Source organism: Cellvibrio sp. KY-GH-1 (assembly GCF_008806975.1).
GTDB lineage: Bacteria > Pseudomonadota > Gammaproteobacteria > Pseudomonadales > Cellvibrionaceae > Cellvibrio.
Genome location: NZ_CP031728.1, coordinates 1,324,613 through 1,382,283, shown reverse-complemented (window position 1 = coordinate 1,382,283; position 57,671 = coordinate 1,324,613). Strand labels below are relative to the sequence as shown.

At 46.3% G+C, this 57,671-nt stretch carries 49 protein-coding genes (2 of these 49 running past the window's edge); 44 read left to right on the top strand and 5 right to left on the bottom strand.

Annotated elements, in window-relative coordinates; genetic code table 11:
* On the bottom strand, positions 1 to 2,756 hold the 5' portion of the coding sequence (gene mfd, locus D0C16_RS05895) for a transcription-repair coupling factor (RefSeq protein WP_151031451.1). Its footprint begins 706 nt before the window's first position; the window shows 2,756 of its 3,462 coding nt (coding positions 1–2,756); the start codon lies at positions 2,754 to 2,756; its stop codon lies beyond the left edge, outside the window.
* Positions 2,757 to 3,351: 595 nt separating this feature from the next.
* Between mfd and ndhC the strand changes: the two genes are divergently transcribed.
* The 21 genes from ndhC (at position 3,352) to sthA (ending at position 26,475) form a co-directional block, all read left to right on the top strand.
* A complete protein-coding gene (gene ndhC, locus D0C16_RS05890; protein ID WP_151031450.1) occupies positions 3,352 to 3,780 on the top strand; it encodes an NADH-quinone oxidoreductase subunit A in 429 nt (142 codons plus the stop codon).
* Between the two features lie 202 nt (positions 3,781 to 3,982).
* Positions 3,983 to 4,525 (top strand): NADH-quinone oxidoreductase subunit B, encoded by a 543-nt coding sequence (locus D0C16_RS05885; RefSeq protein WP_370458217.1) that lies wholly within the window; start codon positions 3,983 to 3,985, stop codon positions 4,523 to 4,525.
* A 64-nt stretch (positions 4,526 to 4,589) separates the two neighbouring features.
* On the top strand, positions 4,590 to 6,356 hold the full coding sequence (gene nuoC / locus D0C16_RS05880) for an NADH-quinone oxidoreductase subunit C/D (protein WP_151031448.1): 1,767 nt from the start codon (positions 4,590 to 4,592) through the stop codon (positions 6,354 to 6,356).
* A gap of 18 nt (positions 6,357 to 6,374) precedes the next feature.
* Entirely contained in the window at positions 6,375 to 6,884 is a 510-nt protein-coding gene (gene nuoE, locus D0C16_RS05875; RefSeq protein WP_151031447.1) for an NADH-quinone oxidoreductase subunit NuoE, read from the top strand.
* Positions 6,881 to 8,218, top strand: a complete 1,338-nt coding sequence (gene nuoF, locus D0C16_RS05870; RefSeq protein WP_151031446.1) for an NADH-quinone oxidoreductase subunit NuoF — start codon at positions 6,881 to 6,883, stop codon at positions 8,216 to 8,218. Before nuoE ends, nuoF begins: the two co-directional genes overlap by 4 nt.
* A 13-nt stretch (positions 8,219 to 8,231) precedes the next feature.
* Positions 8,232 to 10,958 carry an NADH-quinone oxidoreductase subunit NuoG gene (gene nuoG, locus D0C16_RS05865; protein ID WP_151031445.1) on the top strand — a complete coding sequence of 909 codons (2,727 nt, stop codon included), beginning with the start codon at positions 8,232 to 8,234 and terminating at the stop codon, positions 10,956 to 10,958.
* Entirely contained in the window at positions 10,958 to 11,956 is a 999-nt protein-coding gene (nuoH, locus tag D0C16_RS05860) for an NADH-quinone oxidoreductase subunit NuoH (RefSeq protein ID WP_151031444.1), read from the top strand. Before nuoG ends, nuoH begins: the two co-directional genes overlap by 1 nt.
* 7 nt (positions 11,957 to 11,963) lie before the next feature.
* Entirely contained in the window at positions 11,964 to 12,512 is a 549-nt protein-coding gene (nuoI, locus tag D0C16_RS05855; protein ID WP_151031443.1) for an NADH-quinone oxidoreductase subunit NuoI, read from the top strand.
* A 25-nt stretch (positions 12,513 to 12,537) separates the two neighbouring features.
* Positions 12,538 to 13,038 carry an NADH-quinone oxidoreductase subunit J gene (gene nuoJ / locus D0C16_RS05850; protein WP_151031442.1) on the top strand — a complete coding sequence of 167 codons (501 nt, stop codon included), beginning with the start codon at positions 12,538 to 12,540 and terminating at the stop codon, positions 13,036 to 13,038.
* Between the two features lie 80 nt (positions 13,039 to 13,118).
* The gene (gene nuoK / locus D0C16_RS05845; protein ID WP_151031441.1) at positions 13,119 to 13,427 is read left to right on the top strand and encodes an NADH-quinone oxidoreductase subunit NuoK; all 309 of its coding nucleotides are present in this window, start codon (positions 13,119 to 13,121) and stop codon (positions 13,425 to 13,427) included.
* Positions 13,424 to 15,289: an NADH-quinone oxidoreductase subunit L gene (nuoL, locus tag D0C16_RS05840; RefSeq protein WP_151031440.1), complete on the top strand. Its 1,866-nt coding sequence runs from the start codon at positions 13,424 to 13,426 to the stop codon at positions 15,287 to 15,289. The genes nuoK and nuoL overlap by 4 nt, the downstream gene beginning before the upstream one ends.
* A 15-nt stretch (positions 15,290 to 15,304) precedes the next feature.
* Entirely contained in the window at positions 15,305 to 16,882 is a 1,578-nt protein-coding gene (nuoM, locus tag D0C16_RS05835) for an NADH-quinone oxidoreductase subunit M (RefSeq protein ID WP_151031439.1), read from the top strand.
* A 7-nt stretch (positions 16,883 to 16,889) separates the two neighbouring features.
* Positions 16,890 to 18,326 (top strand): NADH-quinone oxidoreductase subunit N, encoded by a 1,437-nt coding sequence (locus tag D0C16_RS05830; RefSeq protein ID WP_151031438.1) that lies wholly within the window; start codon positions 16,890 to 16,892, stop codon positions 18,324 to 18,326.
* 462 nt (positions 18,327 to 18,788) lie between these two features.
* A complete protein-coding gene (locus tag D0C16_RS05825; protein ID WP_151031437.1) occupies positions 18,789 to 20,132 on the top strand; it encodes a Na(+)-translocating NADH-quinone reductase subunit A in 1,344 nt (447 codons plus the stop codon).
* A gap of 3 nt (positions 20,133 to 20,135) precedes the next feature.
* Complete coding sequence (locus D0C16_RS05820; protein WP_151031436.1) at positions 20,136 to 21,341, top strand: NADH:ubiquinone reductase (Na(+)-transporting) subunit B; 1,206 nt, start codon at positions 20,136 to 20,138, stop codon at positions 21,339 to 21,341.
* Entirely contained in the window at positions 21,334 to 22,110 is a 777-nt protein-coding gene (locus D0C16_RS05815; RefSeq protein WP_151031435.1) for a Na(+)-translocating NADH-quinone reductase subunit C, read from the top strand. The genes D0C16_RS05820 and D0C16_RS05815 overlap by 8 nt, the downstream gene beginning before the upstream one ends.
* A gap of 2 nt (positions 22,111 to 22,112) precedes the next feature.
* Positions 22,113 to 22,781: an NADH:ubiquinone reductase (Na(+)-transporting) subunit D gene (locus D0C16_RS05810; RefSeq protein ID WP_151031434.1), complete on the top strand. Its 669-nt coding sequence runs from the start codon at positions 22,113 to 22,115 to the stop codon at positions 22,779 to 22,781.
* On the top strand, positions 22,781 to 23,389 hold the full coding sequence (gene nqrE, locus D0C16_RS05805; RefSeq protein WP_151031433.1) for an NADH:ubiquinone reductase (Na(+)-transporting) subunit E: 609 nt from the start codon (positions 22,781 to 22,783) through the stop codon (positions 23,387 to 23,389). The genes D0C16_RS05810 and nqrE overlap by 1 nt, the downstream gene beginning before the upstream one ends.
* Before the next feature lie 17 nt (positions 23,390 to 23,406).
* Complete coding sequence (gene nqrF / locus D0C16_RS05800; protein ID WP_151031432.1) at positions 23,407 to 24,630, top strand: NADH:ubiquinone reductase (Na(+)-transporting) subunit F; 1,224 nt, start codon at positions 23,407 to 23,409, stop codon at positions 24,628 to 24,630.
* Between the two features lie 91 nt (positions 24,631 to 24,721).
* Positions 24,722 to 24,979, top strand: a complete 258-nt coding sequence (gene nqrM, locus D0C16_RS05795) for a (Na+)-NQR maturation NqrM (protein ID WP_151031431.1) — start codon at positions 24,722 to 24,724, stop codon at positions 24,977 to 24,979.
* An 80-nt stretch (positions 24,980 to 25,059) separates the two neighbouring features.
* Positions 25,060 to 26,475 carry a Si-specific NAD(P)(+) transhydrogenase gene (gene sthA, locus D0C16_RS05790; protein WP_151031430.1) on the top strand — a complete coding sequence of 472 codons (1,416 nt, stop codon included), beginning with the start codon at positions 25,060 to 25,062 and terminating at the stop codon, positions 26,473 to 26,475.
* Between the two features lie 100 nt (positions 26,476 to 26,575).
* Here the strand turns inward: sthA and D0C16_RS05785 are convergent, their stop codons facing one another.
* Both D0C16_RS05785 and D0C16_RS05780 read right to left on the bottom strand, forming a co-directional pair.
* Complete coding sequence (locus D0C16_RS05785) at positions 26,576 to 26,920, bottom strand: outer membrane protein assembly factor BamE (protein ID WP_225318921.1); 345 nt, start codon at positions 26,918 to 26,920, stop codon at positions 26,576 to 26,578.
* Positions 26,921 to 26,970: 50 nt separating this feature from the next.
* Positions 26,971 to 27,543, bottom strand: a complete 573-nt coding sequence (locus D0C16_RS05780) for a PilZ domain-containing protein (protein ID WP_151031429.1) — start codon at positions 27,541 to 27,543, stop codon at positions 26,971 to 26,973.
* A gap of 158 nt (positions 27,544 to 27,701) precedes the next feature.
* Between D0C16_RS05780 and D0C16_RS05775 the strand changes: the two genes are divergently transcribed.
* From D0C16_RS05775 to D0C16_RS05765, 3 genes are read left to right on the top strand one after another with little or no spacing between them, the layout of a single operon-like run.
* On the top strand, positions 27,702 to 28,940 hold the full coding sequence (locus D0C16_RS05775) for a lipoprotein-releasing ABC transporter permease subunit (protein WP_151034825.1): 1,239 nt from the start codon (positions 27,702 to 27,704) through the stop codon (positions 28,938 to 28,940).
* A gap of 26 nt (positions 28,941 to 28,966) precedes the next feature.
* On the top strand, positions 28,967 to 29,674 hold the full coding sequence (gene lolD / locus D0C16_RS05770) for a lipoprotein-releasing ABC transporter ATP-binding protein LolD (protein ID WP_151031428.1): 708 nt from the start codon (positions 28,967 to 28,969) through the stop codon (positions 29,672 to 29,674).
* Position 29,675: 1 nt separating this feature from the next.
* Positions 29,676 to 30,905 carry a lipoprotein-releasing ABC transporter permease subunit gene (locus tag D0C16_RS05765; protein WP_151031427.1) on the top strand — a complete coding sequence of 410 codons (1,230 nt, stop codon included), beginning with the start codon at positions 29,676 to 29,678 and terminating at the stop codon, positions 30,903 to 30,905.
* Between the two features lie 94 nt (positions 30,906 to 30,999).
* Here D0C16_RS05765 and D0C16_RS05760 read toward each other — a convergent pair whose 3' ends face one another.
* Positions 31,000 to 31,611 (bottom strand): DUF2062 domain-containing protein, encoded by a 612-nt coding sequence (locus D0C16_RS05760; protein WP_370458216.1) that lies wholly within the window; start codon positions 31,609 to 31,611, stop codon positions 31,000 to 31,002.
* Positions 31,612 to 31,721: 110 nt separating this feature from the next.
* On the opposite strand from D0C16_RS05760, the gene D0C16_RS05755 reads away from it, so the two are divergent.
* The 9 genes from D0C16_RS05755 to D0C16_RS05720 all read left to right on the top strand — a co-directional run bounded on the left by D0C16_RS05755 (position 31,722) and on the right by D0C16_RS05720 (position 42,560).
* Positions 31,722 to 34,115, top strand: a complete 2,394-nt coding sequence (locus D0C16_RS05755) for a DNA internalization-related competence protein ComEC/Rec2 (protein ID WP_151031426.1) — start codon at positions 31,722 to 31,724, stop codon at positions 34,113 to 34,115.
* Between the two features lie 123 nt (positions 34,116 to 34,238).
* Entirely contained in the window at positions 34,239 to 35,495 is a 1,257-nt protein-coding gene (locus D0C16_RS05750) for an ABC transporter transmembrane domain-containing protein (RefSeq protein WP_151031425.1), read from the top strand.
* A 28-nt stretch (positions 35,496 to 35,523) separates the two neighbouring features.
* Complete coding sequence (locus tag D0C16_RS05745; protein WP_151031424.1) at positions 35,524 to 37,110, top strand: IS1182 family transposase; 1,587 nt, start codon at positions 35,524 to 35,526, stop codon at positions 37,108 to 37,110.
* Between the two features lie 132 nt (positions 37,111 to 37,242).
* Complete coding sequence (locus tag D0C16_RS05740) at positions 37,243 to 38,238, top strand: ATP-binding cassette domain-containing protein (RefSeq protein WP_304487107.1); 996 nt, start codon at positions 37,243 to 37,245, stop codon at positions 38,236 to 38,238.
* Positions 38,231 to 39,694 (top strand): HlyD family type I secretion periplasmic adaptor subunit, encoded by a 1,464-nt coding sequence (locus D0C16_RS05735; RefSeq protein WP_151031423.1) that lies wholly within the window; start codon positions 38,231 to 38,233, stop codon positions 39,692 to 39,694. The genes D0C16_RS05740 and D0C16_RS05735 overlap by 8 nt, the downstream gene beginning before the upstream one ends.
* Before the next feature lie 38 nt (positions 39,695 to 39,732).
* Positions 39,733 to 40,950, top strand: coding sequence for a glycosyltransferase family 4 protein (locus D0C16_RS05730; RefSeq protein WP_151031422.1), 1,218 nt, complete (start codon positions 39,733 to 39,735; stop codon positions 40,948 to 40,950).
* Between the two features lie 226 nt (positions 40,951 to 41,176).
* Positions 41,177 to 41,308, top strand: coding sequence for a hypothetical protein (locus D0C16_RS24615; RefSeq protein ID WP_255481998.1), 132 nt, complete (start codon positions 41,177 to 41,179; stop codon positions 41,306 to 41,308).
* Positions 41,309 to 41,863: 555 nt separating this feature from the next.
* A complete protein-coding gene (locus D0C16_RS05725; protein ID WP_151031421.1) occupies positions 41,864 to 42,274 on the top strand; it encodes a hypothetical protein in 411 nt (136 codons plus the stop codon).
* The gene (locus tag D0C16_RS05720) at positions 42,237 to 42,560 is read left to right on the top strand and encodes a hypothetical protein (protein ID WP_151031420.1); all 324 of its coding nucleotides are present in this window, start codon (positions 42,237 to 42,239) and stop codon (positions 42,558 to 42,560) included. Before D0C16_RS05725 ends, D0C16_RS05720 begins: the two co-directional genes overlap by 38 nt.
* A 246-nt stretch (positions 42,561 to 42,806) precedes the next feature.
* Here the strand turns inward: D0C16_RS05720 and D0C16_RS05715 are convergent.
* A protein-coding gene (locus D0C16_RS05715) for an IS3 family transposase (RefSeq protein ID WP_225318661.1) occupies positions 42,807 to 43,966 on the bottom strand; the annotation gives its coding sequence in 2 pieces (ribosomal slippage) (positions 42,807 to 43,711 and positions 43,711 to 43,966; 1,161 coding nt in all).
* A 137-nt stretch (positions 43,967 to 44,103) separates the two neighbouring features.
* Between D0C16_RS05715 and D0C16_RS05710 the strand changes: the two genes are divergently transcribed.
* The 11 genes from D0C16_RS05710 to D0C16_RS05660 form a co-directional block, all read left to right on the top strand.
* Complete coding sequence (locus tag D0C16_RS05710; RefSeq protein WP_151031419.1) at positions 44,104 to 44,640, top strand: hypothetical protein; 537 nt, start codon at positions 44,104 to 44,106, stop codon at positions 44,638 to 44,640.
* A gap of 7 nt (positions 44,641 to 44,647) precedes the next feature.
* Entirely contained in the window at positions 44,648 to 46,945 is a 2,298-nt protein-coding gene (locus tag D0C16_RS05705; RefSeq protein WP_151031418.1) for a calcium-binding protein, read from the top strand.
* A 227-nt stretch (positions 46,946 to 47,172) separates the two neighbouring features.
* Positions 47,173 to 47,382 carry a hypothetical protein gene (locus tag D0C16_RS05695; protein ID WP_151031416.1) on the top strand — a complete coding sequence of 70 codons (210 nt, stop codon included), beginning with the start codon at positions 47,173 to 47,175 and terminating at the stop codon, positions 47,380 to 47,382.
* Complete coding sequence (locus D0C16_RS05690; RefSeq protein WP_151031415.1) at positions 47,361 to 47,678, top strand: hypothetical protein; 318 nt, start codon at positions 47,361 to 47,363, stop codon at positions 47,676 to 47,678. Before D0C16_RS05695 ends, D0C16_RS05690 begins: the two co-directional genes overlap by 22 nt.
* Before the next feature lie 3 nt (positions 47,679 to 47,681).
* Positions 47,682 to 48,245 (top strand): hypothetical protein, encoded by a 564-nt coding sequence (locus D0C16_RS05685; RefSeq protein WP_151031414.1) that lies wholly within the window; start codon positions 47,682 to 47,684, stop codon positions 48,243 to 48,245.
* A gap of 31 nt (positions 48,246 to 48,276) precedes the next feature.
* Positions 48,277 to 49,436 (top strand): IS3 family transposase gene (locus D0C16_RS05680; RefSeq protein WP_225318661.1). Its coding sequence is split into 2 segments (ribosomal slippage): positions 48,277 to 48,532 and positions 48,532 to 49,436, totalling 1,161 coding nucleotides; the frame shifts between segments, so codons are not numbered across the junction.
* On the top strand, positions 49,430 to 50,779 hold the full coding sequence (locus D0C16_RS05675; protein ID WP_151031413.1) for a calcium-binding protein: 1,350 nt from the start codon (positions 49,430 to 49,432) through the stop codon (positions 50,777 to 50,779). Before D0C16_RS05680 ends, D0C16_RS05675 begins: the two co-directional genes overlap by 7 nt.
* A 204-nt stretch (positions 50,780 to 50,983) precedes the next feature.
* Entirely contained in the window at positions 50,984 to 51,565 is a 582-nt protein-coding gene (locus D0C16_RS05670; RefSeq protein WP_151031412.1) for a hypothetical protein, read from the top strand.
* A gap of 30 nt (positions 51,566 to 51,595) precedes the next feature.
* Entirely contained in the window at positions 51,596 to 56,275 is a 4,680-nt protein-coding gene (locus tag D0C16_RS05665) for a calcium-binding protein (RefSeq protein ID WP_151031411.1), read from the top strand.
* Positions 56,276 to 56,422, top strand: coding sequence for a hypothetical protein (locus D0C16_RS23985; protein WP_191968654.1), 147 nt, complete (start codon positions 56,276 to 56,278; stop codon positions 56,420 to 56,422).
* Between the two features lie 8 nt (positions 56,423 to 56,430).
* On the top strand, positions 56,431 to 57,671 hold the beginning of the coding sequence (locus D0C16_RS05660) for a flagellinolysin (RefSeq protein WP_151031410.1). It continues 4,783 nt past the right edge of the window; the window shows 1,241 of its 6,024 coding nt (coding positions 1–1,241); its start codon is at positions 56,431 to 56,433; its stop codon lies beyond the right edge, outside the window.

The window sequence follows — 57,671 nt, the reverse complement described above, 5'->3', positions numbered from 1 at the left end:
GCATAGGCCTGGTGGTGCGAGCGCCCAACGCGGCCGCGCAATTGGTGCAATTGTGCGAGGCCAAATTTATCGGCGCGATCAATAATAATGGTGTTGGCGCTGGGAATATCGATACCGGTTTCAATGATGGTGGTGCACACCATAATGTTAAAACGCTTGTGGTAGAAATCACTCATCACTCGCTCAAGGTCGCGCTCGCGCATTTGACCATGGCCCACCGCGATACGCGCCTCGGGAATTAATTCCTGTAAGTCGCGTGCGGTTTTTTCAATGGTATCCACTTCGTTGTGCAGGTAATACACTTGGCCACCGCGCAAAATTTCGCGCAGGATTGCCTCTTTAATGGTGGCTTCATCGTAAGTGCGCACAAAGGTTTTTACCGACAAGCGACGCGCTGGCGGCGTGGCGATAATCGATAAATCCCGAATGCCCGCCATGGACATATTCAAGGTGCGGGGGATTGGCGTTGCGGTAAGTGTGAGAATATCAATTTCCGCGCGCAGCGATTTAATTTGCTCTTTTTGGCGCACGCCAAAACGGTGTTCTTCGTCGATAATTAGCAAGCCAAGATTTTTGAATTTAATATCCGGCTGCAATAATTTATGGGTGCCAACAACGATATCGACTTTACCTTCCGCAACTCGCTCCAAGACTTGATTCACTTCTTTGGTGGTGCGGAAACGCGATAGCACTTCAACAGTAATTGGCCATTCCGCAAAGCGATCCTTCAGTGATTCGTAATGTTGCTGTGCAAGCAGGGTTGTAGGTGCAAGTATTGCTACCTGCTTGCCACCGTGGCTCGCCACAAAAGCGGCGCGCATGGCGACTTCGGTTTTGCCAAACCCCACGTCGCCACACACCAGGCGATCCATAGGTTTATTGGAGAGCATATCGCTCAACACAGATTCAATAGCGCGTTGTTGATCAGGCGTCTCTTCAAATGGAAAACTGGCGGAGAATGCTTCATACGCGGTTTTAGGATCGGGGAATGCAAAACCTTTGCGTGCCGCACGGCGCGCATAGACTTCCAGTAATTCCGCTGCTGTATCGCGAATTTGCTCCGCGGCTTTTTTGCGTGCTTTTTGCCAGGACTCACTACCGAGTCTGTGCAGCGGCGCCAAATCATCCTCAGCACCACTGTAACGACTAATCAAATGCAGGTTAGTGACTGGAACATAGAGCTTGGCTTCGTCCGCATATTCCAGTGTTAGAAATTCGTTGGTTTGATTATCAATAGTGATAGTTTCCAAACCGCGATAGCGACCAACACCGTGATCGATATGTACCACTGCCGCACCGATTTTTAATTCGGTGAGGTTTTTCACCACCATATCGGCGTTGTCTTGCGTTTGCTTGCGGCGGCGCTGTTGCTGGATACGTTCACCGAATAATTGCGACTCAGCAATTACGGCAAGTTTGGGGTCCGTTTGTAATAAACCTTGATCCAGTGGGGCAACGGTAATAGCGATTTTTTCGCTGCTCGCCAGAAATTCGTTCCAGGTTTCGAGCGCGGCGGGGCGAATACGAATGCGGCCGAGTAACTCCAATAATGTTTCGCGGCGACCGGCGGACTCCGCGCAAAACAAAACCCGGCCATTAAATTCCATTAAAAACGCCTGGATTGCAGCGAGCGGATTGTCCGCCTGCGCACGAATTGGCAGCGAAGGTGTTGCTTCGGTGGCGAAGTTGATTTGTCCTTCTTTCTCGTCGAGCGGTGTTGAACCTACAAAGGTGCGGCAATAATTTTTTAGATGGCCGAACAGCTCATCAATAGCAAGATAAATATCCCTTGGTGGTAATAACGGGCGCAGCGGGTCAACACGACGACTTTCGTAGCGGCGTAATAACTCCACCCAGAAACTCTCCGCGGATTTTTCGATATCGCCCAGCGCATACACCTGAGTGTTTTGTGGCAAGTAATCAAACAGTGTGCTGCAGGCATCAAAAAATAACGGCAGGTAGTATTCGATACCCGGTGGTGAAATACCGGCGCTAATGTCCTGGAAGACGGGGCAAGCTTTGTGGTTAACATCAAAGCGTTCCAGCCATTGTTGTTTAAATAAATTAATCCCGGCTTTGTTGAGCGGAAATTCCTTCGCTGGCAATAGCTGGATTTTTTCTACTTTATCAATAGTGAGCTGGGTTTCAGGATCAAAGGTACGCAGGCTTTCAATTTCATCGTCAAATAAATCGATCCGATAGGGCAGGTCACTGCCCATGGGATAAATATCCATTAGTGAGCCGCGCACGGCAAATTCACCGTGCTCATAAACCGTATCCACGCAGCGGTAGCCGGCGCGTTCCAGGTTTTGGCGCAATTGATTGGTATCAATTTGTTCGCCGACCGACACCATCAAACTGTTACCGAGCAAATATGACTGTGGCATCAAACGCTGCAACAAAGTGGTGATTGGCACCACCAAAATGCCTTGTTTTACAGCAGGTAATTGATAAAGGGTGCGCAGCCGTTCAGAGATAATATCCTGGTGCGGCGAGATAGTATCGTAGGGGAGTGTCTCCCAATCCGCTAATTGCAAGACTGGTAAGCCGTTTGCATCTCCTGCAAAAAATCGTAGCTCGGTTTCCAAGCGAATCGCGGAGCTGGTATCGGCAGTCACAATGAGGCTTAACCCGGAATAAAGTGTAGCGGCGTTAGCAATCGCGAGCGCTTGGGCGCTGCCATAGAGTTGGCCCCAGTATTGGCGATTACCCGCGCGCATTGATACCGGAGGTTTGGCTAAAGGGGATAAGGTCATAAGGTCAAAATCTGGTTAGAGCGCCGGGTTCGAACGCCTGTTAATAGCTATGTATTAATAAATGGCCTGGCAATCAGTAAGTATTGGTTGAAAACTGATCAATTCGAACTAGGCTGGTTGTAATCATGGATTGGCCGGTATTGTACCTGTCTGGTTAAAAGCCTCTAGCCCTGATGGAGGCAATTCCCAGGAAAAAATGGATTTACCTCTTAGTGCTAAACAATTCGGATGGAAGCATCCTTTCGAGCTACCTGCTCGGAGACGCTTACGTGGTTTATGGTTTAAATCTGATTAAATTGGTGCCACATTTTACGAAAACTTTGCAGGTTTCTTACGCTGATTTTGCATGCTTTTGGTGCGTAACCATACAGAATGCGCGCCACTTTCTATACCTTTCTTTACATCAGGATTGTGACATCTGTTGCGTACGCCGTGCGGCGCGAGATAGTTAGTTAAGGACATCGGACAGAGTGTTAGAAACAACCAGCGCCGCGTGAATGCCGCGTTTTGCTGGTGGTGACAAACAAGTTGCTTCAATAAGAATTATTATCATCCGTGTCGGCCAACGAGTATAAAAATGCTCGAGGAATTAACTATGTCATCCCTGGATGCGATTGCGCACAATTGGTCATTTGCCGTTTACATCTTCGGCATTATTTTTGTTTGCGTATTTATGTTGGCGATCCCTGTATTTATGGGTGGTCGCAGTAAGGGGCGCGCCAAAGAAGAACCCTTTGAGTCGGGTATTGTTTCTGTTGGCGGTGCGCGTCTTCGCCTCTCGGCAAAATTCTATTTGATCGCGATGTTCTTCGTGATTTTCGATATCGAAGCATTATTCCTCTATGCCTGGTCGGTTTCCGTGCGTGAAAGTGGTTGGCCAGGTTTTATTGAAGTACTGATTTTTGTACTCGTTCTGTTGGTTGGTTTGATCTACATCTGGCGCTTGGGTGCGCTGGAGTGGTCATCAGAATCCCGCCGTCGTCGCATTCGCGATGAGGCCAACCAGCGTTCCAATCTGTCCTGATTTTTATTGTGATCAGCTTTTTGCTGGTCACTTTCTGTATTCGAGTTTCCAGTTTTCCGAGGCTTAAGCGATGGACTATACCCTGACCCGTATTGATCCGAATAACCCGCAATCCGGCAATCCTGATCGCCGCCAACAGCAAGCGCCTGATCCGGTGGAAGATCAGGTACATCGCAATATATTCCTCGGCAAATTAGAAGACATGCTGCACGGCGCGGTTAACTGGGGCCGTAAAAACTCGCTCTGGCCGTACAACTTTGGTTTGTCCTGTTGCTATGTAGAAATGGCTACTGCTTTTACTGCGCCACACGATTTGGCGCGTTTCGGTTCGGAAGTAATCCGCGCTTCACCTCGTCAAGCAGACTTGATGGTGGTAGCTGGTACCTGCTTTATCAAAATGGCGCCGGTAGTGCAGCGTTTATACGAACAAATGCTGGAACCCAAGTGGGTAATTTCCATGGGCTCTTGCGCTAACTCCGGTGGCATGTACGACATTTATTCGGTTGTGCAAGGCGTGGATAAATTTTTACCCGTTGATCTTTATATTCCCGGTTGCCCGCCGCGCCCCGAAGCTTTTTTGCAAGGTTTGATGTTGCTGCAGGAATCTATTGGCAAAGAACGTCGCCCGCTGACTTGGGTTGGTGGTGATCAGGGTGTGTTCCGCCCGGTGATGCCCGCACAGCGCGACGTTAAACAGGAAGAGCGTATTCAAGTAGTCAATTTGCGCGAGCCAGATGGGGTTTAAGCCCGACGTTTAGTGACGCTGCAAGATAAAAATTTCAAAAAATTATTTTAGTGATGAGCAATCGATGACTGAGAACGCAAGTCTGGATACAGCGCTACCCAAAGTGGTAAGTGAACTCTTCGCAGAGTTTGGTGAAGGCAATTTTATTGTCCAACCGACCAAAGATGATGTTCCAACCCTCTGGGTACCAAGAGAAAAACTGGTTGATGTCTTGCGTTTTTTGCGCGATTTGCCGCAGCCGTATTCCATGCTTTACGACTTGAGCGCGATGGACGAACGCTTGCGCACCCATCGCTATGGTTTGCCTGCTGCGGACTTCACCGTTTTCTATCATTTGTTGTCGATTGAGCGTAATAGCGATGTGCGTATTAAAGTCGCTTTATTTGCCGATAGCTTGAGCGTTCCCAGTGTTATTAAACTCTGGCCTAACGCCAACTGGTACGAGCGCGAAGTCTGGGATTTGTTCGGCATTGAATTTGATGGCCACCCATTGCTTGTACGTATTATGTTGCCGCGCACCTGGACCGGTCACCCGTTGCGTAAAGATTACCCGGCGCGTGCCACGGAATTTGATCCCTTTATGTTGGATGCGGCAAAGCAAGATGCCGAGCAAGAAGGCTTGCGTTTTAATCCGGAAGAGTGGGGCATGAAACGCGGCACTGCCGACGAAGATTTTATGTTCCTCAACCTCGGCCCCAATCACCCAAGTGCGCACGGTGCGTTCCGTATTGTGTTGCAATTGGATGGAGAAGAGATTCTCGATTGTGTACCCGATATCGGTTATCACCATCGCGGCGCCGAGAAAATGGCCGAGCGCCAATCCTGGCACAGCTTTATTCCCTACACCGACCGCATCGACTACCTCGGTGGTGTGATGAATAATTTGCCTTACGTGCTGGCGGTAGAAAAACTCGCCGGCATTAAAGTGCCCGCGCGCGTACAAACGATTCGCGTGATGATGGCGGAATTTTTCCGCATCACCAGTCACCTGTTATTTTTGGGTACTTACATTCAGGACGTTGGCGGTATGACGCCGATCTTCTTTATGTTTACCGACCGCATGAAAGCTTACGATGTGATTGAAGCGATTACCGGTGGACGTATGCACCCGGCGTGGTATCGCATCGGCGGTGTTGCGCACGATTTGCCCAATGGTTGGCAAAAACTGGTGCGCGACTTTGTGGAGTGGATGCCCAAGCGTTTGGATGAATATGTTAAAGCCGCGATTAAAAACAGCGTATTGAAATCGCGCACCATTGGTGTTGCGCAATACAACGCAAAAGAGGCGATAGAGTGGGGCGTTACTGGCCCTGGTTTGCGCGCGACGGGTATCAATTTCGATTTGCGTAAGGCGCGTCCTTATTCTGGTTACGAGAATTTTGATTTCGATGTGCCGCTCGCGCACAACGGCGATGCCTATGATCGCTGCATCGTCCGCATCGAAGAAATGCGTCAGAGTTTGCGCATCATCAAGCAATGTTTGGACAACATGCCAGCAGGCCCTTACAAAGCAGATCATCCATTAACTTGCCCGCCGCCAAAAGAAAAAACCTTGCAGGATATTGAAACCCTGATCACTCACTTCCTGAGTGTGTCTTGGGGGCCAATCATGCCAGCAGGTGAGGCGAGTCAATTGATTGAAGCGACCAAAGGTATTAACAGTTACTACCTGACCAGCGATCAATCCACCATGAGTTATCGCACGCGTATCCGCACGCCGAGCTTCCCGCATTTGCAGCAAATTCCGGCGGTTATTCGCGGCAGTATGATTCCCGATTTAATTGCTTACCTGGCCAGTATCGATTTTGTGATGGCCGATGTTGACCGTTAATTATCAAAGTAAACGACTATGATTATTTGTACTGATAGCAACCGTCCTAATGTCGAGCCTTATGTGTTGGCCGATGAAGATCGTGCTGAAATTGAGCACCATATTCATCACTACGATGATGCGCGCGCCGCATCGATTGATGCATTAAAAGTCATTCAGCGCCGTCATGGTTGGGTGCCCGATGGCGCTATTCAGCCAGTCGCAGATTTGCTTGGAATATCCGCGCCGGATTTGGAAGGCGTAGCTACTTTCTACAGTTTAATTTTCCGCCGTCCGGTTGGCCGCAACGTCATTAAAGTGTGTGACAGTATCGCTTGCCACTTGAATGATTATGAAGTGGTTCAGGGCGAAATCATGAACAAATTGGGTGTAGGTCTCGGGCAAACTACTGAAGACAATCGCTACACGCTGTTACCAATTTGTTGTTTGGGAGCCTGCGATAAAGCGCCGGTGATCATGATTAATGATGACACCCATTTCAATGTGAGCCCGGAGCAAGTGCCTTCGATTCTGGAGAAATACCTATGATGAATTCGTCAGGTGGAATCAATGCTGCACTCGCGGAAACAAAACCGCTGACTTACCGCATCGTCAACAATCAAGCGATTGTCGATATTAAAGAGTACGAAGCGCATGACGGTTATCAGGCGGTTCGTAAAGCACTCACCAGCATGTCTCCGCAGGATGTGCAAGCGGTGGTAAAAGATGCAAACCTGCGTGGACGTGGCGGTGCGGGTTTTCCTGCGGGTATCAAGTGGGGTTTGATTCCCATGGGGCCAGATGCCGGTGATAAATATCTGGTGTGTAATGCCGATGAAATGGAGCCGGGTACTTTTAAAGATCGCTTGTTGATGGAGTGTTTACCGCATCAGTTAGTGGAAGCCATGATCATCGCCGGTTTCGCTATACAAGCAAAACGTGCGTACATTTTTTTGCGGGGCGAATATGTTCTTGCAGCACAAAATTTAAATGCGGCTATCGCCCAAGCAGAAGCGGCTGGTTATCTCGGTACTAATATTTCAAGCTCGGGTATTCTAGGTTCCGGCTGGAGCATGGATTTACATGTGCACACAGGTGCTGGCCGCTACATTTGCGGTGAAGAAACTGCACTGATTAATTCATTGGAAGGTCGCCGCGCGAATCCGCGTGCGAAGCCCCCATTTCCACAAATCGCTGGTCTGTGGGGCCGTCCGACAATCGTTAATAACGTGGAAACACTGAGCAATCTTCCGCACATTATCAACCGGGGCGCTGATTGGTTTAAAGGTTTGTCGCAAGGCAAAAGCCCGGATGGCGGAACCAAAATTTACGGCGCATCGGGTAAGGTAAAAAATCCTGGCCTGTGGGAATTGCCAATCGGGACAACTGCACGCGAAATTATTTGCGAACACGCTGGCGGCATGCGCGATGGCTTGCAATTAAAAGCCTGGTTACCGGGCGGTGCATCGACTGACTTTTTAACACCGGATCATCTCGATTTGGCTATGGATTTTGACACCATTATGAAGGCCGGTAGCCGTATGGGAACAGGCTTGGTAATGGTGGTAGATCATACCCAGAGCATGGTGTCGGCAGTGCGCAATCTCGAACAATTTTTTGCGCGCGAATCTTGCGGTTGGTGTACGCCTTGTCGCGACGGTTTGCCCTGGTCGGTAAAAATGTTGCTCGCGCTGGAGCGCGGTGAAGGCAAGGCAGAATATTTGGATATTTTGCAGCAGCTCACGCGTCAATTAGGCCCTGGTAAAACCTTTTGTGCACATGCACCGGGGGCTATGGAGCCATTGCAAAGCGCATTGAAATATTTCCGCTCTGAATTTGAACAAGGCATAGCAACAGCGACTGCCCAAAATGCAACAGTGTAGGTGAGTAAGTTCCATGGCAACCATTCATGTTGATGGCAAGCAGTTAGAAGTTGATGGCGCAGACAACCTGTTGCAGGCCTGTTTGTCGCTCGGACTCGATATTCCATACTTTTGCTGGCACCCGGCCTTGGGCAGTGTGGGTGCTTGCCGCCAATGCGCCGTAAAGCAATACGCAAATGCCGATGATAAGCGCGGTCGTTTGGTGATGTCGTGCATGACACCCGCGACTGACAACACCTTTATTTCCATCGACGATGAAGAAGCAAAAGAATTTCGCGCGAGTGTGGTGGAATGGTTGATGACCAATCATCCACACGATTGCCCTGTATGTGAAGAGGGTGGTCACTGCCATCTGCAAGATATGACCGTGATGGTCGGCCATGACAGTCGCCGTTACGATTTCACCAAGCGCACCCATTTAAATCAGGATCTCGGACCCTTTATCAGCCACGAAATGAATCGCTGTATTGGCTGCTATCGCTGTGTGCGTTATTACAACGACTACGCGGATGGTACTGATTTAGGTGTGTATGGCGCGCACGATAATGTGTATTTCGGTCGCGTTGAAGACGGCACATTGGAAAGCGAATTTTCTGGCAACCTGGTAGAAGTGTGCCCCACCGGTGTGTTCACCGACAAAACCCACTCTGAGCGTTACAACCGCAAATGGGATATGCAATTCGCACCCAGTATTTGTCAGGGTTGTTCGGTGGGTTGCAATATCAGCCCCGGTGAGCGCTACGGTGAATTGCGCCGTATTGAGAACCGCTACAACGGTTCAGTAAATCACTATTTCCTGTGCGATCGCGGCCGTTTTGGTTACGGTTTTGTTAATGATAAAAATCGTCCGCGTCATTCTCTGTTGCGCACCGTAATCGGTTTGGAAACTACTACAATCGATCACGCGCTAGATTGGGCGATTGATTCTCTCAAAAAATCGCAACGCGTAATTGGTATTGGTTCCCCTAGAGCGAGTGTTGAATCCAATTTTGCATTGCGCAACTTGGTGGGCGAGGGCAATTTCTATAGTGGCGTTAACGCTAGCGAACATGCGCAAGTAAATCTGGTGCTGGATATTTTGCAAAACTCCGGCGTGCCGACATTGGCATTGCGCGAATTGGAAAAACGCGATGCAATTTTTGTATTGGGTGAAGATTTAACCCAAACCGCTCCGCGTATTGCACTGGCCCTGCGTCAGGCAGTAAAAGGCAAAACTTATGAGATGGCGGCCGAAAAGCGTGTCTCTGAGTGGATGGCAGAAGCGGTGAAAAATATCGGCCAGCATCATCGTTACCCATTAATTATTGCAAGTGCGGATGAAACGCGTTTGGATGATGTGGCCAGTGAGACTTATCGCGCGAGTCCGGAGGCGATTGCACGCCTTGGCTATGCGGTAGCGCATTTCATTGATACCAGTGCGCCGGCGGTCACTGATTTATCTGACAGCGAATATGCACTTGCGCTATCAATTGCCAATGTATTGCTTGCTGCTAAAGCGCCGTTGGTTGTCTCAGGAACTTCTGCGGGTTCTGAAGCCGTTATTCAAGCGGCTGCAAATATTTCACTGGCATTGAAGGCGCGTGAAAAAAATCCAGCAATCAGTTTGGTAGTACCTGAGGCTAACAGCTTGGGCTTGGCCTATTTGGGCGGACATTCTCTCGATGATGCACTCACAGCGTTAAGAACCGGCGCAGCGGATGCCGTAGTGATTGTGGAAAATGATTTGTATCGCCGTGCATCTGCGGACGTTGTTGATGCTGCATTGGCTGCCGCAAAAACCGTCATTGTGCTGGATCACCAAGCCACTGCAACATCAGACAAAGCCAGTTTGTTGTTGGCAGGTGCGAGCTTTGCAGAAACCGAAGGCACGCTGATTAATAACGAGGGTCGTGCGCAACGTTTCTTCCAGGTGTATGACCCGGCGTTTTATGACAACACGGTGCAGGTGCGCGATAACTGGCGTTGGCTCCACGCGATTCACACCGGTATTGATGGCAAAGAATTTACCTGGAAACAATTGGATGATGTGATTGAAGCCTGTATTGCATGCGAACCAGAGCTTGCCGGTATTCGCGCAGCAGCACCACATTCAAGCTTCCGTATTAAAGGCCTGAAATTAGCGCGTGAACCGCGCCGCTATTCTGGCCGTACGGCGATGCGTGCAAATATCAGCGTACATGAACCGCGCGCATCGCAAGATCCTGATTCACCATTAGCACACTCAATGGAAGGTTATGTCGGCCAGGAAAACCCTGCGTCGCTGATGGCATTTGCATGGTCCCCGGGTTGGAACTCACCGCAAGCCTGGAATAAGTTCCAGGATGAAGTGGGGGGGCAGTCATTAAAAGGTGATGCCGGCGAACGTTTAATTGAAGCGAATGCGCAGGTATCTCTGAATTATTTCACGGCGATTCCTGCGGCGTTTGTTGCTTCAGCAACTAAATTGCGTGTTGTGCCGTTGTATCACTTGTTTGGCAGCGAAGAGTTGTCCTCGCGTGCGTCCGTTGTGCAAGAGCGAATTCCTTCTGCCTACGTTGCTATTTCAGCAGCAGACGCAGCGCAATTGGGCGCAAAAGCAAACTCAACGGTGATTGTGCGCGCGTTGAATAAAAACCTGCGCTTGCCGGTAAGAATCAGCGCTGAACTCGCGCAAGGTTGTGTAGGTTTGCCAGTAGGGCTTGACGGTATCCCTGCCTTTGCCGGTGAAAACTGGGCGCAAATCATGCAGGAGGCTGTGTAATGTTTTCGTGGATTACGCCAGAGCTCGGCCATATCTTTTTCACTGTCTTTCAAGGTCTGGTCATTCTATTTGCCACGGTATTGATTGCCGCTTATCTCAGTTTGATTGAGCGTAAATTGTTGGCTTGGTGGCAAGATCGCTACGGACCAAACCGTGTTGGCCCTTACGGGATGTTCCAGATTGTGGCGGACATGTTCAAAATGTTTTTCAAAGAAGACTGGACGCCGCCCTTCGCCGATAAATTCACTTTTCGCCTTGCACCGGCGATTGCAATGGGAACCATTTTACTTTCCATGGCCGTCGTTCCCATTACGCCGACTTGGGGTGTTATTGATTTAAATATCGGTCTGCTGTTTTTTTTCGGCATGGCGGGTCTTGCGGTGTATTCAGTGATGTTTGCAGCCTGGTCATCCAACAATAAATATTCATTGCTCGGTGGTTTGCGCGCGGCTGCACAAACACTGAGTTACGAAGTGTTTATGGGGTTGGCGTTAATGGGTGTGGTGGTGCAAGCCGGTAGTTTTAATTTGCGCGAGATTGTGGAAGCGCAAACCGGCTTGTGGAATATAGTCCCGCAAATTTTCGGCTTCTGTACATTTATGATTGCCGGTATTGCCGTCACTCACCGTCATCCATTTGACCAACCCGAAGCAGAGCAAGAATTGGCGGATGGTTATCACATTGAATATTCCGGTATGAAGTGGGGCATGTTTTTCGTGGCGGAATACATTGGCGTGGTGTTGGTTTCGGCCATGATCGTGACTCTGTTCTTCGGTGGTTGGCAGCCATTACCTTACCTGGAATTTATTCCTGCGTTTATCTGGTTCGCGTTGAAAACCTGTTTCTTCATCATGTTGTTCGTACTTGTTCGTGGTTCTTTAATGCGTCCGCGTTATGACCACGTTATGAAGTTCAGCTGGCTGGTGTGTTTGCCACTGACGTTGGTAAACCTGTTAGTCACTGCAGCGGTGGTGCTGCTGAATACTCCGGCTGCCTGAGGTAATTATGGTTAAAAGAATAGTGTCATTGGTTTCCGGTGCGGGTACTCAGGTTCGCAGTTTATTAATGGTGTTCAGTCACGGCTTTCGCAAACGTGACACCATCCAGTATCCGGAAGAAAAAGTTTATCTGCCACCACGCTATCGCGGCCGTATTGTCTTGACTCGCGATCCAGATGGTGAAGAGCGTTGTGTGGCCTGTAACCTCTGTGCGGTTGCTTGCCCGGTGGGCTGTATTTCGCTGCAAAAAGCTGAAACCGAGGATGGCCGTTGGTACCCCGAATTTTTCCGTATCAACTTTTCACGTTGCATTTTTTGCGGTATGTGCGAAGAAGCCTGCCCGACAACGGCTATCCAGCTGACGCCAGATTTTGAAATGGCGGAATACAATCGCCAGAACCTGGTATATGAAAAAGAGCATTTGCTGATTTCCGGTCCAGGTAAAAATCCGGATTACAACTTCTACCGTGTATCGGGTATGTCAATTGCGGGTAAACCAAAAGGTGCGGCGCAAAATGAAAGCCAACCGGTCGATGTAAAGAGCTTGCTACCTTAAGCCGCCTATTGCTGAGAATAAGTGAATGGAAATTTTATTTTACATAGCCGCTGCCATCGCGATTTTTTCTACGCTGCGGGTAGTTACCAATACCAATCCAATTCATGCGCTTTTGAATTTGATTGTGTCACTGCTTTCAGTGGCTGTAATTTTTTTCATGCTGGGTGCGCCGTTTGCTGGAGCATTGGAAGTTATTGTTTACGCAGGCGCCATTATGGTGTTGTTTGTGTTTGTGGTGATGATGCTCAACATAGGCCCTGCCGCGGCAGTGCAAGAGCGTCAATGGCTAACACCAAAAACCTGGATTTGGCCTGCAATTTTTTCAATCGCCTTGATTGCCGAAATGCTTTATCTCCTTCATCACGGTCAATGGCATCAAGCGGGCCATACTCTCGTTGATGCTAAACAAGTGGGCATCTCTTTGTTCGGCCCTTATTTGTTGGTCGTGGAATTGGCGTCATTGCTGTTATTAGCGGCGTTGGTTGCGGCCTACCACTTGGGTAGACGCGACGATCAGGAAAATTAATCGCCGCGCAATAAACCGTTTTGCTAAAAATTTTAAATATATAAAGCGCTTTGGCGCTCAGTGAAGAAAGGTGTGCGTAGATGATAGCAATACCTATGGAGCAGGGCCTGGCAGTTGCTGCTGTGCTCTTTGTCTTGGGGCTAGCCGGGGTAATGGTGCGCCGCAACATTTTATTTTTGTTGATGTGCCTTGAAGTCATGATGAATGCCGCTGCACTGGCATTTGTGGTGGCGGGTAGCCGTTGGGGGCAACCGGATGGCCAGGTGATGTTTATTCTGGTGTTAACCCTGGCTGCCGCTGAGGCGAGCATTGGTTTGGCGATAGTGTTGCAGTTTTACCGTCGTCATCATTCTCTGGACATTGATGCAGCAAGTGAGATGCGCGGATGAATCTTCTCTTCTTAACATTCCTGTTTCCCGCTATAGGTTTTTTATTACTTGCCACCTTGCGCGCGCGCCTTGCTGAAAATCTTGCCGCAATTATTGGAGTGGGCTCCGTGGGCTTGTCGGCGCTCACCACTATTTATGTGGGTGTGGATTTTTTAAATCACGTAGAGCAGGGTGGTCATTACGTTCAGCAACTCTGGACCTGGATGCAGGTTGGCAATTTTAATGCGAGCTTCGGTTTGCACCTGGATGGATTGTCGCTAACCATGCTCGGTGTCATTACCGGCGTTGGCTTTTTTATCCACTTATTTGCCTCTTGGTATATGCGTGGCGAAACTGGCTACGAGCGCTTTTTTTCTTACATGAATTTGTTTGTGGCCAGCATGGTGTTGCTGGTGTTGGGCGATAACCTCGCGCTTCTGTACCTTGGTTGGGAAGGCGTGGGTCTGTGTAGTTATTTGCTGATTGGTTTTTACTATTTTGATCGCGCCAACGGCGAAGCAGCAATCAAGGCATTTACCGTGACCCGAGTGGGTGACGTGTTTATGGCGATTGGTATTTTTATTATTTTCCAACAGCTCGGCACCTTAAATATTCGGGAAATTCTGGAGCTTGCTCCGCAAAAATGGGCAGAGAATGATCCTTTAGTGATTGCTGCTGCATTGATGTTATTAGGGGGTGCGGTAGGTAAATCGGCACAGTTGCCGCTGCAAACCTGGTTGGCGGATGCGATGGCCGGCCCCACACCGGTTTCTGCGTTGATCCACGCTGCTACGATGGTGACTGCAGGTGTTTATTTAATTGCGCGTACGCATGGCGTATTTGAATTAGCGCCGGATATTTTGTTGCTGGTGGGCGTAGTGGGCGCAATCACTTTGTTGATTGCTGGCTTCTCTGCATTGGTGCAAACCGATATCAAACGTGTGTTGGCTTACTCCACCATGAGCCAGATTGGCTATATGTTTTTGGCCTTGGGGGTCAGTGCTTGGGATGCAGCAATTTTTCATTTGATGACTCACGCTTTCTTTAAAGCCTTATTGTTCCTGTCAGCGGGTGCGGTGATTATTGCCTGTCATCATGAGCAAAATATTTTCAAAATGGGCGGGCTCTGGAAAAAAATTCCGTTTGTGTATGCTTGCTTCCTGATTGGTGGCGGTGCTCTGGTAGCCTTCCCATTCCTCACCGTAGGTTTCTACAGTAAAGATGCGATTTTGTGGCAAGTCTATGCCAGCGGTCATACCAATTTATTCTGGGCAGGTTTGGTGGGTGCGCTCTTCACATCGATCTATACCTTTCGCTTAATCTTTATTGTTTTTCACGGTGAAGAAAAAACTCACGCGCATCATATTGAGGGTGTTTCCTACTGGTTGCCTCTGGGCGTGTTGTTGGTGTTGTCCACATTTATTGGTGCCTGGATTCATCAACCGCTCGAAGGCGTGTTGCCCGCATTTGTTACTTCTGCCTCTGAAGAAGCAAAACACCATGTTGAATTATTGGCGATTGGTACCGGCATTATCGGTTTGGCGTTGGCTGCTATTTTCTTTTGGGGTGAGCGTCGCCCGGCAAAAGTGATTGCAGAAAGTGCGATCGGTCGTTTGCTGTCACCGGTATTCCGCGATGGTTGTGGTTTCGACTGGTTGTATGACTGGGTGTTTGTGAAGCCCTATTTATTGGTCGCGCAATTAAATCGCCACGATGCGATTGCAAAAATATTTGGCTTGATCCAGCCGCTCGCAAAAATGGGTAATAGTGCCATGAGTGCTACTGAAACTGGTCGCGTGCGTTGGTATGCAACCAGTATGGCCCTGGGTGCTGTGCTGGTATTGGGCGCCGCCCTGTATTTACAGATTTCTTTTAACCAGTAAAGGATAGGCCAGACCATGACTCTTTCGGCACTCATCCTAATCCCGTTTGTTGGCGGACTTTTGTGTTGGCAAGGCGAGCGATTAGGTGCCGGCATTCCGCGTTGGATTGCCTTGATTTGTATGTCCCTCGTATTAGCCATTGGCGTTAATTTTTGGCTCGCGGGTGATTATTCCGGTGCAACTGCTACCACTGGTTTGAATTGGCAAGCAGAAGAACAATATTCCTGGATTCCAATTATCGGTGTGAGTGTTCATTTTGCGCTGGATGGCTTATCGCTGGTGATGATTTTACTCACCGGCTTGCTAGGTGTTATCGCTGTTGGCTGTTCCTGGAAAGAAATCAACACCAATGTTGGTGCCTTCCACATGAATTTATTGTGGAGCCTTGCTGGCGTACTCGGCGTATTCCTTGCGCTGGATATGATGTTGTTTTTCTTTTTTTGGGAGCTAATGCTGATCCCGGTGTATTTCCTGATTTCACTCTGGGGACGTGCGAGCGAGAACAAACAATTGCGCGTGCAAGCTGCTACTAAATTTTTCATTTACACCCAAGTGGGTGGACTGATTATGTTGGTGGGAATCCTCGCGCTCGTGTTGGTGAATTACAAAGCAACCCAACAATTAAGTTTTGATTACGAAACCTTGCTGGGCGTACACAAACTAATCACACCAGAATTACAATTTATTTTAATGATGTGCTTCTTTGTCGGTTTTGCGGTGAAGCTGCCCATTGTTCCTGTGCATTCCTGGTTGCCAGATGCGCACGCCGAAGCACCTACCGCCGGTAGTGTGGATCTCGCCGGTATTCTGTTAAAGACTGCAGGCTATGGCATGTTGCGTTTCACCTTGCCGTTTTTTCCTGATGCTTCACAAGAGTTTGCCAATGCAGCGATGCTGCTGGGTGTATTTGGTATTTTCTACGGTGCTTTCCTCGCTTTTGTGCAAACCGATATTAAACGCCTGATTGCATATACCAGTATTTCGCACATGGGCTTTGTATTAATCGGTATTTATTCCGGCAATTTGCTAACCCTGCAAGGGCTTGCGATTCAAATGCTCGCTCACGGTTTGTGTGCCGGTGGTTTGTTTGTACTTGCGGGTCAATTGCATGAACGTCTCGGCACTTACGATATGCGCAAGATGGGCGGCCTCTGGGCGAATTACAGTTACTTGCCCGCCTTGTTAATGTTTTTTGCGGCGGCCTTGTTAGGTATTCCAGGTACCGCGAACTTTGTTGGTGAGTTCCTGATTTTGGTGGGCGCCTTTAAAGTCGTTCCAGTGCTTACCATTGTTGCAACCGCAAGTCTGGTGTTGGCTGGTGTCTATTCATTGATTTTGATTCATCGTACTTTGTTCGGAAAGTCTGCCACAGAGGGAAAGGGCGTTGATCTTTCTGCGAGGGAGTTAACGTTGGTTGTTTCACTGGCAGTAGTATTGTTGGCGATAGGCTTCTATCCACAACCTTTGTTAAATGTTTCAGTGGATGCGATGACATTTATCCAGCACACCTACGCACCTGTAGATGTTTCAAATCCATTATTGACTGGTCCTTTGCCTGTTGGGGGCTCAGCGTCTCCCGTTGTGACTCCCTGAGGTTGATATGAATTTTACTGCCGCTACCTTTTTACCGCTGCTTCCGATTGTTGTATTAAGTTTTACAACTGTGATCTTGATGTTGGCCATTGCGATTAAACGTGATCATGCCATTAGTTTCTGGATCACCGTTGCCGGCTTTCTATTAAGTTTGTTATCACTGCAATTTACGCCTGCGTTTGCCGATTCAGTTCCAACACCCGTTACCGGTTTGTTGTTATTTGATAACACCGCTTATTTTTATACGTTGCTAATGCTATTTGCTGGATTGGTTTGCGCATTTTTCTTACGCAATTTTTTACTGGTGTATTCGGGCAATCGCGAAGAAGTTTATCTGTTGTTATTAATTGCCGTCATTGGTGGATTGGTGTTAGTGGCCAGTAGTCACATGGCATCGTTTTTTATTGGCCTTGAATTATTGTCTGTACCTGTCTACGGCATGGTGGCTTATAACTACGAACGCAATCGCGCGCTTGAAGCTGGCGTTAAATATTTAATTCTTTCCGCTGCCGCATCGGCATTTATGTTGTTTGGTATGGCATTGGTTTATGCACAAGTGGGCACGTTATCGCTGGTGGGGTTGAGCAAGTCAGTGCTCGTTGCTGATTCCTATCTGGCGGGTTTTGGTGTCGCAATGATTGCGATCGCTATGTGTTTCAAGCTGTCATTGGCTCCTTTCCATTTGTGGACTCCAGATGTTTATCAAGGTGCGCCTGCGCCCGTCGGTGCGCTTCTGGCGACAGTAAGCAAAGTTGCGGTTTTAGCGGTATTGATTCGGTTGCTGGTGCAAGCACCGGTTGAGCTTACCCATTTCTTGCAGCCGGTGTTTATCGCTATTTTGGTGCTGTCCATTGTGGTGGGTAACTTGCTTGCGCTGACCCAGGATAACGTAAAACGCATGCTTGCCTATTCGTCTATTGCGCATATGGGTTATCTATTTATACCCCTTGCAGCTGGCGTTACTGTAGATGTGCAAACCGTCAATGTGTATCTCTTAGCTTATGTGGTTACAACCTTAGGCGCGTTCGGTGCCATCAGCGCCATGTCGCGTGCGGCTGATGCAGGTGATGGCGAAAATATCGCCAATTTCCGCGGCCTTTTCTGGCGCAACCCTTACCTTGGCGCTGCCATGGTGTTTGTCATGCTTTCCCTGGCAGGGATTCCGCTTACCACCGGTTTTATCGGTAAGTTCTACGTATTCATGACGGCGGTTAATGCCAGCAGTTGGGTATTGCTGGCGGCTTTGGTTGTGGGGAGTGGGGTAGGTTTGTATTACTACCTGCGATTGATGATTTCGTTATTTTCGCGTGAACCTAACTCAAACGCTGATCAAGTAGCGATAAGTCGTTCCAGCGTACTCTTGGTAGTGTTGATGGCAGTGCTGATTGTTTGGTTGGGTGTATATCCGCAACCTGCGCTGGAATTTATTTCTGCGCTCAAATAAGATTGTTTCTTAAATAAAAATGCAGATGAGTGAGAGTTTTATAAACAGTTTGTACTAATAATCCATATTTGTATCCATTGTGATCCTATATCGCACGATTTAATGCCCTATTGTGAGACAAAACCTGTCTTTCACTATGGTTATTATTTCGTGCGCCTATTATAATTTCGGCGTTTTATCTGGGCCGTTTAAAACTCCTCCAAAATCAATCCCTTGTGTGTTGTTTGCAATTTCAATCGCAGATGTTGCACGGGTGGATCGCGAGAGTAGCAGGCCTTTGCTCCGGTGATTTATTTTTTGTAAATCTTTCCCGGTGCGCCCGCAGCACAGGCAATCCCCAAAATCACGCACAGTTCCCGCCAGGAAGTAACTGGTCGCTGATGGTTGACTCACGCCTGTATATGCACCCCGCGGCCTGGCTTGTCCAGGTCTACATCCACTCGAACGACTAGGCAGAGACGTATGATAAAGATCCGTCGAGGATTGGATTTGCCCATTACTGGCAACCCCAATCAATCTATCGAAGATGGCCCGCAGGTTCGTCAAGTAGCTTTAATCGGGTTTGATTACCACGGTATGAAGCCAACTATGGCGGTCCAGGTAGGCGATAAAGTCAAACTGGGTCAGGAAGTATTTTCTGATAAGAAAATTCCAGGCGTTATCTACACCGCGCCAGCATCAGGTACTGTTGTCGCAATCAATCGCGGTGACCAACGTGTATTTCATTCTTTGGTAATTAACGTTGAAGGTGATGATGCTGTTGAATTCGCCAAGTATTCGGCAGGCGAATTGGCTGGTTTATCACGCGAACAAGTGCAAGATAATCTGGTGAAATCCGGTTTGTGGACCGCACTGCGTACACGTCCTTACAGCAAAGCCCCCGCGCTTGATTCAAAACCCAGCTCTATCTTTGTTCAGGCAATAGATACTAATCCTCTGGCAGCAGATCCTGCGGTCGTTATCGCTACCAAAAAAGAAGCCTTTGCCAACGGCTTGACCCTGCTCAGTCGCTTGACTGATGGAAAGGTGTTTGTATGTCAGGCTCCCGGCGTTGAATTACCAAAAGGCCAGGGTACCAATATCAGCATTGAAACCTTTGAGGGTGTTCACCCTGCAGGTAATGCTGGTACTCACATTCATTTCCTGGATCCCGTTAATGCAAAGAAATTTGTGTGGACGGTTGGTTATCAGGATGTAATTGCGATTGGTGAGTTGTTTACCAGTGGCAAGCTGTACGTTGAGCGTGTTGTGGCGCTGGCTGGCCCCCAAGTTGAACGTCCTCGTTTGGTCCGCAGTCGTGTGGGTGCCAATCTGGAGGAGTTAACTGCTGGTCAAGCCAAAGCTGGCGAGAATCGTGTGATTTCCGGTTCGGTCTTTGGTGGTCGCCGTTCACACGGTAACCTGAATTTCCTCGGTCGTTTTCACACTCAGGTTAGTGTACTGCTGGAGGGGCGTGAGCGCGAAATGTTGCACTACCTGCGTGCGGGTACCAACAAGTTCTCGGTCATGGGCATTTTCTTGTCCAAACTAATGGGCGGCAAAAAATTCTCATTTACTACCTCAACCAATGGTTCCGAGCGCGCTATGGTGCCAGTCGGTTCCTACGAAAAGGTGATGCCACTGGATATCCTCCCGACTCAGTTGCTGCGTTCGCTGATTGTTGGTGATACCGAGACTGCGCAAAAGCTGGGTTGTTTGGAGCTGGACGAAGAAGACTTGGCGTTGTGTACCTTTGTGTGCCCAGGCAAGTACGAGTACGGCCCGATCCTGCGCAACAATTTGACTCGCATTGAGAATGAGGGCTAATAAATGAGTCTGAGAAAAATACTCGACAACATGGAGCCGCATTTCCACAAAGGCGGTAAATACGAGAAGTGGTACGCCCTTTACGAAGCGGCAGACACCATTTTCTACAAACCTGCAGACGTTACCAAGTCGACCTCTCATGTGCGCGATGGCATTGATCTTAAGCGCATCATGATTACTGTTTGGCTCTGTGCATTTCCGGCGATGTTCTTCGGTATGTACAACGTTGGGTTGCAAGCCAACACCATTTTGGCGGCGACTGGCGCAACTGGCATCGACAACTGGCACGGCGTATTGGCTAGCTGGTTTGCAGGTCACAACCCTGACAGCATATGGGATAACCTGGTGCTGGGTGCAGCGTACTTCCTTCCTATATATGCCACAGTATTCATCGTGGGTGGCCTTTGGGAAGTTTTATTCGCCATGGTGCGCGGTCATGAAGTGAACGAAGGTTTCTTTGTAACTTCTATTCTGTTTGCACTCACTTGCCCGCCTGATTTGCCGTTATGGCAAGCTGCATTGGGCATCAGTTTTGGCGTGGTGATTGGTAAAGAAGTTTTTGGTGGTACTGGTAAAAACTTCCTCAACCCGGCACTGGTTGGTCGCGCATTCCTCTTCTTTGCTTACCCTGCAGAAATGTCAGGTGATGCAGTGTGGACTGCGGTGGATGGTTACACCGGCGCAACTGCATTGTCTGTTGCAGCTCAAGGTGGGATGGAGGCACTGGTTGCCGGTCACCTGACCTGGATGGATGCTTTCCTCGGCTTCGAGCAAGGTTCTATCGGTGAGACTTCTACATTGGCGCTGATGATTGGTGGTATTGCACTGCTGATTATGGGGATCGCGTCTACGCGCATTGTGTTGGGGGTATTGGCGGGTACCGTTGTAACGGTATTGCTCTACAACTGGCTTGGTGCGGATAGTAAAAACCCGATGTTCCAAATGCCTTTCTGGTGGCACTTTGTGTTGGGCGGTTATGCGTTCGGTTTGTTCTTTATGGCTACCGACCCTGTGTCAGCAGCTATGACTAATACCGGCAAGTGGATATTCGGTGCGTTGATTGGCTTTATGGTGATCACCATTCGTGTGGTTAACCCGGCTTATCCAGAGGGCATGATGCTGGCGATTTTATTTGCCAACATGTTCGCTCCAACCATCGATTACTTCGTTGTTCAATCCAACATTAAACGGAGACTTGCTCGTGGCTAACCAACAAACAGCAAAGTACACAATCACAGTCACATTAATTATGTGTCTGGTTGCCTCTGTATTGGTGGCGAGTGCTGCCGTTCTGCTTAAGCCGGTTCAAGCAGCCAACAAGACATTGGACTTCAAAACTAACGTTTTGAAAATCGCAGGTATTTATAATCCTGATCAAACGGTCGAAGAGCAGTTTAAGAAAGTTGAAGTAAAAATTGTCGATCTTCAGTCAGGTAAATTCACTGATGCCATCACCGATGTGGATAAATTTGATCAGCGTGCTTCTTCAAAGAACCCGGAATTGTCTGAAAAGCTTTCAGCAGAAGATGACATTGCCAAGCTGATTCGTCGTGAAAAATTTGCCAAGGTATTTTTGGTTAACGACGAAAATGGTTTAGCTAAAGTTATCCTTCCTGTTCGCGGTTACGGCCTATGGTCAACCATGTCTGGATTCGTTGCTTTGGATAAAGACCTGAATACCGTTATCGGTTTTGGTTTTTACGAACAATTGGAAACTCCTGGTCTTGGTGGTGAGGTGGATAATCCAAAATGGAAACAATTGTGGGTAGGCAAAAAAGTCTATTCAGAATCCGGCGATGTTAAGATTGAGGTAATCAAAGGGCATGTTGATGGCGAAACTCCAGACGCTGAGCACAAAGTAGATGGCCTGTCAGGCGCTACCTTGACCAGTAATGGTGTTCGTAATCTCGTTAAATATTGGATGGGTGATAGCGGTTTCAAACCCTTCCTCACTAATCTGAAGAACGGAGATGCATAATCATGAGTACTAAAACAAAAGATTTGCTCACTAAACCAATTTTGGAGAATAACCCCGTTATCCTTCAGATTCTTGGTATTTGCTCGGCGCTGGCGGTTACTTCAAGCGTAAAAGTAAGTTTGGTAATGGCGATAGGTTTGACTCTGGTATCGGCGTTCTCTAACTTTTTCGTATCACTGGTGCGTAACTATTTACCAAACAGTGTACGTATTATCGCGCAGATGATCATCATCTCTGCGTTGGTGATTGTGGTTGACCAGGTGCTCAAAGCAGTTGCTTATGACATTAGTAAACAATTGTCGGTATTCGTGGGTTTGATCATCACCAACTGTATCGTGATGGGCCGCACCGAAGCGTTTGCGTTGAAAAATCCACCCGTACCAAGCTTCCTTGATGGGATTGGTCATGGTCTGGGATATTCAGCGCTGCTGATCGTTATTGCGACCTTCCGTGAAATTTTCGGTGCAGGCAAGTGGTTCGGTATTCAAATTCTACCCACTGTGACTGATGGTGGTTGGTATGTGCCGAATGGTCTGCTGTTGCTGCCACCGAGTGCGTTCTTCATTATCGGAATGATTATTTGGGGAATGCGTACCTGGAAGAAAAATCAGGTGGAGAAAGTAGATTTCAAGATTGCTCCTAACTCAGTGAAAACGCAGGAGATTGTATAATGGAACACTTAATCGGTTTATTTGTACGCTCTATTTTTATTGAGAACATGGCGTTGGCGTTTTTCTTGGGTATGTGTTCATTCATGGCAATGTCCAAGAAAATTAACGCGGCGATCGGCCTGGGCATTGCGGTAATCGTAGTGCAAACCCTGACTGTGCCGGCGAACAATCTCATTTTGACTTATCTGTTAAAAGAAGATGCGCTGGCTTGGGCTGGTGTGACCGGTGTGGATTTGACCTTCCTTAGCTTCATTTCATTTATTGGTGTAATCGCTGCAATTGTGCAGATCATGGAAATCGTTATGGATAAATATATGCCGGCGCTCTACAACGCGTTGGGTGTGTTCCTTCCATTGATCACTGTAAACTGCGTAATTATGGCTGGCTCTTTGTTCATGGTGGAGCGCGATTACAATTTCACTGAAAGCGTAGTCTATGGCGTTGGTTCTGGTGCGGGTTGGGCAATTGCGATTGTTGTTCTGGCAAGCATTAAAGAAAAAATGAAATACTCCGATGTACCTGAAGGTCTGCGTGGCTTGGGTATTACCTTTATTACCGTGGGATTGATGTCATTGGGCTTCATGTCCTTTGGCGGTATCTCTCTCTAAGCTAAGCGGGGAAGTACATGAATACCGAGATTTTATTAGGCGTTGGAATGTTCACCTTCATCGTGCTTGCACTGGTGGTGGTCATTCTGGTAGCGCAAGCGAAGCTGGTTAACAGTGGCGATGTGCAAATTCTTATCAATGATGAGAAAACCATTACTGTTCCTGCGGGCGGTAAGTTGTTGCAAACATTGGCCGGAAACAATGTGTTTCTCGCTTCTGCTTGTGGTGGTGGTGGTAGTTGTGCACAGTGTCGCTGTATTGTGAATGATGGTGGTGGCTCTATTCTTCCTACGGAAGAGGCGCACTTTAACCGTCGTGAACAAAATGAAGGTTGGCGTTTGAGCTGTCAGGTTCCGGTAAAGCAAAACATGAAAATTCATGTTCCGGAAGAAGTGTTTGGTGTTAAGCAGTGGGTAACCACCGTCGAGTCCAATCCGAACGTGGCGACCTTTATTAAAGAGTTGACTTTGCGCTTGCCGGAAGGTGAGAGCGTCGATTTCCGCGCGGGTGGTTACGTGCAGTTGGAATGCCCCCCGCATCACGTGAAGTTCTCTAACTTTGAGATTGAGTCTGAGTATCGTGGTGATTGGGAGCGTTTTGGGTTCTTTAATTTAGAATCCAAAGTCGATGAGCCTGTTATTCGCGCGTATTCCATGGCGAATTACCCGGAAGAGAAAGGTGTAGTTAAGTTCAATATCCGTATTGCAACTCCTCCGCCAAAATCGCAAGGCATTCCACCGGGCAAAATGTCGTCGTTCGTGTTTAATCTGAAGGCAGGCGATAAAGTTACGGTGTACGGACCATTTGGTGAGTTTTTCGCGAAGAAGACCGATGCGGAAATGGTATTCATTGGTGGTGGTGCAGGCATGGCGCCAATGCGTTCGCACATTTTCGATCAGTTGCGTCGCCTTAAAACCAAGCGCAAAATGTCCTTCTGGTATGGTGCTCGTTCGTTGCGTGAGCTCTTCTACAAAGAAGATTACGATATGCTGCAATCAGAGAACGACAACTTCAAATGGCACATTGCTTTGTCAGATCCACAGCCGGAAGACAACTGGAGTGGTTTGACAGGTTTCATTCACAATGTGTTGTATGAAAACTATCTGAAAGACCATCCAGCGCCGGAAGATTGTGAGTTTTACATGTGCGGTCCACCAATGATGAACGCCGCTGTTATTAAAATGTTAAAAAGTCTGGGAGTTGAAGACGATAACATTTTACTCGACGACTTCGGTGGTTGATGCATAAGGAAAACGAGGCAGGGAAACCCGCCTCGTTTTTTGTTTTTAGATGGCAAATTGTGTGAGTGGCGTTTTCGCCTTGGAGTGAATAATGGCAGTCCTTCTCGTTACTCTGGTTGTGATGTTATTTGTTGCCTTTGCGTTATCCATTAGCGTGATGCTGGGTAGAAAGCCGATATCTGGTTCTTGTGGTGGTGTAGGTAAAGCGCTGGGTGATCCCAATTATGTCTGTGAGCTTTGCGGTGGTGATGAAGCCAAATGTGCTGAGCAGAAAGCGAATCCGGTATCGGCCAGCGAGACTGCAAAAGATCTTTCCTATGATGCTAGTAATCCATCAAAAAATAACTAAACCGCTAAATGATTAATTAAGCAGGAATAATTGTTGCTAGACTATCAATGTATTCGGTCATTTAGTGTAAGGGGAATAAATTGACAGGCCGTAAAAAATCAGCGGATCACAGCTACGATCTTTTGGTAATTGGCTCCGGGCCTTCTGGCGAAAGTGCGGCTATCTCTGCCTCAAAAATTGGTAAACGAGTAGCTGTGATAGAAAATAGGGCATTGGTAGGTGGCAGCTGCGCCCATAAAGGAACAATCCCTTCCAAGTCCCTGCGCCATGTAGTGAAGCAGGTTATTCAATTCAAGAGTAATAGTCTGTTTCGTGAAATCGGCGATAGCCGCCGTTTGACCTTTCCGCGTGTATTACAATCTGCGGCCAAAGTCATCCCCAAGCAAGTCGAAATGCACACCAACTTTTATGTGCGCAACCGGGTGAATGTGCATATCGGGCAAGCTTCTTTTGTTGATGCCAACACTGTTAGTCTTTCGTTGCTGGATGGTGGAGTTGAAACCATTTACGCTGAAAAAATTGTGATTGCCACAGGCTCAAGACCCTATCGCCCGGCCGATGTTGACTTTACCCATCCGCGCATTTACGACAGTGACACCATCCTGGAAATGGAGCATACGCCGCGTCACATTATTATTTATGGTGCTGGTGTTATCGGTTGTGAATACGCCTCCATTTTTTCTGGTTTGGGAATGCGCGTTGATTTAATTAATAACCGCGATCGTTTGTTGTCGTTCCTGGATGATGAAATTTCCGATGCGCTCAGCTATCACTTGCGCGATAGCGGGGTCACCGTTCGCCATGCTGAAGAGTATGAGGCGATTGAAGCGAGTGAATGTAGCGTTACGCTGTTCCTTAAATCCGGCAAACGTTTGCGCGCGGATGCAATTCTCTGGTGTAACGGACGCAGTGGTAACACTGATGGTTTAAATCTGGATGCGGCAGGGTTAAAAGCAGATCATCGCGGAAATTTAAAAGTGGATGATTGTTACCGTACGCAGGTTGAAAATATCTACGCCGTTGGTGATGTGATTGGCTGGCCGAGTTTGGCGAGCGCCTCTTACGGTCAAGGTCGAGCAGTTACCGGCGGAATTTTTGGCGATCAATGTCAGTTGGTGCACGATGTCCCCACCGGTATTTATACCTTGCCGGAAATCAGCTCTGTAGGTAAAACCGAAACTGAATTGACCCAGGCAAAAGTGCCCTATGAAGTGGGGCGCGCATTATTTAAAAATACCGCACGTGGCCAAATCAGCGGCGAAGACGTTGGCATGTTAAAAATATTGTTCCATGTCGATACGTTGGAAGTTCTCGGTGTTCATTGCTTTGGTGCTGAAGCTGCGGAGATTGTGCACATTGGCCAGGCGATTATGAAACAAACGGGCGAGGGCAATAATATCCATTATTTCCTCAATAATATTTTCAATTACCCGACTATGGCTGAAGCTTATCGTATTGCCGCATTGGATGGCGTAAATCGCATTAGTCGTCGTTAATTCCGCTAACTGTTTTATTCGTAGGGGCGCGATTTATCGCGCCCTTTTTATTGCGCCCCTTTTGGTGAACAATACGATATATTTTTTTGTTGATGTTGTGCTATTCGCTCGTATTTTGGCTGCTGCTGCCGGTTGGTGCCGTTGTAGGATGAAAATTCCTGACGCAATGAATCACCGTATTATTATCAAAATAAACCGTAAATTCCTGATACTTCCAGCGCGAAATCGGTGGCTTTCCTTTTGCGGGGATTTCTTCCAGTGGTTCGCCAAATAAACTTTTAACGCGCTCTTTGCTCATGCCTTTTGCGGGCATATCTACGGCAGGTTGGGTTTTGGCTTGCTCACCGACCGGGATGCGGATTTCTTCCGCCATTATGGTTTGCATCTGAAGTGTTGCCGTTAGCATGAACACTAAAGTACAGGCACTATATTTAATTCGAATCATGATTGCCTCGGCGTGCCCCGAGCATTGCACAAGCGCCAGAGGCTTCAGGGTTATTGCAGGTATTGTTGGTTCTTTCTGCGCTCAGCCATTTGCGCACGCATAATCTGTTGCCCGATTAGCTGTTGCTGGCCATCGCTAACGCGATGGAATTTTGCCGCAATCTGGTATTCGCCGGTGTTACTGGGTTCACAGCGAATAATTTTGGCAAACAAAACCAGGCCGGCATTGCTGGGCAAAAAAATTAACCGTAAGGCAATAAAGCTGTTGGCCTCCACAGGGCGGGAGCTGCCAAACGCAATGCCGCCTTCGCTCAGGTTAACTTGCTTAATGGTTTTGGATGGGGGCAGGGGTTTGGAGTCGGCCATTATTTGCTGGCTGATAATGTCGATTTTACGGTTCAGGTTGTGTAGGTATTCACCCAGAGCGCGGCTGGTTTCCTTGATTTGATGGAATAAATGGGCATTGTCGTTATCAATTTTGCGCAGTTCGGCAAACAGCTTTAATGAGGCAGTGTTGGGAAACTGTAATTCAGCGGCAGCGGTATTCGCGGTTATCTCCTCAACCTCTTTGAATTCCAAGGCGATACTTTCATCAATGCGAAAGTAACTACGGCGTTCACTCATGACCAATTGCTTCCAAAAACTGTGATGGATTAAACATAATAAAAGAACCATAGCACAAGCTGCATTGACTGTTTAGGTTTTCTGGCGTCTGGATGCTTTTCGCTAACCAGCGTCCGGTTTTGCTTGAGCAAATCGGGCCGATTGGGTTTAATGCGCCCATGTTAAAAAATATCCCTTTATACATAGGCTTGCGTTATACCCGCGCCAAGCGCCGCAACCAGTTCATTTCATTTATCAGCGCTTTCTCCCTAATAGGCATGGCGCTGGGTGTTATGGCGTTGATCATTGTCCTGTCGGTCATGAATGGCTTTGATAGGGAAATGAAAGAGCGCATCCTGAATGTTGTTCCTCATGGGTTTATCGACCAGCAGCCCCGCGTTAAGGATTGGCGGGCGCTTGCCGGTAAGGTGAATGCCCAACCCGGTGTTGTCGCTTCAGCGCCCTATATCCAGAGTTCCGCCATGCTGACCTATGCCGGCGGTGTAGAAGCGATCGAGCTGCAAGGCATAGACCCGGACATGGAAGCTAAGGTGTCAGTGGTCGATCAACATATGATTGTCGGAGATTTAGCCCAGCTGCAGCCAGGCGAGTACGGCATAGTGATGGGGCGTATCCTCGCGAGCCGTTTACTGCTTGCTCCGGGCGATAAAATACGTGTGACGTCTCCGGAAATTAATATGACGCCCATGGGGGCATTTACCCGCTCGCGCAACTTCACTTTGGTAGGTGTGTTCGAAGTCGGAGCTCAGGTCGATAGTACGCTCGCGCTGATTCATTTATCGGATGCGCAAAAATTTTTACGGCAGCCTGGTGTGCAGGGATTGCATGTCAAAACGGAAAATCTCTACAGCGCTGGGTTAATTATGAATCAGGTGCGCAGCAATCTTGGCGATGATTTTAGTGTAAAAGACTGGAGTCAAACCCAGGGCAGTTTGTTTCAAGCGGTGAAGATGGAAAAAATCGTCGTAGGTTCACTATTGATGATTATTATCGCGGTTGCCGCATTCAATATTGTGTCCAGTTTAGTGCTGATGGTTGCGGATAAGCGTTCCGATATTGCAGTGTTGCGCACTCTGGGTTTAAACGCGCGGCAAGTGATGGCGATATTTATTGTGCAGGGCAGTGCGGTAGGTTTTATCGGTACCTTTATCGGCGCAATTATTGGATGCCTGGCGGCGCTTACCCTGCCTTCCATTATGTCTGGACTTGAATCCTTGTTGGGATTACAGGTATTTGATCCCGACGTTTATTTTATTGCGCAATTACCTTCGGTCTTGCTCTGGCAAGACGTAGCGGTGATTTGTGGTATTGCCCTAGGGTTGAGCTTTTTGGCAACGCTTTATCCCGCGTATCGCGCGGCACAAATTGAACCGGCAGAAGCCCTGCGTTATGAATAAGCCATTTTCCCGGAATAATTTTAATTATGTCTAATTCCAATCCTGTACTTGTCTGTCAACAGGTGAGCAAGCATTACGGTCAGGGAGCACTGGCAGTCAGTGTGTTGAGTAATGTGAATTTACAAATTAATGCAGGCGAACGAGTTGCAATAGTGGGGGCATCCGGTTCGGGGAAATCCACCTTGCTAAATATTCTCGGCGGATTGGACATTCCGGATCGCGGCGAAGTTAGCGTGGCCAGTCAAAATCTTTCGCGTCTCAATGCTGACGAGCGTGGCCGTTTGCGCAATCGCAGCTTGGGTTTTGTTTACCAGTTTCACCATTTGTTGCCGGAGTTTACCGCGCTGGAAAATGTATCCATGCCGTTATTAATTGGTAAACATTCCATTGCGGAATCCAAACAGTGTGCGCAAAAATTATTGGAGCGCGTCGGTCTTGCCCAGCGTGTTCACCACAAGCCCTCTGAACTTTCCGGTGGTGAGCGTCAGCGTGTGGCTATTGCGCGTGCACTGGTGACTAATCCCGCCTGCGTATTGATGGATGAGCCTACCGGTAATCTGGATACTCACGCCGCTGAAGCAATCCAGACGTTGATGCTGGAGTTGAATCACTCTATAGGTACCAGCTTTGTGGTGGTGACCCATGATCCCCGTTTAGCGGCGCGCATGGATCGCACCCTGACGTTAATGAACGGTGAATTACACGCAGGCAATTTGCTGGCGAGCGGGCATTAATATGTTCAGCCGTTATATCTTTTTAGTGGGGACGCGCTACGGTATTTCTCATCGACACAGCCATTTAGTGTCGTTTATCTCGCGTTTGTCTACCGCGGGTTTGGTAATTGGTGTTGCCTTATTAATTCTGGTGATGTCGATCATGAATGGTTTTGATCGCGAGCTGCGGGAAAACATTCTTGGTGTTATGCCCCAAGCCAGCGTGTTGCATCGCAAGTCGATTGATAATGCGGATGCGTTGATTGAACAAGTAAAACAACATCCACATGTAATTGCGGCAACTCCATTTGTACAGTTGCAAGGATTATTAAGCCAACAAAAACGTGTGGCGCCTGCGCAAATTTTTGGTATTGATCCTGCGCAGGAGCACACGACTTCAAAGCTACCCGAATTTTTACCTGAAGGTACATTGGATGAGCTTGCCAATACGCCAGGGGCAATTGTGTTGGGGCGCGGCGTGGCTGAAAAAATTGACGCGCAAGTGGGGCAGAGCCTTAGTCTGGTTATTCCCGCAGAGGATGGTGCTGCTCCACGCGTGAAAGTAGTCCATGTGATTGCAATCCTTGATACCCACACCGATATTGACAATGGCTTGGCGTTAATGGAATTGCATCATGCGGCAGCAATCGCCGGCTTTCCCGGTCAGGTTACCGGAGTACGTTTGAAAGTGGATGATTTATTTGCCGCGCCGCAAGTAGTTCGCGACATTATGCAAAATCTGCCGCCTGATTATTATGGTTCCAGTTGGATGCACACCCATGGAAGCGTTTATCAAGCCATACAAATGTCTAAAAATATGGTGGGGATGTTGCTGTTTTTAATAATCGCCATCGCCGCATTTAATTTGGTATCCACGCTAATTATGGTAGTGGTCGATAAGCAAGGTGATATTGCCATCTTGCGTACGATGGGCGCATCCACTATAGAAATTATGGGAATTTTTATGGTACAGGGTGGTTTGATCGGTTTGATTGGCACCAGTATTGGGTTGGTGATTGGTTTGGTGCTTTCTTATTTTGTTACCAGTATTGTGCAGGGAATTGAAAAACTATTGGGTGTCCAATTTTTAAAATCAGATGTTTATCCTACTACTTATTTGCCGGCCGAAATTGTGGTGAATGATGTGGCCAAGGTCGTAGTTACTGCATTGTTGATTAGCTTTTTTGTTACTCTTTATCCCGCTTGGCGAGCAAGCAAAATCCAACCAGCAGACGCATTGCGTTATGAGTAAGAGGTTAAAAAATCGCGCGTAGTGAGATAAAAATGCCCGCAAAAAAAGCCCGCGAACGTGCGGGCTTTTTTTTGCGTGATGGTTAGTGCTGTCGCTACTGTTGATCTGCTTCGGCTTTTTGGGCGGCGCGTTTCTTTTTGCGCTTTTCCCAGTTATGCCCCACATGCCAACGCCAGTAAAGCTGCATCAGGAAATAACCCAATGTGCCCAGCAGCAAACCGGTAATAATGGAACCTGCCGCCAGAGGTTTCCACAGGTGGCCAAACTCATTGGCCAACCAATCCCAACTGAGTTGAGGTTCCGTCAAGGTAATTGGATCTAATTGCAAAACCAGCCTGCCCATTTGGTAGGTAATAAAGAAGAAAAACGGCATGGTAATGGGGTTGGTAATCCAGGTAAGCGCGACTGCCAAAGGGAGATTGCAACGAAACATCAGTGCAGCGGCGGCGGCCACGGGCATTTGGCCCGGAATAGGGAGCACCGCCACTAACAGCCCCCAAAACATAGCAACCGATACAGAATGGCGATTCAAATGAAACAGGTTGGGGTCATGCAACAAGTCACCCAGAAAATGGAACGCTGGGTTGCTTTTGATTGCCGCTGGGGAGGGGATAAATCGCTTCAGTAGGTTACGCGCCATGCCTAAAACCAAATCACTACCTGAAAATGAGGGGGCATTATGCCCGTAAAATCCGGTCAAGGCCATGTTCACGGTGCCTAAACCTGCCTTGTGTGCCTGCGCAGGATGCCATAAGCTGCACGACAATCTGATGACAAGGGGTTATCAGTATCAAATCGGTTAAAGGATTTAGCCCTATGCCCATCCGCTTGTTGTTGTTTTCGTTCGGCGTCGTCACCGTCAGTTTTCTGCCCTCTTTACCCTCGCTACCGCTAACTCTGGCGTTAATCTCCGGGCTAGCCCTACTTATTATTTACCGTCGCGCCTATTGGTTGGTTGCGTTACTCGCTGGTTTTGGTTGGGGAATTTTTGCTGGTCATCAATTCCTTGGTCAACAGCTGGATGAAGCTTTAACCGGACAGGAGTTAAGGGTTAGCGGTGTTATCACGGATCTACCTGAGCGTAACGACCAACGCCTGCGTTTCAACTTGAGTATTCGTAGTGCGTCAATTGGCGGAGCTACGACACCCAAGCTCCACTCATTTCCCACTAAAATTCAATTGAGTTGGTATAACGGCTACAACAAGAGCGACGCTGTTGAGTTACCCAACATAGTGGTTGGTCAGGAATGGCAGTTGAATGTGCGTTTGAAACGCCCGCGTGGTTTTGCAAATCCCGCGGGGTTTGATTATCACGCCTGGTTGTTGCGCCAAGGTGTAGGTGCGACAGGTTATGTCGTTAGTAGCGATGAAAATGTGCAGGTTCAGTCTGGTGCAGATGGCTTGGGTGCGCGTGAGTGGATCAACTGGCAACGACAACAATTACAGCAATGGATTTTGACGCACAGTAATTCCACTGAGCGCGGTATTTTAATCGCATTATTGATTGGCGATTCTTCCTATGTAGAAAAGGAGCAGTGGGATCGCATGCAGCGCACGGGGACATCACACCTGATTGCTATATCAGGGTTGCATGTCGGCTTTCTCGCATTGTTCGGGTTTTACCTCGGCTTGATTATTGGAAAATTAATTCAGCTGGTGTGGCATTCATGTCCTGCATTGGTAATCGCGTGGTGCATGGCGATTGGTTGCGCGAGTTTTTATTCTGCATTAGCTGGTTTTAATATTCCTACGGTGCGCACGCTTATCATGCTGAGTGTTTTCTACGGTGCTTGCTTGAGGCACCGCAGCGCGCGCGTAGGCGATATTTTTTGTTGCGCATTGGCATTGGTGGTTATGATTGATCCGCTTGCCGCATATGACATGGGGTTTTGGTTGTCCTTTGGTGCAGTGGCGTTGCTGCTATTTTATTTTTCAGGGCGATATGTTGTTAAATCGGACGGTGACTATTGGCGTGGATTTTCTGCGAGCAATATAGCAACGGGGTTTATTCGCTCGCAGTGGGTGATGTTTATTGGCTTGTTGATTCCATTGAGTTTACTCGTTAGCTCGGTTTCTTTGGTGGCGCCCATTGCCAACGCAGTTGCGATTCCGCTGATTACTTTTTTGGTTGTTCCTTTAGTGTTAACCAGTGCCGCACTGCAAGGCGTGTATCCCGCATTCAGCGATTTGTTATTAAATACAGCAGGGCTAGCCATGGAGTGGCTAAAGGTAATTTTGCAAGCCATGCTGGATGCGGCGGGTCAGTTAGCGAGTATTGTTATTGCTTTTTCTCCTGGTGTTTCTTTACTGATTGCGTTTAGTTGCCTGTTGTTACTATTGCCCAAAGGATTGGTTCACAGAGTAATGGGTTGGAGTGGTCTGGTGTTGGGCGTTTGGTTGGGAGTGATTTCTCCCGTTGCACAACAACCTGATTTAAAAATTAGCATAATGGATGTAGGGCAGGGCACCGCAGTCGTGGTGCAGGTAAAGGATAAAACGTTGGTTTACGATACTGGGCCAAGGTATACCGATAGTTTTGACGCAGGCGGCGCAATTCTCGCACCTTATTTGTTTTCACAAGCAATCGATAAGGTCGACATGCTAGTGGTCAGTCATTCGGATATGGATCACGCCGGTGGCCTGAATGGTTTTTTGGAAAAGGTTGATGCTAAACGCATCGTAATGGGTGATATTGAAAACACCCAGGTAAATTTAACTACATCTACCGCGATGGAGGATTGCCATCAACAACATGCATGGCAGTGGCATCAGGTTTCATTTGAGTTTCTACCTGCAACTATCAAGCGCAGCACCAATGATAATAATAGGTCCTGCGTATTGCTAATTAGTTACGTGAATCAATCAATTTTATTGCCCGGCGATATTGAAACGCGTGTAGAGAACCAACTGTTAGCCGAGCAAAAATTTCCTGATCACCTAACGCTATTGCTAGCGGCACATCACGGTAGCCGTACTTCATCTAGTGCGCGCTTTGTCAGTAGTACTACGCCTGAATTTGTTGTCTACTCTGCCGGTCACCGCAGTCAACACGGTCACCCGCATCCTTTAGTGCGCAAACGTTTTCAAGCTGTAGGTAGCCGCGAATTTAACACTGCAGATTCGGGTGCGTTGGTGTTTGAGTGGTTAGATGGGAAGCCAGTAAATATTATTGAGTATCGCAAAGCGCAGCATCGTTATTGGTTTGAATGAGTTTTAGGTTTTCGTAAAGGGCAACAAAATGTCGCATGCATCATCTTGATGATTTGCATGCCGGAACGATAGTAATTAGAATCGCGGCGCTTATGAGATTAACTAATTTATTTGGACTAAACCATGGACACAGGTTTACAGTGCTTGGTAGCACTCGCAGGATTCCACCAGCTCCCCGCTGATGCTTCACAACTCTCCCACCAATTCGCAATTCCCGGTCAACCGTTTAGCAATACTGAAATCCTCCGCGCCGCCAAAGCGCTGACTTTTAAAGCGAAATTATTTTCGTTTAAACTCGATAAATTAATCGGTTCCAGTTTGCCCGCAATTGTTAAAACGGTCGATGGCGATTACATCATCCTCGCGCGCGTGGCTGAAGAGGAGGGCAAGCCGGTTAAAGTGTTGGTGCAGGATTTGCGTGAGCAAACGCCCAAAACACTCACCGCAGAAGAGTTTGCATCACTCTGGTCTGGTGAAATTATTTATGTAACACGCCGCCTGGGTTTGCGCGAAAGCCTACAACAAAAATTCGATATCAGCTGGTTTATTCCCTCGTTAATCAAATACCGGAAATTATTTGGCGAAGTGATTATCGCCTCATTTTTTTTGCAGCTCTTTGCGCTGATTACACCACTGCTATTTCAAGTGGTGATGGATAAAGTGTTGGTGCATCGCGGTTTCAGTACGCTCGATGTCATCGCCTTTGGTTTTTTAGCGATTGCGATTTTTGAAGCATTGCTCGGGGGTATTCGCAGTTATGTGATGTCCCATACCACCAGCCGGGTGGATGTGGAATTGGGCTCGCGCCTGTTTAATCATTTAATGGCCTTGCCCATGGCCTATTTCGAGTCGCGGCAAGTGGGGCAAAATGTCGCGCGCGTGCATGAGCTGGATACCATCCGCAATTTTATTACCGGTAGTGCACTTACTTTAATTCTCGATCTGGGTTTCACCATCGTCTTCCTGCTGGTGATGTGGTACTACAGCACCACCTTATTTTTTGTGGTGGCCGCCACCATCCCCTGTTACATCCTGCTCTCGGTATTTATCACGCCGATATTGCGTCATCGCCTCAATGACAAATTCAAATACGGTGCCGCGAATACGGCATTCCTTACCGAATCCGTCACCGGTGTACAAACCGTAAAAGCCATGGCGGTAGAGCCGCAGATGCAGCGCAAATGGGAAGATCAACTCGCCCATTATGTGAATGCCTCCTTTCGTAGCCAGAACCTCGGCAATGTGGCCAATCAAATTGCCGGATTGATTAATAAGCTAATGACACTCGGGATTATCTGGTGGGGAGCGCATTTGGTAATCGCCGGTGAACTCACCGTTGAAGCTGTAGAAAAACCCCAAAAATCGATTGTTTTTCGTTAAAATGGCGCATCCCCTCAGGAGTGCGCTTATGCCAAAGTTTATTCCTTACAATCATGATCAAAATGCGATGGTGGTGATTAATTTTCGCGACCAGTTGCAACCCGGCACCTTCGAGCACGCTATTCATTATTTGATTCATGAAAAGCTCGATCTTTCTATCTTTGATTACGCTTACAACAATAAAGATGGCGGTAGGCCTGCGTATAACCCTGCCATTTTACTCGGTGTTGTGTTGTTCGCTTACTCCAAAGGTATTACGTCCAGCCGCGAAATTGAGTGGTGTTGTACGAACAATATTATTTTTAAAGCGCTTTCTTGCGATACCGTTCCTCATTTCACCACTATCGCCAGTTTTATTAGTAGCCATCCGCAAGCGATTGAAGCGCTGTTCGAACAAATCCTATTGGTTTGTCATGAGCAAGGATTATTGGGCAATGAGCTGTTTGCGATTGATGGTTGCAAAATGTCCTCTAACGCCTCCAAGGAATGGTCGGGAACATTTAAAGAATTGCAGCAGAAACGCGCCAAATTAAAAAAGTTGATTCGGCACCATATGCGGGAGCACCGCCGTATCGATAAAACCGAATCTGCTGATGCAGAAAAGCAAAGGCGCACCGCCCAGACAATCGAAACCTTAAGTAAAGCGCACGATAAGATTGATAAATTCCTAAAGACAGCAGCCCCACGGATGGGGCAGGCGAAACGGCCGACTGAAGTAAAAAGCAATATTACCGATAATGAATCAGCCAAGATGACGACCAGTAAAGGCACCATTCAGGGTTATAACGGTATTGCGGCGGTTGATAAAAAGCACCAGATCATTATTGATGCCCAAGCCTTTGGCGCGGGCCAGGAACACCACACCTTACAGCCTGTTATTGAAAGTATTAAGGTGCGTTACCAAAAACTGAAATTTGCGCACAATATCTATCGCAAGCAGACACTGGTTACAGCGGACACTGGCTTTGCTAATGAGGCCAATATGGAATACCTCTACACCCATAAAATTAATGCTTATATTCCAGATAATAATTTTCGCAGTCGCGACCCAAAATTTGCTGAGCAGAAAGCGAAATATGGCAAGCGCAAGCCCATCAAGAAAATAAAAACCCGTTATAAAGAAGTCATTCCGGCTAGTGAATTCCACTTTGATGCATCGACAAAAACCTGCATTTGCCCAGCAGGGGAAACCATGTGGTTAAAGCGCGAAGGGACGGATCGTTATGGCAAACATCAAAAGTTGTATTTTGAGGGAAGGCTCAGTAAGTGTCGGGTATGCCCGCTAAAGGAACAGTGCATGCAAAACCCGGATTCAGCCAATGATCGAACCGGGCATGGGCGGCAGGTGTCCTTTATTATTGATAAAGAAACCAAAAACAAATATACCGAATGGATGAAGTCTCGGGTCGATAGCGAATTTGGCAAAATGGTTTATAGTCATCGCATGTCCACGGTTGAGCCTGTGTTCGCTAATATCGGCACAAACAAAGGGCTAAAGCGCTTCAGTCTACGTGGCAAAGCCAAAGTTCAGGGGCAATGGCAGTTGTTTTGTATGATCCACAATATAGAAAAGCTCGCGAATTATGGTGATTTGACCAACGCGAAGCGAAAATAAGAACGAATATAGGCAAACAACTCGCTTTTTCAAAGCGCAACGCAATTAATGAATAAGAGCAATTGAAAATCCAAGAACAGTTAGGCAAAGTTGGCTAATTAATTATTAATCAATTAGCTGTAAGTAAATTCAGTGGTTATTGGGTTTTTCTACGGCTTCGTTGGCGAATTGATTGCGTTCAACATGCTCGCCGGTCGCGTGAGCGGCCCTATTTTAAAACTCGTACAACTCTGGCAAGACTTCCAGCAAGCGGGTATTTCCATTGAGCGCCTGGGCGATATTTTAAATACCCCGCGCGAACCCGGTTACAACCCCAATCGCTCCACACTGCCATCGATTGCCGGGCAAGTGAATTTTGAACACGTGCGTTTCCGCTATCGCCACGACGGCCCGGTGATTCTCGATCAATTTAATCTGCAGGTTCAACCTGGGGAAATTATTGGTATTGTCGGTCGCTCCGGTTCCGGTAAAAGCACGCTTACCAAATTGATCCAGCGGCTGTATTTGCCCGAGTCGGGGCGAATGCTGGTGGATGGAGTAGACCTTGCTATGGTGGATACCGCTTGGCTGCGACGCAATATTGGTGTGGTATTGCAAGAGAATTTTTTATTTAACCAAACCGTGCGTGAAAATATCGCGCTCACTAATCCCGCCGCGCCCATGGAGCAGATTGTGGCGGTTGCCAAACTCGCCGGCGCCCATGAATTTATTGTGGATCTCCCCGAAGCTTACGACACTATGGTCGGCGAACAGGGCAGCAACCTCTCCGGCGGCCAACGCCAGCGCCTCGCGATTGCCCGCGCGTTATTAACCAATCCCAAAATATTAATCTTCGATGAAGCCACCAGTGCGCTGGATTACGAATCCGAACGCATCATCCAGGACAACATGGCGCACATTTGTAACGGCCGCACCGTGTTTATCATCGCCCACCGCTTAAGTACGGTGCGCATTTGCAATCGCATTATTGTGATGAACAAAGGCCGCATTGTAGAGCAGGGCTCGCATGATCAGTTATTGCAACAACAAGGCTACTACGCGCAATTGCATGGCTATCAGGATGCCAAGGCAGCCGCACGCCCGATGGTAAAAAAGGAAAATATTGAGATGGAGTTTAACCATGACTAATTTTTTTGAATTACTGCGCGAAGCCTGGCAAGAGCGAGGAAAATTGGGTGATGGCTCCAAACAGCAAAGCCTCTCTGAGTTTATGCCCGCCGCATTGGAGCTGCAGGAAACCCCACCCAACCCCTTAGTGCGCTGGCTCGCCTGGACACTCATTACCTTATTTATCCTCACGCTGCTCTGGGCCATCTTTGGCAAAGTGGATGTGGTAGCCAGCGCGGAAGGCAAGATCATTCCCGGCAGCCGCGTTAAACAAATCCAGCCGCTGGATAAAGGCGTGATTAAAGCCATTCATGTAAAAGAAGGGCAGTATGTAAAAGAGGGTGATCCACTGATCGAACTGGATCGCACCATCACTGCTGCGGATCAGGCACGTATGCAACAGGAACTGCACAATGCCAGTTTGAACCTTGCGGGCAGTGAAGCTTTACAAGCGTTAATTGCTGATCAACAACACAACAATCAACAGCCTCAAAAAAATCATCAAAAAAACAACCAGCACAAAAAACCTGTCGCCGCGAGTGAGCTGGCCTTGGTGATTGATGAAAAACTCACATTATCTGCCTCGGAAATATTATTGCACCAGCAAAAAACCTGGGAGCAATGGCAACAATACCAGGCACAACTCAGCAGCTTGCACAGCGCCTTAACCAAAGCGCAAAGTGAAAAAATCGCCAACCTGGAAACCATCAAGAAACTCGAACAAACCCTGCCGATGGTCACCAAGCGCGCTGCTGCATTGCACAGCCTCTATCAAAAAAAAATGGCCTCGGAAGCGGAATACCTGGAGCTGGAACAGCAGCGCATCGAACGCACGCAAGACCTCGCCACCCAGCAACAAATCCAGCAACAACTCATCGCCGCGATCAACGAAGCCCAACAACAAATCAACGCCCTCAAAGCCGACACCAGCAGCAAACTGCTCGCGCAAATTGCCGACAGCCGCAACCAGCTCGCCACTATTACCGAAGAACTGGTTAAAGCGCGCGATATGAACGACAAACAAATTCTCTATGCCCCGGTCTCCGGTTACGTGCAACAACTCGCGGTTAACACCATCGGTGGTGTCGTCACTGAAGCGCAACAATTAATGATTATGGTTCCGGAAGAAGAAAATCTGGAAGTGCAAGTCATGCTCGGCAACCAGGATATCGGTTTTGTGCAAAGCGATATGCCGGCAGAAATTAAAATCCACACCTTCCCCTTCACCAAATACGGTTTGATCGACGCCACCGTTACCCATATCTCCGATGACGCCATCCTCGATGAAAAACTCGGCCTCGTATACGCCATGCATTTAAAAATGCACAAGAGAACGATTCGTGTGGAAGCGAAAGATGTGAAATTAATTCCTGGCATGGCGGTTACGGCGGAGTTGAAGACTACGCAAAGGCGAGTGATTGAATATTTCATGTCGCCGCTGTTGAAGTACAAGCAGGAAAGTATCCGCGAGCGATAACAGTAAATGGATAAATTTATTAAAGGATATCGTGAATAATGAAAGTGCTTTTTATCCACCAAAACTTTCCTGCGCAATTTTTGCATCTTGCGCCCGCATTGGCGGCAGATGCCAAAAACGATATTCGTGTACTGACTACCAGCAAGCGCCCCGTGCCTGCGGGTATAAAAGTTCACCATTACGCAATAAAGCGCAGTAGCAGTGAAAATATCCATCCATGGTTGGTAGATATGGAAACCAAAACCATTCGTGCAGAAGCTGCGTATCGGGCTGCAATGGATTTAAAAAAGCAGGGCTTTACACCGGATTTAATTATTGCGCACCCCGGTTGGGGTGAGAGTCTGTTCCTAAAAGAAGTATGGCCAACAGCGAAGCTCGCGCTTTATTGTGAGTTTTATTATCAAACCCACGGGGCAGATACCAATTTTGACCCGGAATTCACCGCGCATGAGCAAGGCCTTGCCTGTCGGTTAAAACTGAAAAATGCCAATTTTGATTTGCATCTGCTGCAGGCAGATGCAGGACTATCACCCACGCATTACCAACGTTCAGTTTTCCCCGACTATTTCCAATCAAAAATATCAGTCATTCATGATGGTATAGATACCAACCTGTTAAAACCTAACCCTGCGGTAACCATGCAATTGAATGACAAAACCATCACGCGCGACGAGCAGATAATCACCTTCGTCAATCGCAATCTGGAACCTATGCGCGGCTACCATATTTTTATGCGCGCCTTACCGGAAATCCTTAAACGAAATCCAAAAGCGCGCGTGATTATTGTTGGTGGGGATGATGTCAGTTACGGCAGCAAGCCACCGCCGGGAACAACCTGGAAAGAATTGTTTCTGCAAGAAGTAAAAAGCCAGTTGGATATGAACAGGGTGCATTTCGTTGGAAAACTATCTTATCCCAACTTTATTCAGCTACTGCAAATTTCCAGTATGCATGTTTATTTAACCTATCCCTTTGTGCTGAGCTGGAGTTTGCTGGAAGCCATGAGTGTGGGTTGTGCAATTGTGGGTAGCAATACATCACCGGTGCAAGAAGTTATTAAGCACAATGGAACCGGTCTTCTGGTGGATTTTTTTGATAAACAAGCTCTCGTCGAACAAGTCACACACTTGTTAAAAAATCCACAGCAGCGTGAACAACTCGGTAATGCAGCAAGGAAATTTGTGTTGCGAAATTATGATTTGAAAAGTGAGTGTTTACCTGCACAAAAGCAGTGGCTTGAAGGTTTGTTAAATTGATAATTTTTTGTTTTATGTTTCTTTGTGGTGCTGTATGGTGCGCTGTGTTTAGTGGATTATGTTTTTCATAAATGACGATCATTGCTTTGCGAATAAAGTCGCTTAAATCCTGTTTACAAAGCAGAAGCAACTGATCATTATTCGCCTATTTACACGCCTGCCTAAGCTACAGGGTAATGGATGATCTGACTATAGTTAATCCCTCCCGCTAAAAATGGATGTAAAAATGGAATTATCGAATTTTTCTGAAAAGCCAATCGCTCAAAACGCTTCAACGGACAAAGCAGTTTCCCCAACTGGTTTTTTTGATAACGGATGTGGCAAAGGAGTTGATAAGACAAATGAGCATATAATCTAATACTTCAACATGCTTGGAATTTCTGTGTATCTTTTTTTTGATAGCTCCATGATTGATATGTTCGATTTGGTCAGTGCTGCTTTTTATCCAGTTCATGATTGGCTGTTACGGATCTATTAAGCTAACTAATTTTTATTGATTTATAAAATGAATAAAAAATTTTCGTTATTTATTCACATGAACATATCTGTGGTAATAGCATCTATTTTTAATACGTCAATTTTTCTTTTTGCTTTTAAATTTGTTTTTCCGTTATTGGTTGTTGTGTTTTTGTGCTATTTAGTTTTGGGGTTTTTAGCTTCTATGCTTTGGTTGCCACTATTTTTAGTGTTAAAAAAAATCTATTTAAAAATACAATACATTATTTTATGTCAGCAGCGATTGCTGCTTTTATAATGTGCATTGCAGTTAAAGTTATAGTGTTTTCTGCTGTTGATTGGTGGTCTTTGTCTTCGGCATTTTTGCTCATTTATTTTTTTGTTTTTTCTCAGGTAGCCGCATTGTTCTGTGTTTTTTTAAGAGAATAATCAGTATTGGTTAGTTTTAGAGTTTTCTATGGCTAAAAAATTATTATATGCATTTTGGTTTTTTGTATTGCTGGTCGTCGGGCTTGTGCTTTATTGGCTGCTGATATTTGAGGGTAAACCTGCAACCAATACACCAGAAAATCGTGCGGCTCACGGATATGTAGATGGGCAAGTCAATGAAATTAGATTGGGTGATGCCTTATTGCGTTTTCCTGCCGGAGTGCAATTCGAGCCTTCTACTCTTCATAAAATTGTTAAAGGGCGGGCAGATGAAATTTGGTTCGGTGTTTTTTATCCAGATCTAGGTGAAAACAACTCTGTTCATAATGGTGTACAAATTATGCTAAAGCCAGCATTACCAGAATGGACAGAAAATCTAGCAGAAAGGGAGGAGCGATTTAGTGCTGAAAAATGGCAAAAAAATTGTGCAGCGAGATGATCTTGGTTTAGTAGAGTACCACTCTGTTAATTACGGTGGTGGATGGGGGTATATAACATATCTTGCTTCTTTTCCCGAATATAAAACGCCAATAGGTGGAAAAATTAAATACGTATGTGCTGGTAATCCCGGTGGACGAATCACTCATTGTCGCTTTGCAAATGGAGGGTATTTGCAGAAAAATAAAGTGATGGTCACATATTACATCCTCGGCCAAAACATGAAGAATTGGAAAGAAATTCACCAAAAAGTCGTTTCATTTTTAGGCACAATTATAGTGGAGTAAATAGATCATGATGATTACCAATGAGCAGCGTACGATATTGCAAGATATTTTGGATCGTGGCCCTAATTCGCAGGTAAATTATGCGGAAGAATTTTTCCATTAAAAATAACGTTGAGCCTTTTAATAAGGATTTATTCCATGCTTAAAAAACTATTCTTTGGGTTTTCTGTTGTCATATTGCTGTTGGTCGGTTATTGGCTGCTGATATTTAACGGTTGATCCCTACCGCCAACTTCGGACAGTTAACTAACATACATTTTTTGCCTCAAAGCGCTCGGGGCTAACAAAGCCAATAGCGCTGTGACGGCGGTAGCGATTGTAATCCACTTCGATATATTCAAAAATAGACTCGCGCGTGTGCTTTCCATCTAGCAATGGCTCGCCGTGAACCAGCTCAACCTTAAGTGAATGAAAGAAGCTTTCCGCACACGCATTGTCCCAGCAATCACCCTTGCGACTCATACTCTGTATTAGCGAATATTTTTCCAGTAAATCCCTAAACGCATGCGATACATATTGGCTGCCACGGTCACTGTGAACAATAACGCTTTTTGGGAATTTTCGTCGCCACAACGCCATCATCAATGAATCACAAACCAATTGCGCATCAATATGTTTGCTCATCGACCAACCAACAACTTTTCGAGAATATAAATCAATCATCACGGCCAGATACAACCAACCTTCTGTAGTTTGAATATAAGTAATATCGGTCACCCATTTTTCATTAGGTTGTTGCGCAGAAAAATCTCTAGCCAACAGGTTGGGCGCAACAGGTAGTGTATGATTGCTGTCCGTAGTCACCTTGAACAGCTTGGCCGCTTTTGCAATTAACCCCTGCCGTTTCAGGCTTTTCCGAATGGTTTTTATGTCGAGCGGATTATCTTGCTCCGCCAAATCATAAAAAATCCGATCCGCGCCATACCGGCCTTTTCCAGCCTCAAATGCTGCCTTTACCAACGCATCAATCGCTTCTCTTTGCTGCATGCGCCAACTAACCATTTCACGATTATCAAGCCAGCTGTAATACCCACTTCGCGAAACCAACAGAACGCGCGCCATCATCGCGATTGAATATAGCGCGCTATTTGTCAGCATAAATTCGTAGCGTTTTATTTTTGATGCTTCGCGAAGTAGGTAGCCGCCTTTTTTAGGATTTCAAGCTCCTCTGCTTGCTCGGCGAGCTGACGCTTGAGGCGTGCATTTTCAGCGGCGAGGAGCGATTCTCTTTCAACATCAGTACGGCTATTGTTGAGTGCGCTACGCCAACTGTAAATTTGACTGGCATATATGCCCAGTTTTTCGGCGGCTTCCGCTACGCTCAATCGTTCGGCCAGTTTAATGGCCTCACTTTTGAACTCGGCTGTATACTTCTTATTCTCTTTTGGGGTTGGTTTCTTGCTCATGGATCACCTCTGGAGTAAGTTTACTCAGTTTCTAAGGTGTCCGATATTCGCGGAGGGGATCAGGTAAACCTGCAACCAATACGCCAGAAAATCGTGCGGCTCATGGTTATGTAGAAGGGCAGGTTAACGAAATTAGGTTGGGGGATGTCTTATTACGTTTTCCTGCCGGAGTGCAATTCGAGCCTTCTACTCTTCATAAAATTGTTAAAGGGCGGGCTGATACAATTAGATTCGGTTTGTTTTATCCTGATTTAGGAGAAAAAAACTCCAGTCATAATGCAATTCACATTACCTTAGAGCCAGCATCACCGGAATGGACGGAGAATATTGCGGAAAGGGAAGAGCGATTTAACGCTGAGGAATGGCAAAAAGTTGTGCAGCGAGATGATCTTGGGTTGACGGAATATCATAATGTAATTTATCGAGGCGGTTGGGGATATATCACTTACTTTGCGCCTTTTCCTGAATATCAAACGCCCATAGGTGGAAAAATTAAATACGTATGTGCTGGTAATCCCGGTGGGCGAATCACTCATTGCCGTTTCGCTAATGGAGGGTATTTACAGAAAAATAAAGTGATGGTGATGTATGTCATCGGCGGTGAAAACATGAAGGATTGGAAGGAAATACATCAAAAAGTCGTTTCATTTTTAGATTCAGTCATAGTGGAGTAAATAAATCATGATGATTACCAATGAGCAGCGTACGATATTGCAAGATATTTTGGATCGTGGCCCTAATTCGCAGGGGAATTATGCAGATGCTTATCTTTTAATATTGTCTTGGGTGGACAGCTCTCCTCAGGTTGATTACAGTGTAAAGCTATGGCTTGCGGGGGCTATTCAAGCGAATTCAGGGAAAGGGACATTTTCAGCACTTATCCGTGAATATTCCAGTACGCAAATGGCGTTGCGCGGCGTTAAATATAGTGGGGAATTGATGCAGCAAGCATCGAATCGGGGTGCGGAGCGTGCAATACAAGATATTCTGGATAATAATTCGTTTCCGAGCATTGATAGAATTGCTGAAATGGATGCTGTGGGTGTAGGTGAAATTTTATTTTCATCTTTAAATGTAAATGATACAGCAAATAAGGATGTTAACGCCGGTTGGTCTGGTACTATTTTGTTCCATGCATTTGATAGCCAACAAATTGGCCGTCTATTAACTGCAGGAGATGCTTCATCTCCTCTCGGTGCTTCAACTCAACTAAACCGTCTTGATGATGTTAAAAATCTTCTCTTTGCCTACTATGCTTATGAAAAAGCGCTACTGAAAGCGGCAGAGGCAAATTTCGATTTAATAACTAATCTGGATATAGGCCAATGGTTGATTGATGCAGCTGTTGGTGTATGGACAATTGAAGATGCCATTGCTGCCTTTAGTCTCAATAAAAATTTCCTTACTCTTCTTGATGCAAATATTTCCAAACAACTGGTTGGGGACGCTAAAAAATTCGGTGAGCTGATAGAAGATATAGGCACAATTGGTGCGCCTGCTGTTGAGCATGCATTGGCGTGGATTATGTCTACGTTGGAGGGCAAAGCCGTTACTGTAAAACCTGGAGAGTTCATAGAGAAAGCAAAGGAATTTTTCAGTAAATTCTCCACAGCAGAATTGCATTCGAAAAAAATTCAGTTTATCGATGATCCTAAACAACTAGCGGAAATGGCTAAAACAGATGTGAATGCCCGTGCAGCATTGGCAGGTTTGTCCCCCATCATCATAGAACCGTCGGACTCAGTTAAAAGCGCCTTAACACTTTACGATCCAAAAACTGGAGCCGGTGAAATGACCGAGCAGTGGATTCATGATCGTGCTTTGGCGCTATCTGCATTTTTGTCGCATTGGCGTACTAATGGGCCAGCCACAGATATCGGAGTTGATTACACAGTTTTTAGTGACTTATATTCAGGTCAGGATGTACAGGCATTTCCATTTGCCCCGGCGGATAGCGTTAGTTATGTGACGTTTGGTGGGGAGAGCAATGATGTAATAACTGGGGGTAAAAATGACGATCACCTCTATGGCGGCGCTGGTTCAGATGTTTTGAGTGGTAATGAAGGCAATGATTACTTAGAGGGCAACTCGGGTAACGACAAACTCAATGGGCTAAAAGGCCACGACGTTCTTGATGGCGGTGCCGGCCATGATGAACTGCTCGGTGGCGCAGACACCGATTTGTTATTAGGCGGTAAAGATAACGACACACTCGATGGCGGTGCCGGCAACGATGTATTAAAAGGCGGTGCAGGGAATGATACCTATAAATTTACCGGCGATTTCGGGCACGATACTGTTATCGACACCGAAGGTTTAAATACCCTGGATATTAATGGTGCTGTTGGCGAATTAAAGCAAACCGCTAAAGACAGCATTATTTATCGTAATTCCGCCAATACTGTAGAAGCCGTTTTGGTTGATAGCGGTGGAAGCAAAACCCTTCTTCTCAATTCCCTTTCAAATGCAGGTAGTAGCGTCACTCTGGATAAATGGAGTGATGGGCAATTTGGTGTTTCATTAAAAGATGCGGATGCTGAAACGCCGCCATCGTTGCCAACAATTTCCGGTGATGGTGGTGCGAATGCATTATCGGCGGATTTTGCATCGGCTTACGAGACGTTAGTTTATGTGCCTCCTGTGAGTCTTCATGGTGGAGGTGGGCATGACTATATAGAAGGTAGCTGGGGCGGTGACCGTATTTACGGTGATGGTGGTAACGATTGGATTGATGCCGGCTCGGTTTATAAGTACTCCGGAACCATTACGCCGAAAGCGGGTGATCCTACCTACGATCAGCATGGTAAAGATTTAATCGACGGTGGCGAGGGCGATGATGTTATTACCGGACGCTCAGCTTCCTCCACCTGGCATGGCGGAGAAGGCAAGGATATGTTGCTGGCCAATACTGCACTGCGGTTTGATTTTATGTTTGGTGTTTATCAAAAAAACACAAGTAATTATTTAAGTGGCACTTAAAGCTAATTTACAAAATGGTACTAATTGGTATTATCCAAACTGGATATATACCCACCAAATTAACAAGGCAATGGATGATTCAGTTTCCCCAACTGGTTTTATCAATAACACTGGATGTGCAAATGGAGTTAATGAGCAAAATGAAAAATCCCTTTCCTCTAATTTCCTATTAAGACATTATTTTTTTATGGGATATTGTCGTCCGCTATTTTATTTGGAGTGATTACATGGCTGGTCTGGCTTTATTGGCATTAATAACGTTATGGGGTTTTATTTGCTATCAGCTTTCAAAGTTTTTAATGAAAAAAATAGCTAGCCCAATAACAAAGAATTTTGGCATAGGATTTTTGCTTTTTTTGTTTTTTATTGCTCCTTTTGCAGATGACATTATTGGCGGGTTTCAGTTTAGATCGTTATGCAAAAAAATGCAGTATTAACTGTTGATGAAAAAAATATAAGAGGGAAAACGGTAGTTTATCAAAGGGTTAAAGATCAATATCTAAATATGTACATTATTCCTATTTTAGAGAGAAATTGGTCCTACAAAGATGCTGTTACAGATGAAATAGTTATTAGTTGGAGGAGTTATGAAGCAACGGGTGGGTGGTTGAGCCGATTAATTGGTTTTCCTGAAGGAAGTCCACCTTATACATTTAATGGAAGTTGTTTGGCAAAAGATGGTTTTGATTTCGATTTCAAAAATCGCGATATCCATATTAAGGATGAGGAATAAATTATGAATGCAATTAATGATGCTTTTATAAATGCTTTGTTAACTGATGCTACCTATGCTTTGGGTGATGCTACTTATAAGGATTTTACTGGATCAAAACTGGCAGATTTGTTAAAAAATCGAATGACTCCAGAACTTGCCAGCTATATAGGAGATAACTTTAAAATTGTCACCCACATTGAAACAGATGATGCTTTTGGTTCTGGTTTTGATGCAACTGTATGGGAAAATATTGATACAGGTAAGAAATATGTCTCTATGCAAGGAACCGTAGGTGCAGGAGATTTTTTAACAGACGTAGATTTGACCTTGGGGAATGGTGCTCCTGCTAGGCAAGTTATTGATATGGTAAATTGGTGGTTAAAAATATCGACCCCGGTTGGGCAGCAAGCGCCGCAAATAGCCGCCGTTATTCCTGATGTTCCTTATATTGAAATTAACCCTGCCACGTTTATTACTATTTTCCGGCCAGCAGCACCTGTTCCAGGTGAGGGGCTGGTTAGCCCAGGTGAAACAGTGACGGTAAATGGCCATAGTGATCCCCTCCGCGAATATCGGACACCTTAGAAACTGAGTAAACTTACTCCAGAGGTGATCCATGAGCAAGAAACCAACCCCAAAAGAGAATAAGAAGTATACAGCCGAGTTCAAAAGTGAGGCCATTAAACTGGCCGAACGATTGAGCGTAGCGGAAGCCGCCGAAAAACTGGGCATATATGCCAGTCAAATTTACAGTTGGCGTAGCGCACTCAACAATAGCCGTACTGATGTTGAAAGAGAATCGCTCCTCGCCGCTGAAAATGCACGCCTCAAGCGTCAGCTCGCCGAGCAAGCAGAGGAGCTTGAAATCCTAAAAAAGGCGGCTACCTACTTCGCGAAGCATCAAAAATAAAACGCTACGAATTTATGCTGACAAATAGCGCGCTATATTCAATCGCGATGATGGCGCGCGTTCTGTTGGTTTCGCGAAGTGGGTATTACAGCTGGCTTGATAATCGTGAAATGGTTAGTTGGCGCATGCAGCAAAGAGAAGCGATTGATGCGTTGGTAAAGGCAGCATTTGAGGCTGGAAAAGGCCGGTATGGCGCGGATCGGATTTTTTATGATTTGGCGGAGCAAGATAATCCGCTCGACATAAAAACCATTCGGAAAAGCCTGAAACGGCAGGGGTTAATTGCAAAAGCGGCCAAGCTGTTCAAGGTGACTACGGACAGCAATCATACACTACCTGTTGCGCCCAACCTGTTGGCTAGAGATTTTTCTGCGCAACAACCTAATGAAAAATGGGTGACCGATATTACTTATATTCAAACTACAGAAGGTTGGTTGTATCTGGCCGTGATGATTGATTTATATTCTCGAAAAGTTGTTGGTTGGTCGATGAGCAAACATATTGATGCGCAATTGGTTTGTGATTCATTGATGATGGCGTTGTGGCGACGAAAATTCCCAAAAAGCGTTATTGTTCACAGTGACCGTGGCAGCCAATATGTATCGCATGCGTTTAGGGATTTACTGGAAAAATATTCGCTAATACAGAGTATGAGTCGCAAGGGTGATTGCTGGGACAATGCGTGTGCGGAAAGCTTCTTTCATTCACTTAAGGTTGAGCTGGTTCACGGCGAGCCATTGCTAGATGGAAAGCACACGCGCGAGTCTATTTTTGAATATATCGAAGTGGATTACAATCGCTACCGCCGTCACAGCGCTATTGGCTTTGTTAGCCCCGAGCGCTTTGAGGCAAAAAATGTATGTTAGTTAACTGTCCGAAGTTGGCGGTAGGGATCAATACGAATCCGCAACAGGATTATAGCCATTTCCTTTCACTATATTATTTAACCCCTTTTGCCATTATCGGCAGTGAATCATTACTGAAAACCATCAATCCTGATCTCCATACCTTATGGGCAGCAGATACGGCATTAACAGTGGAAGAAAAAAGCAAAGGAAAAGCGAATTTCTCTGACTCATGGTATCAAGACAGAGTAGCCATGCTTGTAGCATTAAATACAATCAATGCCACTGATACCGAGATTGATACCAGTAGTAATCACACAGGCAGCACCATTCATTATTACGATTCCACTATTGGTGGTGCGCCTCTAATTTCTGAATCTAGTGCTTCTGATGAGGTTCGGTTAGTTCGTTTTGGTAATGAGGCTGCCAATGATTTAACGGGTGGTGCATACAACGATCGACTTTACGGCATGGATGGCAAAGACAAACTCAACGGATTAAGTGGTCATGATGTTCTTCATGGTGGCGCAGGCGATGACGAACTCCTCGGTGGCGCAGACACCGATTTGTTATTAGGCGGTAAAGATAACGACACACTCGATGGCGGTGCCGGCAACGATGTATTAAAGGGCGGTGCAGGGAATGATAGCTATAAATTTACCGGCGATTTCGGGCACGATACTGTTGTCGACACCGAAGGTTTAAATACCATGGATATTAATGGTGCTGTTGGCGAATTAAAACAAACCGCCAAAGACAGCATTATTTATCGCAATTCCGCCAATACTGTAGAAGGCGTTTTGGTTGATAGCGGTGGAAGCAAAACCCTTCTTCTTAATTCTCTTTCAAACCCAGGCAGTAGCATCACTCTTGATAACTGGAGTGATGGGCAATTTGGTGTTTCATTAAAAGATGCGGATGCTGAAACGCCGCCATCGTTGCCAACAATTTCCGGTGATGGTGGTGCGAATGCATTATCGGCGGATTTTGCATCGGCTTACGAGACGTTAGTTTATGTGCCTCCTGTGAGTCTTCATGGTGGAGGCGGGCATGACTATATAGAAGGTAGCTGGGGTGGCGACCGTATTTACGGTGATGGCGGTAACGATTGGATTGATGCCGGCTCGGTTTATAAGTACTCCGGAACCATTACGCCGAAAGCGGGTGATCCCACCTACGATCAACATGGTAAAGATTTAATCGAAGGTGGCGAGGGTGATGATGTTATTACCGGGCGCTCAGCTTCCTCCACCTGGCATGGTGGAGATGGCAAGGATATGTTGCTGGCCAATACTGCGCTGCGTTTTGATTTTATGTTTGGTGTTTATCAAAAGCGCGTAGGTAATTATTTGAGTGGCGTTTAAATGCTGTATACAAAATCATGTCAATTGATATGATCGGCGATGTATATATCCCCACCTGAAGCACAGGGTAATGGACGATGCGGTTTCCCCAACTGGTTATCTAAACAATGGATGTGCAAATGGAGTTAACATTGAAGTCTAATTGTAAACCTGCATTTATCACTGAATTTTTTATTCGATCCTTTCCCTCAGTAAGGAAAATCCATGAATCCATTTCTTAAATTCATTGCAATTATTTCTATTATTCCTTTGCTAATCGGCTTGTATTTCTTTGACAACATCAAGGGGTATTACCGATTTAAGCTGTATTGTGAAAAAGAGGGTGGGTTAAAAGTTTTTGACCCTATCAAAAAAGGTGTGGGGTTGTTGGCTAAGAATAAAGAAGAAGCTCACTCAGCGGCTCTGTTAGAAAATATAGGTTTTGTGAGGTACAAAGATGAAGATGGTAATTTTTATGATATCAAATATTTAGGTGGGAATTTTCAGGTTGACGTTTCATTTGATAAAAAGCCTGCTGATCTATCTGTAGAGCCAAATTACCAGTGGAAAAATATAAATTCAAACGTTTTTGGAGAGTTAAGATTGTCAAAAACGGGGTACGAAATTTTCAATTTTAGTAAAAATTCGGTATCAGTCAGGTATAGCATTTTTTATTACTCTAGATTTGACAGAAGAAAAACTCTACTGGATGCCCCATCCCACATTGGATGTTTTAATAACTTTAGCAAGGATTATCGTTATAAAGACCCACTTTTCAAAGAAATAGATTCAGCGTTTCAAAATTAACTTAATTATTAACTAAGGGAGATATTTGATATGGCAGTTACATTAATTGAATTATTGGCTAAGTTGATAAGTACATCTAAAGCAGCTTATGCAGATATGAGAACTGGATCATTACAAGGTTCATTAACTGGAGGCGGTGCAGGTTTTGCAGAAACAGAGGCAAAGGGTTTTGTTGGCAACTTTGGCTTTTTGCATCAACAAGAAAATACCAATACCGGTTTTTCCGCTACATTATTTTCCAGTACATCCGGCAAAAAAGTCCTAGCTATTCGCGGAACTGAAATTCCAGCGGATGTGTTTAATGACCTTGCCTCTGCTGATATAGGTGATATTGGTGGTCAGGGGTATGCCGCCAAACAGGCCGCAGATCTCTATCGTTACTGGAAGCGGCTGACATCTGACTCTGGTCAAAAAAGCTTATACAAAGATACCGAAATTGAGACACTTTACGATTTAATGACGGCGGGTGATGATGGATTAGATGTTTTGTCTCGTCACTTTGCTATTCAATCATTTAAATCCATCGTAAATGAGGATGTTGGGCTCGGGTTGGTAGGTGCTAATGAAGTTGTGGATGTTACCGGTCATAGTTTGGGAGGTCATTTAGCATATTTATTTGGTCGATTGTTTCCACAGAATGCCGGCAGTATTGTGACCTTAAACGCTCCGGGTTTATTTCCATGGGGTGATACTGTATTAAATGATTTGGGCTTTACCCTACAAGGCGGAGATATCACATCTGTAGTTGCTGAAGGGGATTTGATTCATACTCTGGGCGCTATTCACCCTGGCCAGGAAGTGTATATATCACAAGAAGTTGGTGATTCTTTATTGGTGGATGGCTTAAGTGCAAACCACAGTAGTGTCAATGGTGTAGATGCATTGAATTTGTTGACGTTATTCGCACAGTTGGATACGTCGCAAGCCAATAATCCAGAGGGAGTTCTAAATGATTTTATGCGGTTGTCAGCTAATAAAGCATTGGATACTTATGAAAGTATGTTAGATAGCTTGCGCAAAATGTTGTTAGGCAGTGGAATCGATATAACTCCACCGGGAACAAAAGATGATGTATTTCAACGGGAAAAATTTTACCAACATATCAAGACGTTGAAAGAGAGCAGTATTTTTAATGATTTAAAAGGAAAAGTATCCTTCGTGGCCGCAGATGCTACTGCCGCCAAAAATGACTATGGTCAGTTTCTTGCTCTCTATTATGCCGCCCCCTTCGCCCTACAAGGAAATAGTGTTTTACTTGGGCAATTAAATCCGAATCTATACACCGCTTGGGTTGCCGACCAAAACCTAAGCGCGGAAGATCGTTTGTTGGGAAAAGCCAATTTCTCCGAAGAGTGGTATCAGGATAGTGCGACCTATCTGAATCTATTGCTTGATCGAAATAAAAACGATATCGACAAGTTGGAAAGTAGTGATCCTGGTGGTAAAGATGCCCTCTATATCAAAGTCGAAAATGATGATAACGATGCTCATCGTATTTATTCCGGTTCTACTAATGCTAGTAATTATTCGGCGCAACCTTATGCTCCCTGGGTTATTTTGGGAACTATGGAGGATAACGATAATGCAACTCGTGGCGGCAACGGCAATGACCGCATTTACGGTTTAGGTGGAAACGATAAGCTCAACGGATTAAACGGCAATGACGTTCTTGATGGCGGTGCCGGCGATGATGAACTGCTCGGTGGCGCAGACACCGATTTGTTATTAGGCGGTAAAGATAACGACACACTCGATGGCGGTGCCGGCAACGATGTATTAAAAGGCGGTGCAGGGAATGATACCTATAAATTTACCGGCGATTTCGGGCACGATACTGTTATCGACACCGAAGGTTTAAATACCCTGGATATTAATGGTGCTGTTGGCGAATTAAAGCAAACCGCTAAAGACAGCATTATTTATCGTAATTCCGCCAATACTGTAGAAGCCGTTTTGGTTGATAGCGGTGGAAGCAAAACCCTTCTTCTCAATTCCCTTTCAAATGCAGGTAGTAGCGTCACTCTGGATAAATGGAGTGATGGGCAATTTGGTGTTTCATTAAAAGATGCGGATGCTGAAACGCCGCCATCGTTGCCAACAATTTCCGGTGATGGTGGTGCGAATGCATTATCGGCGGATTTTGCATCGGCTTACGAGACGTTAGTTTATGTGCCTCCTGTGAGTCTTCATGGTGGAGGTGGGCATGACTATATAGAAGGTAGCTGGGGCGGTGACCGTATTTACGGTGATGGTGGTAACGATTGGATTGATGCCGGCTCGGTTTATAAGTACTCCGGAACCATTACGCCGAAAGCGGGTGATCCTACCTACGATCAGCATGGTAAAGATTTAATCGACGGTGGCGAGGGAGACGATGTTATTACCGGCCGCTCAGCTTCCTCCTCCTGGCATGGTGGAGACGGCAAGGATATGTTGCTGGCCAATACTGCACTGAGGTTTGATTTTATGTTTGGTGGTTATAGAGACGGAGGAGATCAATTTTCCCGTTCTTATATGAGTGACTTGACTGACGAAGGTGCTGGCAGAGCGGTAACGCTGGATTACAAATGGAGGGATCTGCTTAATTATGCGGACTCCGGTTTTGAAATTATTAAAAAAACTGAAGGCGACAAAACGTTATACGGTTATTCGGCCTGGGCAGGTATTACACCGGGAACTTATTCAGGCGGTTCATCCGCAGGTAATGGATGGTCTTATGAATTTAACTTTGTTGACGGAGAGCCACTAAAACCGTCGGCTGAGTTGGGCGGTGGAATTAGCAGCTACTTGTATAAATACCCTGGAATGCCAACAGGCGATCTGGGTGGCGTTGCCTCGCATATATTGCAAAGCAAATACACGAAGAATGGCCAATCAAGGGATTGGGAGGTATCGCTTTTCATGCACGAGCTTTCGCTGGAGGGCAGCGATACATTGGCAAAATTGGCTAATAAGCCCTATATCCAGTTACACGGTGATGAAGGTGACGATTTACTCGTTGGCTGGCATGGCAAGGATGAGTTGTATGGCGGTGATGATAACGATGCGCTGTTTGCGGGAGCAGGCAATGATGTGCTGGATGGCGGGAGTGGTGACGACACACTATTTGGTGAGGCGGGTGATGACACGATAATTGGCGGATCTGGAAATGACGTCATGGTTGGCGACAGCGGGAGAACGGAAGTCTTAAGTTCAAACGATTTTCTATATGGAGGCAGTGGTAACGATACCCTGAGCGGGAATGAGGGAAATGATTACCTTTATGGTGGCGCGGACAACGACCTTTTATTGGGCGAAAGCGGTAATGATTATCTAGTTGGTTCGGAGGGGGTGGATACGTTTCACGGTGGCAGTGGCGCTGATACGATAGTGGCCGGTTTTGAAGATTTTTTTGCTGCTGGTGGGGATGATAATGATGTTTATATTATTGATGCCACTATTTACAACGGACTGCCTTCCGTCAAGGCCAGTGCCCCGAGGGCCTCGAAACAGAAAAATATATTGGGCTCTCAATTGTATGGGGCTGCAACTATTTCTTCGATGGATGCTGGTTTAGATGCACCGCTAGTAATTCAGGATACCGGTGGTGAAAATAGTTTGTTCCTAAAGGGTGTTAGTAGTTTTGAGAATCTTCAGGTAACTGCTAGCGGGTCTGATTTGATAATAGGCCATTTGGGCAAGAAACTTATTTTTGTAAATGGTTTGCAGGGCGGGTTAAGTCAAATAGCCCTGGGTGGTGAAGATAGCGTAAATACGAAAGGCATCGAGTTAAATGAGTTTTTACTAAGTAACCTATCCTCTCCTGTTTCTCGTTGGGCTGCATCGCCGGGAACATCGATTGTAGGTGGCTTGGAGGATGACTCACTAGTAGCTCACGACGGCGGATCTACTTTAATCGGTGGCAAGGGTAACGACCTTCTGAGCGGAGGGCAGGGTGATGATATCTATGTTGTCCGCAATGGCGACGGTTTGGATAACATCACCGAACAAGGTGGTATTAATACCATCAACTTAACGGAAGGTATTCTTGCGGACCAGCTCGCGTTGCATCGCACCAATGGAAATTTGTTGGTGCTCATTTCCGGTAGTCAATCTGTAGTCGTTAACGGCATGTTTGATCTAGTCACTGGTGATCTTGTTGCCAATAAAGCGATTCATAAAATTCAATTCAGCAACGGCGATGTTTGGGATTTAGAGCGTATATTACAAGAGTCGGTAAAAGGCTCGACCCTGACGGGTACTATTCTTAATGATCTGCTCATCGGCTATGAGGGTAATGACACGCTTATTGGCGGCAGAGGTGATGATACGTTACGCGGTGACAGAGGTGATGATCATTATCAATTTGCTATTGGCGATGGCGCCGATGAAATTGATGATAGGCATGGCAGTGATCATATTTACTTCGATGAAGGTATTAATGAAACACAAGTAAGCCTCCGCAAAGATACCAATAACAATCTCATCATCCGTATTAATAATAACGACAGCATCACTGTGCTGAACGCATTTAATGCGACGGGTGAATTAACCAGGCAAGCGATTGAGCATATACATTTCAACAATACATCGGTTTGGGACCTTGCGCGTATTCAAAGTGAAATTGCAAAAAATCAATTCCACACCTTCACGGGAACTACTGGTAATGATCAATTGCTGGGTGATAACGCAAGCCAGATATTTAATGGTGGTAAGGGGGGGATCGTTTAAATGGTGGTAATGCAAGTGACGTTTATCAATATGCGTTGGGTGATGGAAAAGACGTTATTAAGGATATCAACGGCATTGATCGCTTGGAATTGTTGGCCGGAATTAATGAAAGTTAAGTCGTTGCGCGCCGCGATGGCGATGATTTAGTTCTTACGATGAAAGATGGTGGTTCAATCACTATACAGAACACGTTTGGCGTGAAAGTGGCTAACGTTGTTGACCCTGTTATTACGACCTTGATTGAGCAACTACAAAGTCATTGGATGTCGCAGGCAGAAAAACTAATTGAGCATTACTATGGCTTAACGGGTGGCGGCGACATTGCACTCCGTTTTGAACATAATTTGGAAGGCCGTGCAGCTGCTCGTGTCGAGGCGACATATTCGGGAGAGGATGGAGTGCTCCTTAATCTGGAGCTGATTATAGATCTCAGTGATTTTAGCAATATTCCAAATGGTGTGGCACCACTTTATTTAGATCGTATAATTGCTCACGAAATGGTGCATGCAGTTATGGCTTATAACATGGACATTTCAGAGTTGCCGGGATGGTTTGTAGAAGGTACCGCAGAATTTATTCATGGTGCTGATGAACGCGTAAAGATTGATGCCGCAACTATCGGTTCAGAGAGTAATTTTAACCAATTTTTTAATACAACGACTGGCTTACCATCAGGCTCGGCCAGTTATTCTGTTAGCTATATTGCAGTCAAGTTATTGGATAGAGAAATTCGCAATTATGGCGGCGTTGGAATTCGGGAAGTATTTGATTATTTAAAAGCGGGAATGACACTTGATCAAGCTCTTGCAGAGGTTAGTGCTGCGAACCTTGGGCTTGCGGCTATTTGGAATAGTCTTTCCACGTTTGAAACACATTTTAAAACGGTGGGTTTTGCTCAGTACACACAGTTATTGGATCTGGATAATCTGGATACCGGATCCATAGCCGGTTCTGATTACGGTAACGTCCCACAAAGTGCCAGTTCAATTATGTCTGAAACCCTTGCTGGCCCGTCAATAAATTTTAATCTTGTTGTTCCGGAACAATATATATCAACACCAGAAATTCATGGTGCACTGGAATTTATTATCTTCAATTCCGATGGCACTCAATGGGATCAGGCACGCATCAACCAGGAAGTACTTAAATCAACAAACGGCAATGACATTATCCATGCGTTTAATACTAACGATACCCTGAGCGGAGCCAAAGGTGATGATCAGTTGTTTGGTTATGATGGGAATGACGTTTATCGTTACACAACCGGTGATGGCAATGATGTCATCATTGATGGTGCGGGTAACGACCAGATTGAATTGAGCGCGGATATTCTCGCGGCGGATGTCAGATTGAAGCGTGATCTAGAAAACAATTTGGTCATCACTTTAAAAGATAA

What these genes read in the sequence shown, in the direction of transcription:
- D0C16_RS05730 (WP_151031422.1), top strand. Translation starts at nt 39,733, where the DNA reads ATGAAAGTGCTTTTTATCCACCAAAACTTTCCTGCGCAATTTTTGCAT.
- nuoC (WP_151031448.1), top strand. Translation starts at nt 4,590, where the DNA reads ATGACTGAGAACGCAAGTCTGGATACAGCGCTACCCAAAGTGGTAAGT.
- D0C16_RS05785 (WP_225318921.1), bottom strand. Translation starts at nt 26,920, where the DNA reads ATGATTCGAATTAAATATAGTGCCTGTACTTTAGTGTTCATGCTAACG.
- nqrF (WP_151031432.1), top strand. Translation starts at nt 23,407, where the DNA reads ATGAATACCGAGATTTTATTAGGCGTTGGAATGTTCACCTTCATCGTG.
- D0C16_RS05690 (WP_151031415.1), top strand. Translation starts at nt 47,361, where the DNA reads ATGCAAAAAAATGCAGTATTAACTGTTGATGAAAAAAATATAAGAGGG.
- D0C16_RS24615 (WP_255481998.1), top strand. Translation starts at nt 41,177, where the DNA reads ATGGAATTATCGAATTTTTCTGAAAAGCCAATCGCTCAAAACGCTTCA.
- D0C16_RS05760 (WP_370458216.1), bottom strand. Translation starts at nt 31,611, where the DNA reads ATGGCCTTGACCGGATTTTACGGGCATAATGCCCCCTCATTTTCAGGT.
- nuoJ (WP_151031442.1), top strand. Translation starts at nt 12,538, where the DNA reads ATGGAAATTTTATTTTACATAGCCGCTGCCATCGCGATTTTTTCTACG.
- nuoI (WP_151031443.1), top strand. Translation starts at nt 11,964, where the DNA reads ATGGTTAAAAGAATAGTGTCATTGGTTTCCGGTGCGGGTACTCAGGTT.
- D0C16_RS23985 (WP_191968654.1), top strand. Translation starts at nt 56,276, where the DNA reads ATGGTGGTAATGCAAGTGACGTTTATCAATATGCGTTGGGTGATGGAA.
- D0C16_RS05670 (WP_151031412.1), top strand. Translation starts at nt 50,984, where the DNA reads ATGAATCCATTTCTTAAATTCATTGCAATTATTTCTATTATTCCTTTG.
- D0C16_RS05780 (WP_151031429.1), bottom strand. Translation starts at nt 27,543, where the DNA reads ATGAGTGAACGCCGTAGTTACTTTCGCATTGATGAAAGTATCGCCTTG.
- D0C16_RS05735 (WP_151031423.1), top strand. Translation starts at nt 38,231, where the DNA reads ATGACTAATTTTTTTGAATTACTGCGCGAAGCCTGGCAAGAGCGAGGA.
- D0C16_RS05745 (WP_151031424.1), top strand. Translation starts at nt 35,524, where the DNA reads ATGCCAAAGTTTATTCCTTACAATCATGATCAAAATGCGATGGTGGTG.
- nuoG (WP_151031445.1), top strand. Translation starts at nt 8,232, where the DNA reads ATGGCAACCATTCATGTTGATGGCAAGCAGTTAGAAGTTGATGGCGCA.
- D0C16_RS05820 (WP_151031436.1), top strand. Translation starts at nt 20,136, where the DNA reads ATGAGTCTGAGAAAAATACTCGACAACATGGAGCCGCATTTCCACAAA.
- D0C16_RS05885 (WP_370458217.1), top strand. Translation starts at nt 3,983, where the DNA reads ATGCTGCACGGCGCGGTTAACTGGGGCCGTAAAAACTCGCTCTGGCCG.
- nuoH (WP_151031444.1), top strand. Translation starts at nt 10,958, where the DNA reads ATGTTTTCGTGGATTACGCCAGAGCTCGGCCATATCTTTTTCACTGTC.
- ndhC (WP_151031450.1), top strand. Translation starts at nt 3,352, where the DNA reads ATGTCATCCCTGGATGCGATTGCGCACAATTGGTCATTTGCCGTTTAC.
- D0C16_RS05695 (WP_151031416.1), top strand. Translation starts at nt 47,173, where the DNA reads ATGGCTGGTCTGGCTTTATTGGCATTAATAACGTTATGGGGTTTTATT.
- nuoF (WP_151031446.1), top strand. Translation starts at nt 6,881, where the DNA reads ATGATGAATTCGTCAGGTGGAATCAATGCTGCACTCGCGGAAACAAAA.
- D0C16_RS05755 (WP_151031426.1), top strand. Translation starts at nt 31,722, where the DNA reads ATGCCCATCCGCTTGTTGTTGTTTTCGTTCGGCGTCGTCACCGTCAGT.
- D0C16_RS05775 (WP_151034825.1), top strand. Translation starts at nt 27,702, where the DNA reads ATGTTAAAAAATATCCCTTTATACATAGGCTTGCGTTATACCCGCGCC.
- nuoE (WP_151031447.1), top strand. Translation starts at nt 6,375, where the DNA reads ATGATTATTTGTACTGATAGCAACCGTCCTAATGTCGAGCCTTATGTG.
- nqrE (WP_151031433.1), top strand. Translation starts at nt 22,781, where the DNA reads ATGGAACACTTAATCGGTTTATTTGTACGCTCTATTTTTATTGAGAAC.
- D0C16_RS05705 (WP_151031418.1), top strand. Translation starts at nt 44,648, where the DNA reads ATGATGATTACCAATGAGCAGCGTACGATATTGCAAGATATTTTGGAT.
- D0C16_RS05685 (WP_151031414.1), top strand. Translation starts at nt 47,682, where the DNA reads ATGAATGCAATTAATGATGCTTTTATAAATGCTTTGTTAACTGATGCT.
- nuoK (WP_151031441.1), top strand. Translation starts at nt 13,119, where the DNA reads ATGATAGCAATACCTATGGAGCAGGGCCTGGCAGTTGCTGCTGTGCTC.
- nuoM (WP_151031439.1), top strand. Translation starts at nt 15,305, where the DNA reads ATGACTCTTTCGGCACTCATCCTAATCCCGTTTGTTGGCGGACTTTTG.
- D0C16_RS05765 (WP_151031427.1), top strand. Translation starts at nt 29,676, where the DNA reads ATGTTCAGCCGTTATATCTTTTTAGTGGGGACGCGCTACGGTATTTCT.
- nqrM (WP_151031431.1), top strand. Translation starts at nt 24,722, where the DNA reads ATGGCAGTCCTTCTCGTTACTCTGGTTGTGATGTTATTTGTTGCCTTT.
- D0C16_RS05725 (WP_151031421.1), top strand. Translation starts at nt 41,864, where the DNA reads ATGGCTAAAAAATTATTATATGCATTTTGGTTTTTTGTATTGCTGGTC.
- D0C16_RS05750 (WP_151031425.1), top strand. Translation starts at nt 34,239, where the DNA reads ATGGACACAGGTTTACAGTGCTTGGTAGCACTCGCAGGATTCCACCAG.
- lolD (WP_151031428.1), top strand. Translation starts at nt 28,967, where the DNA reads ATGTCTAATTCCAATCCTGTACTTGTCTGTCAACAGGTGAGCAAGCAT.
- D0C16_RS05675 (WP_151031413.1), top strand. Translation starts at nt 49,430, where the DNA reads ATGTTAGTTAACTGTCCGAAGTTGGCGGTAGGGATCAATACGAATCCG.
- D0C16_RS05665 (WP_151031411.1), top strand. Translation starts at nt 51,596, where the DNA reads ATGGCAGTTACATTAATTGAATTATTGGCTAAGTTGATAAGTACATCT.
- nuoL (WP_151031440.1), top strand. Translation starts at nt 13,424, where the DNA reads ATGAATCTTCTCTTCTTAACATTCCTGTTTCCCGCTATAGGTTTTTTA.
- D0C16_RS05830 (WP_151031438.1), top strand. Translation starts at nt 16,890, where the DNA reads ATGAATTTTACTGCCGCTACCTTTTTACCGCTGCTTCCGATTGTTGTA.
- D0C16_RS05825 (WP_151031437.1), top strand. Translation starts at nt 18,789, where the DNA reads ATGATAAAGATCCGTCGAGGATTGGATTTGCCCATTACTGGCAACCCC.
- D0C16_RS05810 (WP_151031434.1), top strand. Translation starts at nt 22,113, where the DNA reads ATGAGTACTAAAACAAAAGATTTGCTCACTAAACCAATTTTGGAGAAT.